At 58.9% G+C, this 57,375-nt stretch carries 56 protein-coding genes and 1 tRNA gene (1 of these 57 only partly in view); 35 read left to right on the top strand and 22 right to left on the bottom strand.

What is annotated here, in order from left to right; all coding sequences use genetic code 11:
- From IIC71_08600 to sucD, 6 genes are all read left to right on the top strand, one after another.
- Positions 1-491, top strand: partial view of a response regulator gene (locus IIC71_08600; protein MCH7669243.1) — the end only. 1,741 nt of this gene lie to the left of the window's left edge; 491 of the gene's 2,232 nt are visible here — the last part of the coding sequence; its start codon lies beyond the left edge, outside the window; it ends in the stop codon at positions 489-491.
- Positions 491-1,483: a response regulator gene (locus IIC71_08595; protein ID MCH7669242.1), complete on the top strand. Its 993-nt coding sequence runs from the start codon at positions 491-493 to the stop codon at positions 1,481-1,483. Before IIC71_08600 ends, IIC71_08595 begins: the two co-directional genes overlap by 1 nt.
- A 154-nt stretch (positions 1,484-1,637) precedes the next feature.
- Positions 1,638-3,842, top strand: coding sequence for a DNA helicase PcrA (pcrA, locus tag IIC71_08590; GenBank protein ID MCH7669241.1), 2,205 nt, complete (start codon positions 1,638-1,640; stop codon positions 3,840-3,842).
- A 56-nt stretch (positions 3,843-3,898) separates the two neighbouring features.
- Positions 3,899-4,294: a cobalamin B12-binding domain-containing protein gene (locus IIC71_08585; protein MCH7669240.1), complete on the top strand. Its 396-nt coding sequence runs from the start codon at positions 3,899-3,901 to the stop codon at positions 4,292-4,294.
- Between the two features lie 42 nt (positions 4,295-4,336).
- A complete protein-coding gene (sucC, locus tag IIC71_08580; protein MCH7669239.1) occupies positions 4,337-5,560 on the top strand; it encodes an ADP-forming succinate--CoA ligase subunit beta in 1,224 nt (407 codons plus the stop codon).
- Positions 5,557-6,483, top strand: a complete 927-nt coding sequence (gene sucD / locus IIC71_08575) for a succinate--CoA ligase subunit alpha (protein ID MCH7669238.1) — start codon at positions 5,557-5,559, stop codon at positions 6,481-6,483. Before sucC ends, sucD begins: the two co-directional genes overlap by 4 nt.
- Before the next feature lie 105 nt (positions 6,484-6,588).
- Here sucD and IIC71_08570 read toward each other — a convergent pair whose 3' ends face one another.
- The 3 genes from IIC71_08570 to IIC71_08560 form a co-directional block, all read right to left on the bottom strand.
- Positions 6,589-6,861, bottom strand: a complete 273-nt coding sequence (locus tag IIC71_08570) for a (4Fe-4S)-binding protein (protein MCH7669237.1) — start codon at positions 6,859-6,861, stop codon at positions 6,589-6,591.
- Between the two features lie 43 nt (positions 6,862-6,904).
- A complete protein-coding gene (locus tag IIC71_08565; protein ID MCH7669236.1) occupies positions 6,905-7,018 on the bottom strand; it encodes a CDGSH iron-sulfur domain-containing protein in 114 nt (37 codons plus the stop codon).
- A gap of 253 nt (positions 7,019-7,271) precedes the next feature.
- A complete protein-coding gene (locus IIC71_08560) occupies positions 7,272-7,844 on the bottom strand; it encodes a disulfide bond formation protein DsbA (protein MCH7669235.1) in 573 nt (190 codons plus the stop codon).
- A 298-nt stretch (positions 7,845-8,142) separates the two neighbouring features.
- On the opposite strand from IIC71_08560, the gene IIC71_08555 reads away from it, so the two are divergent.
- Genes IIC71_08555 through IIC71_08545 form a run of 3 tightly spaced genes read left to right on the top strand, consistent with a single transcriptional unit; the run spans position 8,143 to position 11,220 of the window.
- Positions 8,143-8,745 carry a phosphoribosylglycinamide formyltransferase gene (locus tag IIC71_08555; protein ID MCH7669234.1) on the top strand — a complete coding sequence of 201 codons (603 nt, stop codon included), beginning with the start codon at positions 8,143-8,145 and terminating at the stop codon, positions 8,743-8,745.
- A 10-nt stretch (positions 8,746-8,755) separates the two neighbouring features.
- Complete coding sequence (gene purH / locus IIC71_08550; protein ID MCH7669233.1) at positions 8,756-10,363, top strand: bifunctional phosphoribosylaminoimidazolecarboxamide formyltransferase/IMP cyclohydrolase; 1,608 nt, start codon at positions 8,756-8,758, stop codon at positions 10,361-10,363.
- Positions 10,360-11,220 carry a bifunctional 5,10-methylenetetrahydrofolate dehydrogenase/5,10-methenyltetrahydrofolate cyclohydrolase gene (locus tag IIC71_08545; GenBank protein ID MCH7669232.1) on the top strand — a complete coding sequence of 287 codons (861 nt, stop codon included), beginning with the start codon at positions 10,360-10,362 and terminating at the stop codon, positions 11,218-11,220. The genes purH and IIC71_08545 overlap by 4 nt, the downstream gene beginning before the upstream one ends.
- 10 nt (positions 11,221-11,230) lie before the next feature.
- Here IIC71_08545 and IIC71_08540 read toward each other — a convergent pair whose 3' ends face one another.
- Positions 11,231-12,283: a hypothetical protein gene (locus IIC71_08540; GenBank protein ID MCH7669231.1), complete on the bottom strand. Its 1,053-nt coding sequence runs from the start codon at positions 12,281-12,283 to the stop codon at positions 11,231-11,233.
- A 144-nt stretch (positions 12,284-12,427) separates the two neighbouring features.
- Between IIC71_08540 and icd the strand changes: the two genes are divergently transcribed.
- Both icd and IIC71_08530 read left to right on the top strand, forming a co-directional pair.
- Positions 12,428-13,630, top strand: a complete 1,203-nt coding sequence (gene icd / locus IIC71_08535; protein MCH7669230.1) for an NADP-dependent isocitrate dehydrogenase — start codon at positions 12,428-12,430, stop codon at positions 13,628-13,630.
- Between the two features lie 4 nt (positions 13,631-13,634).
- Positions 13,635-14,210, top strand: a complete 576-nt coding sequence (locus IIC71_08530) for an orotate phosphoribosyltransferase (protein MCH7669229.1) — start codon at positions 13,635-13,637, stop codon at positions 14,208-14,210.
- Here IIC71_08530 and IIC71_08525 read toward each other — a convergent pair whose 3' ends face one another.
- Positions 14,211-15,305 (bottom strand): DUF4157 domain-containing protein, encoded by a 1,095-nt coding sequence (locus IIC71_08525; GenBank protein MCH7669228.1) that lies wholly within the window; start codon positions 15,303-15,305, stop codon positions 14,211-14,213.
- Positions 15,306-15,394: 89 nt separating this feature from the next.
- Here IIC71_08525 and mdh point away from each other — a divergent pair, with 89 nt between their 5' ends.
- Positions 15,395-16,336 (top strand): malate dehydrogenase, encoded by a 942-nt coding sequence (mdh, locus tag IIC71_08520; GenBank protein MCH7669227.1) that lies wholly within the window; start codon positions 15,395-15,397, stop codon positions 16,334-16,336.
- A gap of 43 nt (positions 16,337-16,379) precedes the next feature.
- Here mdh and IIC71_08515 read toward each other — a convergent pair whose 3' ends face one another.
- The 5 genes from IIC71_08515 to IIC71_08495 form a co-directional block, all read right to left on the bottom strand.
- A complete protein-coding gene (locus IIC71_08515) occupies positions 16,380-17,267 on the bottom strand; it encodes a hypothetical protein (GenBank protein MCH7669226.1) in 888 nt (295 codons plus the stop codon).
- A 284-nt stretch (positions 17,268-17,551) separates the two neighbouring features.
- Positions 17,552-17,941: an SCP2 sterol-binding domain-containing protein gene (locus tag IIC71_08510; protein ID MCH7669225.1), complete on the bottom strand. Its 390-nt coding sequence runs from the start codon at positions 17,939-17,941 to the stop codon at positions 17,552-17,554.
- 111 nt (positions 17,942-18,052) lie between these two features.
- The gene (locus IIC71_08505) at positions 18,053-18,814 is read right to left on the bottom strand and encodes a succinate dehydrogenase/fumarate reductase iron-sulfur subunit (GenBank protein ID MCH7669224.1); all 762 of its coding nucleotides are present in this window, start codon (positions 18,812-18,814) and stop codon (positions 18,053-18,055) included.
- Complete coding sequence (locus tag IIC71_08500) at positions 18,814-20,733, bottom strand: fumarate reductase/succinate dehydrogenase flavoprotein subunit (protein MCH7669223.1); 1,920 nt, start codon at positions 20,731-20,733, stop codon at positions 18,814-18,816. The genes IIC71_08505 and IIC71_08500 overlap by 1 nt, the downstream gene beginning before the upstream one ends.
- 9 nt (positions 20,734-20,742) lie before the next feature.
- Complete coding sequence (locus tag IIC71_08495; GenBank protein ID MCH7669222.1) at positions 20,743-21,480, bottom strand: succinate dehydrogenase cytochrome b subunit; 738 nt, start codon at positions 21,478-21,480, stop codon at positions 20,743-20,745.
- Positions 21,481-21,780: 300 nt separating this feature from the next.
- Here IIC71_08495 and IIC71_08490 point away from each other — a divergent pair, with 300 nt between their 5' ends.
- The 6 genes from IIC71_08490 (at position 21,781) to IIC71_08465 (ending at position 25,490) form a co-directional block, all read left to right on the top strand.
- Positions 21,781-22,080: a WhiB family transcriptional regulator gene (locus IIC71_08490; protein MCH7669221.1), complete on the top strand. Its 300-nt coding sequence runs from the start codon at positions 21,781-21,783 to the stop codon at positions 22,078-22,080.
- Positions 22,081-22,203: 123 nt separating this feature from the next.
- Positions 22,204-23,121 (top strand): hypothetical protein, encoded by a 918-nt coding sequence (locus IIC71_08485; protein MCH7669220.1) that lies wholly within the window; start codon positions 22,204-22,206, stop codon positions 23,119-23,121.
- 54 nt (positions 23,122-23,175) lie between these two features.
- Positions 23,176-23,343: a twin-arginine translocase TatA/TatE family subunit gene (locus IIC71_08480; GenBank protein MCH7669219.1), complete on the top strand. Its 168-nt coding sequence runs from the start codon at positions 23,176-23,178 to the stop codon at positions 23,341-23,343.
- A 100-nt stretch (positions 23,344-23,443) separates the two neighbouring features.
- Positions 23,444-23,953 (top strand): sigma-70 family RNA polymerase sigma factor, encoded by a 510-nt coding sequence (locus tag IIC71_08475; protein MCH7669218.1) that lies wholly within the window; start codon positions 23,444-23,446, stop codon positions 23,951-23,953.
- Positions 23,941-24,564, top strand: coding sequence for a zf-HC2 domain-containing protein (locus tag IIC71_08470; GenBank protein ID MCH7669217.1), 624 nt, complete (start codon positions 23,941-23,943; stop codon positions 24,562-24,564). The genes IIC71_08475 and IIC71_08470 overlap by 13 nt, the downstream gene beginning before the upstream one ends.
- Positions 24,561-25,490, top strand: a complete 930-nt coding sequence (locus IIC71_08465; protein ID MCH7669216.1) for a hypothetical protein — start codon at positions 24,561-24,563, stop codon at positions 25,488-25,490. The genes IIC71_08470 and IIC71_08465 overlap by 4 nt, the downstream gene beginning before the upstream one ends.
- A gap of 30 nt (positions 25,491-25,520) precedes the next feature.
- On the opposite strand, the gene IIC71_08460 is transcribed toward IIC71_08465, so the two are convergent.
- The 4 genes from IIC71_08460 to IIC71_08445 all read right to left on the bottom strand — a co-directional run bounded on the left by IIC71_08460 (position 25,521) and on the right by IIC71_08445 (position 30,156).
- Entirely contained in the window at positions 25,521-26,714 is a 1,194-nt protein-coding gene (locus tag IIC71_08460) for an acyl-CoA dehydrogenase family protein (protein MCH7669215.1), read from the bottom strand.
- Between the two features lie 148 nt (positions 26,715-26,862).
- On the bottom strand, positions 26,863-27,321 hold the full coding sequence (locus tag IIC71_08455; GenBank protein MCH7669214.1) for a peroxiredoxin: 459 nt from the start codon (positions 27,319-27,321) through the stop codon (positions 26,863-26,865).
- Positions 27,322-27,466: 145 nt separating this feature from the next.
- Entirely contained in the window at positions 27,467-28,552 is a 1,086-nt protein-coding gene (locus IIC71_08450) for a zinc-dependent metalloprotease (protein ID MCH7669213.1), read from the bottom strand.
- A complete protein-coding gene (locus IIC71_08445; GenBank protein ID MCH7669212.1) occupies positions 28,549-30,156 on the bottom strand; it encodes a trypsin-like peptidase domain-containing protein in 1,608 nt (535 codons plus the stop codon). The genes IIC71_08450 and IIC71_08445 overlap by 4 nt, the downstream gene beginning before the upstream one ends.
- A gap of 32 nt (positions 30,157-30,188) precedes the next feature.
- On the opposite strand from IIC71_08445, the gene IIC71_08440 reads away from it, so the two are divergent.
- Positions 30,189-30,632: a molybdenum cofactor biosynthesis protein MoaE gene (locus IIC71_08440; protein ID MCH7669211.1), complete on the top strand. Its 444-nt coding sequence runs from the start codon at positions 30,189-30,191 to the stop codon at positions 30,630-30,632.
- Positions 30,633-30,638: 6 nt separating this feature from the next.
- On the opposite strand, the gene IIC71_08435 is transcribed toward IIC71_08440, so the two are convergent.
- Positions 30,639-31,268, bottom strand: a complete 630-nt coding sequence (locus tag IIC71_08435; protein ID MCH7669210.1) for a HEAT repeat domain-containing protein — start codon at positions 31,266-31,268, stop codon at positions 30,639-30,641.
- Between the two features lie 159 nt (positions 31,269-31,427).
- On the opposite strand from IIC71_08435, the gene IIC71_08430 reads away from it, so the two are divergent.
- The 10 genes from IIC71_08430 to IIC71_08385 all read left to right on the top strand — a co-directional run bounded on the left by IIC71_08430 (position 31,428) and on the right by IIC71_08385 (position 44,051).
- The gene (locus IIC71_08430; GenBank protein MCH7669209.1) at positions 31,428-32,222 is read left to right on the top strand and encodes a 2-(1,2-epoxy-1,2-dihydrophenyl)acetyl-CoA isomerase; all 795 of its coding nucleotides are present in this window, start codon (positions 31,428-31,430) and stop codon (positions 32,220-32,222) included.
- Complete coding sequence (locus IIC71_08425; protein MCH7669208.1) at positions 32,222-33,748, top strand: 3-hydroxyacyl-CoA dehydrogenase; 1,527 nt, start codon at positions 32,222-32,224, stop codon at positions 33,746-33,748. The genes IIC71_08430 and IIC71_08425 overlap by 1 nt, the downstream gene beginning before the upstream one ends.
- Positions 33,745-34,947 (top strand): 3-oxoadipyl-CoA thiolase, encoded by a 1,203-nt coding sequence (gene pcaF / locus IIC71_08420; GenBank protein MCH7669207.1) that lies wholly within the window; start codon positions 33,745-33,747, stop codon positions 34,945-34,947. The genes IIC71_08425 and pcaF overlap by 4 nt, the downstream gene beginning before the upstream one ends.
- 10 nt (positions 34,948-34,957) lie before the next feature.
- Positions 34,958-36,640 carry a phenylacetic acid degradation protein PaaN gene (gene paaN / locus IIC71_08415; GenBank protein MCH7669206.1) on the top strand — a complete coding sequence of 561 codons (1,683 nt, stop codon included), beginning with the start codon at positions 34,958-34,960 and terminating at the stop codon, positions 36,638-36,640.
- Between the two features lie 165 nt (positions 36,641-36,805).
- The gene (locus IIC71_08410; protein ID MCH7669205.1) at positions 36,806-38,668 is read left to right on the top strand and encodes an AMP-binding protein; all 1,863 of its coding nucleotides are present in this window, start codon (positions 36,806-36,808) and stop codon (positions 38,666-38,668) included.
- On the top strand, positions 38,665-39,642 hold the full coding sequence (locus IIC71_08405; GenBank protein MCH7669204.1) for a branched-chain amino acid ABC transporter permease: 978 nt from the start codon (positions 38,665-38,667) through the stop codon (positions 39,640-39,642). The genes IIC71_08410 and IIC71_08405 overlap by 4 nt, the downstream gene beginning before the upstream one ends.
- Positions 39,639-40,913: a branched-chain amino acid ABC transporter permease gene (locus IIC71_08400; GenBank protein MCH7669203.1), complete on the top strand. Its 1,275-nt coding sequence runs from the start codon at positions 39,639-39,641 to the stop codon at positions 40,911-40,913. The genes IIC71_08405 and IIC71_08400 overlap by 4 nt, the downstream gene beginning before the upstream one ends.
- A gap of 83 nt (positions 40,914-40,996) precedes the next feature.
- A complete protein-coding gene (locus IIC71_08395; GenBank protein ID MCH7669202.1) occupies positions 40,997-42,412 on the top strand; it encodes an ABC transporter substrate-binding protein in 1,416 nt (471 codons plus the stop codon).
- 74 nt (positions 42,413-42,486) lie between these two features.
- Positions 42,487-43,278 (top strand): ABC transporter ATP-binding protein, encoded by a 792-nt coding sequence (locus tag IIC71_08390; protein MCH7669201.1) that lies wholly within the window; start codon positions 42,487-42,489, stop codon positions 43,276-43,278.
- Positions 43,266-44,051: an ABC transporter ATP-binding protein gene (locus IIC71_08385; protein ID MCH7669200.1), complete on the top strand. Its 786-nt coding sequence runs from the start codon at positions 43,266-43,268 to the stop codon at positions 44,049-44,051. Before IIC71_08390 ends, IIC71_08385 begins: the two co-directional genes overlap by 13 nt.
- Before the next feature lie 62 nt (positions 44,052-44,113).
- On the opposite strand, the gene IIC71_08380 is transcribed toward IIC71_08385, so the two are convergent.
- The gene (locus IIC71_08380) at positions 44,114-44,380 is read right to left on the bottom strand and encodes a hypothetical protein (GenBank protein ID MCH7669199.1); all 267 of its coding nucleotides are present in this window, start codon (positions 44,378-44,380) and stop codon (positions 44,114-44,116) included.
- Positions 44,381-44,384: 4 nt separating this feature from the next.
- Between IIC71_08380 and IIC71_08375 the strand changes: the two genes are divergently transcribed.
- The gene (locus IIC71_08375) at positions 44,385-44,942 is read left to right on the top strand and encodes an SH3 domain-containing protein (protein ID MCH7669198.1); all 558 of its coding nucleotides are present in this window, start codon (positions 44,385-44,387) and stop codon (positions 44,940-44,942) included.
- A 5-nt stretch (positions 44,943-44,947) separates the two neighbouring features.
- Here IIC71_08375 and IIC71_08370 read toward each other — a convergent pair whose 3' ends face one another.
- The 5 genes from IIC71_08370 to IIC71_08350 all read right to left on the bottom strand — a co-directional run bounded on the left by IIC71_08370 (position 44,948) and on the right by IIC71_08350 (position 48,298).
- On the bottom strand, positions 44,948-45,367 hold the full coding sequence (locus IIC71_08370; GenBank protein MCH7669197.1) for a hotdog fold thioesterase: 420 nt from the start codon (positions 45,365-45,367) through the stop codon (positions 44,948-44,950).
- Between the two features lie 154 nt (positions 45,368-45,521).
- On the bottom strand, positions 45,522-46,292 hold the full coding sequence (locus IIC71_08365) for a hypothetical protein (GenBank protein ID MCH7669196.1): 771 nt from the start codon (positions 46,290-46,292) through the stop codon (positions 45,522-45,524).
- The gene (locus IIC71_08360; protein MCH7669195.1) at positions 46,289-46,696 is read right to left on the bottom strand and encodes a hypothetical protein; all 408 of its coding nucleotides are present in this window, start codon (positions 46,694-46,696) and stop codon (positions 46,289-46,291) included. The genes IIC71_08365 and IIC71_08360 overlap by 4 nt, the downstream gene beginning before the upstream one ends.
- A gap of 88 nt (positions 46,697-46,784) precedes the next feature.
- Positions 46,785-47,372, bottom strand: coding sequence for a biotin transporter BioY (locus IIC71_08355; GenBank protein MCH7669194.1), 588 nt, complete (start codon positions 47,370-47,372; stop codon positions 46,785-46,787).
- Positions 47,373-47,473: 101 nt separating this feature from the next.
- On the bottom strand, positions 47,474-48,298 hold the full coding sequence (locus tag IIC71_08350) for a hypothetical protein (GenBank protein MCH7669193.1): 825 nt from the start codon (positions 48,296-48,298) through the stop codon (positions 47,474-47,476).
- A gap of 140 nt (positions 48,299-48,438) precedes the next feature.
- Here IIC71_08350 and IIC71_08345 point away from each other — a divergent pair, with 140 nt between their 5' ends.
- Genes IIC71_08345 through IIC71_08335 form a run of 3 tightly spaced genes read left to right on the top strand, consistent with a single transcriptional unit; the run spans position 48,439 to position 54,420 of the window.
- Complete coding sequence (locus tag IIC71_08345) at positions 48,439-49,554, top strand: PDZ domain-containing protein (GenBank protein MCH7669192.1); 1,116 nt, start codon at positions 48,439-48,441, stop codon at positions 49,552-49,554.
- 42 nt (positions 49,555-49,596) lie between these two features.
- The gene (locus IIC71_08340; protein ID MCH7669191.1) at positions 49,597-51,531 is read left to right on the top strand and encodes a hypothetical protein; all 1,935 of its coding nucleotides are present in this window, start codon (positions 49,597-49,599) and stop codon (positions 51,529-51,531) included.
- Between the two features lie 9 nt (positions 51,532-51,540).
- Entirely contained in the window at positions 51,541-54,420 is a 2,880-nt protein-coding gene (locus tag IIC71_08335) for a UPF0182 family protein (protein ID MCH7669190.1), read from the top strand.
- 150 nt (positions 54,421-54,570) lie between these two features.
- Here the strand turns inward: IIC71_08335 and IIC71_08330 are convergent, their stop codons facing one another.
- Complete coding sequence (locus IIC71_08330) at positions 54,571-55,665, bottom strand: anti-sigma factor (GenBank protein MCH7669189.1); 1,095 nt, start codon at positions 55,663-55,665, stop codon at positions 54,571-54,573.
- A 273-nt stretch (positions 55,666-55,938) separates the two neighbouring features.
- Between IIC71_08330 and IIC71_08325 the strand changes: the two genes are divergently transcribed.
- A tRNA-Met gene (locus IIC71_08325) sits at positions 55,939-56,012 on the top strand.
- A 140-nt stretch (positions 56,013-56,152) separates the two neighbouring features.
- Positions 56,153-56,431 carry a hypothetical protein gene (locus tag IIC71_08320; protein ID MCH7669188.1) on the top strand — a complete coding sequence of 93 codons (279 nt, stop codon included), beginning with the start codon at positions 56,153-56,155 and terminating at the stop codon, positions 56,429-56,431.
- Positions 56,432-57,375: the final 944 nt, after the last annotated feature.

The raw sequence follows: 57,375 nt of genomic DNA, 5'->3' as shown, positions 1-57,375 counted from the left end.
TGGCTGGACCATCTCACATCACCGGCGCAGCGTTGCTCGGCGGTGGTGATGTCGTTTTGTTGCTCGACGCCGTGAAGCTCATTGACCGTGCAATCAACGGCCCGGGTGAACCTGCCAGAGGAGGCCGGATTCTCGTTGTTGACGACTCCCAGGGCGCCCGGGCGGTGGTATCGGGGGCGTTGGCGTCGGTCGGGTACACAACCGATGTAGCTTCGAGCGCCGCTGAGGCTATCGAGAAGCTCGACGCGACCGGTGCCGATGCTCTGGTTGTAGATTTCTCTATGCCTGATGCGGACGGTGTTGCCCTCGTCGACGAGGTTCGCGCTCGGTTCGCTGAGCTTCCAATCATCATGCTGTCCGGCGTTGCTACCGACGAAGACCAAGGCAGAGCGCGTGCCGCTGGTGTCGACGTGTTCTTGGACAAGGCTGACTTCCGTGAAGGTGCTCTCGCCGACGCGCTTTCTCGGTTGCTTGCAGGGAGGGACGTGTAATGCGCATCCTCGTGGCCGACGATTCGCCTGTTCTTCGTGCGGCTGTCTCTAAACTTCTGGAGGCAGAAGGTTTCGCGGTGACAACCGCCGCCGACGGCATCGAGGCAATCACCAGCGCGTACGAGGACCCTCCCGACTTGATTCTGCTTGATGTCAAGATGCCTCGACTCACGGGCTATGTCGCCTGCCGCCTGTTGAAGGAGGACCCGTACACCGCACATATTCCGGTCCTCATACTGACGGCGTTGGACTCCGTGGAAGATCGATACTGGGGGCGCAGTTCCGGTGCGGATGGTTTTATCACAAAGGACGCTCTCGGTTCCGGTCTTGTTTCCGCAATAAATTCGGCGCTCGCCACACGCGCACTGAGCGATCTGACAAGCGAGCGGGTCACCCAGAAGTCTCCGTCATTGGGGGCCACTGACGTACTGACCCGAGTATGCGACATGCTCGATCGAAAGCTATTCGAGATGACTGTGGTGACTTCGGTGACTGAGATTGCAATGGAACCGGTGCAATTACAGGTAATGCTCAAACGGATGCTCGAGGCAATTGGGCACGTCGTCGCGTTCGACATGGGTGCTGTTGTGATGGTGCGAGATCGTCGCGCGCACTATCTGGCGAATGACAAGGTTGGCCAAGATGGCCTGTCACGGTTTACGCAGATCGTGACGCAAGAAGTTGCCAGGTTCTCAGGCAACGAACACTCCGAGGGCAGCATTCGGCTCACCGAACTAGGACAGACATCAGAGCGAGGCGCTGAGGGCGAGCAGATCGAGTCGGTGTATGCGGTGCCGTTGCGGGCGCGCGGTACGCTACTCGGTGTTTTGGTATTGGCGTCCATCACGCCACGCGCGTTTTCGGACCACGCTGTCCGTACACTGCGGACTCTCGTCCCTGCTGCCTCGGGGGTTGTCGACGCCGCGCAAACGTTCCAATCGATTGCTTCTCGCGAAGCTCGTTCGAACTTGTCAGCGTTGAGCACGATGTAGCCATCGGGCATTCGGCCCAAATCTTTGCTGTTACGGACGCAAGATGTGGCGGGCATTGCAAATCATCTCCCCTTGATCGCCGCCTAGAGTCGACGTTCCGAAAACGAATGACACGCCTGTAACCGTGGGGTGTCAACGCCGTATACTTGTGTGGATGACCGAGTCACCTCTCCTTCTTGATCTCAACCCGTCGCAACGCGAGGCCGTTGCCGCCACCGAAGGCCCTGTGCTCGTCGTTGCCGGTGCGGGATCGGGCAAGACACGAGTTCTCACGCGCCGCATTGCGTATTTGATTCGCGACCTTGGCGTGTCTCCGTACTCGATCCTCGCTATCACCTTCACCAACAAGGCCGCCTCCGAAATGAAGGGTCGTGTTGGGGAACTCGTCGGTCCCATAGCCAACCGAATGTGGGTGTCGACCTTCCACAGTTCGTGCGCCCGGATTTTGCGAGCCGACGCACACAATCTCGGGTACCGATCGGCGTTCTCGATTTACGACACAGCCGACTCTTTGCGTCTCATCAAGTTCTGCATCAGAGACCTTGACATGGACTCGAAACGGTTCCCACGCCGAAACATTCTGGCGACAATTAGCTCGGCGAAAAACGAGATGATCGACTACGAGACGTTCTCTAACCAGGACAGCGGGTTCTTTCATGAGCAGGTTGCCGACGTGTACCGGCTGTATCAGCAGCGGTTGATCGAGGCTTCTGCAATGGACTTCGACGATCTCTTGATGCTTACCGTCGAACTCTTCACAGCCTTCCCAGAGGTGCTGAAGAAGTATCAAGATCGGTTCCAATACGTCCTCGTCGACGAGTACCAAGACACCAACTATGCGCAGTACATGATGGTGAAGCTACTGACCGAGCAGCACAAAAACATCTGTGTCGTGGGTGACTCTGACCAGTCGATCTACGCGTTTCGCGGTGCAGACATCCGCAATATCAACGAGTTCGAGAAGGACTATCGGGACGCACGCATCATCTTGCTCGAACAGAACTACCGTTCGACACAGACCATTCTCGAGGCAGCCAACGCAGTCATTTCTAACAACGGCGGCCGTAACCCAAAGAGGCTCTGGACCGAGATCGGTTCGGGGAAACGAATCGTCACGTTTGAAGGTGAAGACGAACGCGACGAAGCTGCGTTCATTTCCGAGACCATCGGCGCCCTCCAAGACACGACACCCCTGTCTGAGATCACGGTGTTCTACCGCACCAACGCACAATCTCGAGTCATTGAGGAGACGTTCGCCAGGTATCGAGTGCCATACCAGGTGGTTGGTGGCCTCAAGTATTACGACAGGCGCGAGGTGAAGGACGCCCTTGCCTATGTGCGGGCGATCGTGAACCCTGATGACCAGGTGGCTCTGAAGCGGATCATCAACGTACCGAAACGTGCAATTGGGGACACTTCGATTGCTCATATTGATCGTTTCGCGCAAGAGCGCGGCATAAGCTTTTGGGAGGCGCTTGGCCTTTCGGCCGAGATAGATCGTCTTTCGGCTCGGGCAAAGGGATCCATTGCAGAGTTCGTGACATTGATGGGCCAGCTCTCCGAGATGTCGGCGATGGGGCCCAAAGCGGCGTTCGAGGCTGTTATCAACGACACCGGGTACCTCGACTCGATTCGCGCCGAGCATGGTATTGAGGCGCTGGGACGCGAGGAGAATCTGCGCGAGCTGGTTGCTGCGGCTGCTGAGTTTGAGGAGACCGGACCTGCGTCGCTCGGCGACATTGACTGGAACGAACTCGACGGGCCGCGCAAGCTCGAGATGTTCTTGGAGACAATTGCTCTTGTAACCGACGTCGATTCAATGGACACCTCGGACACCGTGACGTTGATGACTCTGCACAACGCCAAAGGTCTCGAGTTTGACGTTGTCTTCATCAGTGGAATGGAGGACGGTGTGTTCCCCCACATGCGAGCGCTTGGCGACCCGGCAGAGCTCGAGGAGGAGCGCCGGCTGTGTTACGTCGGCATAACCCGTGCGCGCAAGCGGCTTTATCTCACAGGTGCGTCGAGCAGAAACCTGTTCGGTGTCAACAACTACAACTCACGCAGTCGGTTTTTGTCCGAGATCCCATCTCATCTCCTCGAAGAGGCAAGACGAGCTCGTCGTCGATCGACAATCGAGGCTTTACCTAGCGGGGGAAGACGTGCACTTGTGCCGAACGAAGGTGCGCTTTCGTCAGACGAAATAGCGGCGGGGGACCGCGTCCGCCACAAGCAGTGGGGTCCCGGCATCGTCCGCGAAGTGCGCGGCTCCGGGGACTCCGCCGAGGCGTACGTCATATTCGAGACCAACGGCACAAAGCGTCTACTACTCGCCTGGGCGCCGCTCGAAAAGGTTTGACGGCCGCGTCGTACCCGGAACCCTTTGCTTAGTACTCAAGGGGCTAATCTCATGGCATGCCAGCTCGCATCCTCATCGCAAAACCGGGTCTTGACGGCCACGATCGAGGTGCCAAAGTCGTCGCTCGCGCACTTCGAGACGCTGGGTGCGAGGTGATTTACTCGGGGCTCCACCAGACCCCCGAGCAAATCGTCGAAACAGCAATCCAGGAAGACGTCGACGGCATTGGTTTGTCAGCGCTCTCCGGTGCCCACCTCACCCTATTTCCGCGGGTCATTGAAGTCCTGCGTGATCGAGGCATAGACGACATTGTGGTGTTTGGCGGTGGGGTCATACCAAAACCGGACATCGAGATTCTGAAACGTGCCGGGTTGGCGGAGATTTTCACGCAAGGTACATCGCTCAGCGAGATTGCCAACTGGGTGCATGCCAACCTTTCCAGCGACGACTAGACACACTTGCGTTGTGTCGAACCATAAAGCCGAGGAGGCTCTTTGAAGATTCACGAATACCAAGCAAAGGAGCTGATGAAAGCCCGCGGGATCATGGTCCCATCCGGGGTCATGGTGACCAACGTCGAGGACGCTGTGGCGGCCGTGCGGGGACTCGTCGCAGAGTCCGGGAACCCAGTTGTTGTTGTGAAGTCACAGATCCATGCCGGCGGACGCGGCAAGGGCTGTTTCAAGGAGCATGAAGATCTCGGCGGAGTCACCGTGGTGCTCGACGGCATCAAGGGTGGCATCGAGGCGACAGAGGCGAAGGTCGGTGAACTCGCCGAGAAGATGCTGGGATCAACGCTCGTCACCATCCAAACCGGTCCGGGTGGCAAGAAGGTCAACCGACTCTACATTGAACAAGGCATCGACATAGCCACCGAGTTATACGTCTCGGTGGTGCTTGATCGGTCAACGTCGCGCAACATTCTCATGGTATCCACCGAAGGCGGAACTGAGATTGAGGAAGTTGCCGCGAACACGCCGGAGAAGATCCTCAAAGAAGAGATCACCCCTGCAATGGGACTGCTCCCGTTTCAGGCGCGCACCATTGCGTACGGGCTCGGTCTTGAGGGGTCGGCGTTTAAGAACGGCGTGAAGTTTATGCACATGCTGTGCGACGCAGCAATCGAACTCGATACCGACATGATCGAAATCAACCCGCTCGTTGTCACGACCGACGGTCACGTGATGGCACTGGACGGCAAGATGAGTTTCGAATCGAACGCACTGTATCGGCACCCCGACGTGCTGGAGATGCGAGACGTATCTGAGGAAGACCCTGCTGAGATGGAAGCTAGCGAGCACGACCTTTCATTCATAAAACTTGACGGGTCGATCGGCTGTATGGTGAACGGTGCGGGCCTGGCAATGGCGACGATGGACATCATCAAGTCAACCGGCGGTGAACCCGCCAACTTCCTCGATGTGGGCGGCGGCGCAACCGCAGAGCGGGTAACGGCCGCGTTCAAGATCATCACAAGTGACCCGAACGTCAAGGGCATTTTCGTGAACATCTTCGGGGGGATCATGAAGTGCGACACGATCGCAGAAGGGATTGTGGCTGCGGTTAAGGAAATCGGTCTTCAAGTTCCCCTTGTCGTCAGACTTGAAGGGACGAATGTGGAACTTGGCAAGCAGATCATTGACGAGTCCGGGCTCAACGTCGTGAGCGCATCCGACATGAAAGATGGCGCCGAAAAAATTGTGGAGTTGACACGATGAGCATTCTCGTCTCAAAGGACACCAAGGTCCTCGTCCAAGGCATCGGGAAGACTGGTCGATTCCACACGGACAAGGCAATCGCCTACGGCACGCAAATGGTGGGGGCCGTACATCCGTCGCGTGCCGGCCAGGTCGAGAGCTTTGCGGGTGAGACCGACCACTCCGGTGTCCAGGGTCGTCCCGACACCTACGAAGCAGAGCTTCCAATCTTCCGTACCGTTGTCGAGGCCGTCGCGGCGACCGGTGCGACGGTGTCCGTCGTGTACGTGCCGCCGCCGTTTGCGGCCGACGCGATCATGGAAGCCGGTGCTGCCGGAATTGAAGTCGTGATCTGTATCACCGAAGGTATCCCGGTCGCCGACATGGTCAACACAAAGTACTTCCTCGCCGACACGGGTGCACGTCTCGTCGGTCCCAACTGTCCGGGTGTCATCACGCCGCAACAGTGCAAGATTGGCATCATGCCCGGCTACATCCACACGCCGGGCAAGATCGGCGTCGTGTCTCGGTCGGGCACCCTGACGTACGAAGCAGTGTTCCAACTCACTAACAACGGCCTCGGCCAGTCGACAGCTATCGGCATCGGCGGTGACCCCGTCAACGGCACCAACTTTGTCGATTGTCTCGCCCTGTTCAACGACGACCCGCAAACCGAGGGTGTCATCATCATCGGTGAGATAGGCGGCACCGCAGAGGAAGAAGCATGCGACTGGATCACGGCGAACATGACCAAGCCGGTCGCTGGGCTTATCGCAGGCATAACTGCCCCTCCAGGTAAACGCATGGGTCACGCCGGTGCGATCATTTCGGGGGGCAAGGGCACTGCTGCGGACAAGATCTCGGCCATGGAAGCCGCCGGCGTGGTCGTTGCGCCGACGCCGACCGACATGGGCGCCGCAATGCTTGAGGCCATGAACCGGTAACACACGCCACCTGCGGTGGGCTGTGGTGAAGGCCGCGGCTGCAGTCTTCGCACGGCCAACGGGTGTGTGAAACGACCGGTTGATTCCCGGCGCCGAGTCAGTGCATCAAGTCGGCGCGGTGAGCACGTGCGGCGTCATTACTTCCTCGATTGAATCTGATCGGTCGTGTCGGGTGTAGCTCAATGCACCCGAAGGGTAGCGGTCGATTGCTTGTTGAATGACATCGGCTGATGCCCCATCAACGTTCACCCACGGTCGCGCCTGCGGGTCGAAAACGGTGGGTGCGCATGCTATGCATTCGGCGGCATGGGAGCAAAGACTTGTGTCCCAATGAATCGTAATGTCATCATTCTTGTAGTCACGGGTACCGATCGACACGTCTCCCTCTCGTTCGTCTATCGATCCACCTACACCGCCACAGTCAGCTCGTGGGGTGAAGGCCCTCGGACTCGAATCCGACTTTGGAGTGAGTGCCGTCGCAGAACGGCTTATTGCCACTCTGTCCGCAGCGGCAGAGTGTGAGGGTCCCCCTGATGACCGGTCACCTCGATTGAGAGGTAATCATGTCAGTTATGGAACAACGAGAAGAACAACGACGACGGGGCGGGGTTCATAGGTGTCACCGTCACCACTGCTTGATCGTCGGAATCGCTCATGTGTGTTCTGCCTTTCTTGCGCTTGCGTCGGAGTGTAGGCGGTCCCGGGTGCATAGAGGGGCAGCCTTCGCGTGACTCGCTGCGGCAAAAACTTGCGACGAAGCGAAGTGGCGGCCTGGACCGGTGGCCGCCCTATTTCGGTGGGCGGAAGCCGACCTCGGGGCGCTCGGTTCGTGTTCGCTTGAGCTCCCAGAACCCCGGAATTGTTGCAGCGGCGTAGACCCCGTCCCACAGCCTCAACGATACGTCGAGATCGAGGTTGCGCGAAATCACCGGCCCGAAGATGCCAACCGGATTGCCGTCCATGTCGTCAAACCCAATGATTGGCGTGCCGACATCCTCGCCGGTTAGCGAAAGCCCTTCTGCCGTGCTCGTTGATATCGCTTCGTCCCAACTGTCGTCATCTGCCGCTGACGCGAAACTCCGGTTCAGATTGACTGCGTCGAGCGCTTCTGCAGGGTCGAACTCCAAATCCTGACCGACGTGGATGCGCCTCCCGTACTCTGCGTATAGGTCGCCGACCGCCGCGTCACCTTCGGCGTCGCGGACCACCTCCATCACCCTCAGCAAACGATGGCTGCTTTCATACAACCCGGCGAAGGGTTGATCGGGGGTGTCCGCATTCTTTATTTTCAGGCTGATCGACCGCCAGTGGACGTCCAGGTCTCGGTGTGGGGCGACATCGATAATCCAGCGCGACGTCATCCAACACCACGGACACACCGGGTCCAACCAAAAGTCCACTCTCATAAAAGCCTCCAACTTCGCTCTGGGTCATTGTTGCTTCGACCGCATCGCGGCTCAGCGCGTACCGGGATCACCGAGTCGCATGTTATCAATGACTCGGAGGTTCGCTTGCGGGTCGAACTCGGGTATTCAACCCGGGGTAATACGCCTCTTATACGACACAATGGCGCAGGTTTCTCTGTGCCGACGGGGCGTTTCGCACCGGCGACGAGCGGTCTCTAGGGTAATCATCGTGATTTCAGATACCACAGAACGGATGCGTTTGGCTGTTCTGGTTTCTGGGAGCGGGTCGAATCTCCAGGCCCTCATCGATGCTTCCGCCGGAGGCGACTTCGGAGCTGAGATCGCCGTCGTCATCGCCGATCGTCCTGGGGTCCAAGCCCTCGATCGCGCCACCGCCGCAGGTATTGCCAACGTCGTCGTGTCTTGGTCAGACTTCCCCGACCGCTCTGCTTTCACCTCGGTTGTCTGTGACGTGGCGCATGAGCACAGCGTTGCCGGACTCGTCCTCGCAGGGTTCATGCGGATCCTCGCCCCGGTCGCCATGGAGCGGTATCCGCACGCAATCATCAACGTTCATCCGGCGCTGCTGCCCGCGTTCCCGGGGCCCAATGCTGTCGGGCAGGCGATTCAACACGGCGTTCGCGTCACCGGTGTAACGGTGCACTTTGTCGACGAGGAGGTAGACCACGGTCCCATCATCCTGCAGGAGTCTGTCGCGGTCCGGCCCGGAGATACCGTTGCGACGCTTCACAAGCGGATTCAGGCGGTCGAACATCAGGTGCTGCCACTTGTGGTCGACGCCTTTGGAAAGGGCCAGTTGCGTGTTGATGGCAGAAACGTAATCTGGGACACATAGTGATTTTGGAATGAAGATGACAAGAAAACCCATTCGCCAGGCCCTCATCTCTGTCTATGACAAGGACGGACTCGTCGAGTTCGCACGCCGGCTCGCTGCATCAGGTGTTGAGATCGTATCGTCGGGCGGGACGGCAAGACACCTCCGAGACGCTGGTCTGGTGGTAGTCGACGTTGCTGATGTCACCGGTGCCGCCGAGATGCTCGGCGGCCGGGTGAAGACGCTCCATCCAACAATCCATGGTGCGATATTGGCGAACCGTTCGGTGCAGGCGCACGTTGACGATTTGGCGGAGCGTGGGATAACGCCGATTGATCTTGTTGTGTGCAATCTTTACCCGTTCGAGGCGACCGTTGCTGATCCTGACGCCACTCCGGATGACATCATCGAGAAGATCGACGTTGGCGGGCCGACGATGGTTCGAGCCGCCGCAAAAAACCACGCTGATGTCGTGGTGGTTACCGACCCGCAAGATTACGACGGCATTGCGGCGGCCATCGAGGCTGGCGGGACGACACTTGAGGAACGCCAGGATCTCGCCCGTAAGGCGTTCGCCCACACGGCCGCATATGACGCCGCAATTGCGCATTGGTTCAACTCTGGCGCCCCCAACTCCCGTTCTGGCGTCCAATCGTGCGGGATACCGCACGATTGGACGCCAGAACGGGGAATGCCGGCGGAGATATCGCTGGTTTTGGACCGGGTCGACGTTCTGCGTTACGGCGAAAACCCGCATCAGTCGGCCGCGATCTACTCAGAACGCGGCACTTCCGGCTGGTGGAAGGACGCGGTCATTCACCAAGGCAAGGCAATGTCCTTCAATAACTACGCCGACACTGACGCTGCCTGGCGACTCGTTGCCGACCTGTCCGCGCCCGGCGTCGTGGTGATGAAACACATGAACGCATGCGGAGCGGCCGAGGGCGCGACTCTGACCGCCGCCCTGGATGCCGCGTGGGCATGCGACCCGGTGTCAGCTTTTGGGAGCATCGTTGCATGCAACGTGGAACTCGACGAGGCCACAGCAAACAAGCTGGTATCGAAATTTGTTGAAGTTGTCATCGCGCCAGCCATGAGCGAAGCTGCCGCGTCGGTACTTTCGGCCAAGAAGAACCTGCGAGTGGTGACGGCGCCTTTACCCGCTTCGAACGACTTCGACCTGCGCCGCATCGAGGGTGGCGTGCTGGTACAGGTTCGCGACAAGGTCGCCACCGCCGGCGGTGTGCTGCCGGAGCACTGGCAAGTCGTTTCCGAGCGCAAGCCAACCCCCACCGAGATGGAAGCGCTGCGTTTTGCCTGGACCGTCTCGGCACACACCAAATCGAACGCCATCGTGATTGTCAGCGACATGGCTGCGGTCGGTGTCGGGGCGGGCGACCAAAGTCGTGTCGGCGCTGCCGAGCGGGCGATCGTCAAAGCCGGCGACCGAGCCATCGGGACTGTGGCCGCAAGCGACGCGTTTTTCCCGTTCCGAGACGGTCTCGATGTTCTAGCCGACGCCGGCATTATCGCGGTGGTTGAACCCGGCGGCTCAAAACGCGACCATGAGGTTATTGCCGCGGCAAACGAGCGCGGCGTTTCTCTCGTTTTCACAAACCAAAGGCACTTTCGACATTGAGCGCACAGATACTCTCGGGGCGTGACGTTGCGGTCGTGGTGCGGGCCGAGGTGGCCGAACGCGTCGCAGCCCTCAAGGCGCGAGGCAAGAACGTCGGTTTGGCGACCGTGCTTGTGGGTGACGACCCGGCGTCACACATTTACGTGCGAAACAAACATCGTGCCGCCGACAAAGCCGGGATGATTTCGGTGGACGTGAACCTCCCGTCTGACGTCTCACAAGCTGACGTGATCGCGGCGGTCCACGCCCTCAATGCCGATGATCGGGTCGACGGGATGATCGTGCAGTTACCATTGCCCAGTGGTCTCGATGGAAACGCCGCCGTTGCGGCCGTGGATCCTACAAAGGATGCTGACGGCCTACATCCCTACAACCTCGGACTTCTTGTTCTCGATCGCCCGGGACCCAGGCCTGCAACACCGGTTGGCATCCTACGAATCCTCAAGCACTACAAAATTCAAACGACAGGGCAACGAGCTGTTGTCATCGGACGATCGTTCCTGGTGGGGCGCTCGATGGCGATCATGCTCGGCACAAAAGGGGTGGACTGCACTGTCGTTCAGGCGCACTCGCGAACCCCCGACCTGGCAGCGGTCACGCTGGAGGCCGACATCATTGTGGTAGCAGCCGGTGTCCCGAACCTTCTGAGACGTGAGCACGTCAAGCCGGGTGCGGTCGTGATCGACGTGGGCACCAACAGGGTCAACGACAAGCTTGTCGGCGATATCGACTTTGAGGGTGTGTCGCAGGTGGCCGGTGGTGTTACTCCCGTGCCCGGCGGTGTCGGCCCGATGACAATCGCCTCGCTGTTGGCAAACACCGTTGAGGCCGCCGAAAAGGCTTTCGGAGACGCGTAGCCGGGTACGGCTACAACTTCGTAAACCTACCCCACGCCACTGCAACGTCCTCTAGCTCCGCGATGTCTACGACGACACCGATGCCCGGATCCGGTCTGGGGTCGATGGAGCCGTTCTCAGAGTCCCACGGCGGTGCGCAGCTGTCACCCCTTAAATAGAAAGATGTTGGCGCCAGATCGGAGGGTCCCATGCCATCCAATGTGGCAAGTGCGATGGTCGAAGCGCGTCCAACACTCGACTCGACGAGCCCGGAGAGGCGAATCTTCATGTGGGTGTTGTCCACAAGTCGTTTGGCTTCGAGCACTCCCGATATGCCGATTATCCCCGGTTTGACAGTGAGGAGATCAGCAGCCGCCATGTCGATTGCCTTCCTCAGCATCCCGTCCGAATGCAACGACTCGTCGAGGGCGATCGGCGTGTCAATCCTTGCTGCCAGCCGCGCATGGCCGCGCAGGTCATCGCGGTGAAGCGGCTGCTCGATGAAATCGAGGTTCAACGCCTCGAATCCGTTGAAGACATCTTGTGCGGTATGGTCGAACGACTCGTTTGCATCGACCGCGACGCTGAGTTCTGGGAACTTGGCGACAACCGCCTCGACGAACGCGACGTCTCGTCCTGGCATGACCTTTACCTTCACCGCCGGGATGTCGTTGTCGACGGCATGTTGCACTTGTGCAAGTAGATCGGGAATTGTCTTACCGGAAACTGCTACGCGACACGCGATCGGTTTGGCGAGCCCTCCTATCGCGCTCCACAGCGGCTCGTTTGCGAGACGAGCGGCCAGATCCCAGCGGGCCTGGTCGAGCGCTGCCTTCGCCGTTGCCGGCATTTCTGGGAGGGATCCCTTAAGGATCAGATCCGCGTTCTTTCCTAGAGCAAGCCACACGTCGTCGACGGTCTCTTGCGAATAGCCGGGGAAGGGGGCTGCCTCACCCCAACCGATGGTGTTGTCTCGTTCAACTCCAACAAGCACGATGTCGCGTCCCTTGACAACGCCGTTGCCGGTGACCATCGGCGCCACAAGTTGGAATTTCAGTCTGGCCAACACGAGGGATTCGTACATGTCCCAAAGGGTAGACCGCGAGCTTCCTGGTTCTGTGACCTGTGTGGGACCGCAGCCAGTCATCTGTGAGGCGAGACTGGGTGCGTACGGCGTCGTACTACTCTTTTTATAATCCCACTTCACAGATCATCCAGGAGAATGCATATGGCCGAGACAATCGTCATGGGGTCTGACGGCCTCGAGGTTCCTCATAACCCAATCATCCCCTTCATAGAGGGAGATGGTATCGGTCCCGACATTTGGGCCGCCGCCAAGAACGTGTTCGACAATGCCGTCGCCACTGCCTACAACGGTGAGCGCAAAGTCGAATGGACCGAGGTCCTCGCCGGCCAGAAAGCCTTTGACCAGACTGGCCAATGGCTGCCAGACGAAACGATTGAAATGTTTCGCACCCACCTTGTCGGTATCAAGGGTCCGTTGACGACCCCGATCGGGGGCGGTATCCGTAGCCTCAACGTTGCCCTCCGTCAGATTTTGGACCTGTACGTATGTCTTCGGCCGGTGCGCTGGTATACCGGCGTCCCGAGCCCGGTAAAACACCCCGAGCTTGTCGACATGGTGATTTTCCGCGAGAACACCGAAGACGTGTATGCCGGCAAGGAGCTCGAAGCGGGCAGCGACGGTGCCAAGGCGCTCCTGAAATTCCTTGACGAGGAGTTCGGGTGGGACATTCGTGAAGATTCGGGCCTCGGCCTCAAGCCGATCTCTGAGACCGGTAGCAAGCGTCTCGTCCGTGCCGCGGTGGAGTACGCGCTTGAGAACAACCGTAAGTCGGTCACGCTTGTCCACAAGGGCAACATCATGAAGTACACCGAGGGTGCGTTTCGCAACTGGGGCTACGAGGTGGTCCGCGACGAGTTCTCTGACGTGGCGGTGGGCTGGGACGACTGCAACGGCGACCCCGGCGACAAGCTTCTCGTGAAGGATGTCATCGCGGACGCGTTCTTACAGCAGATTCTCACGAGGCCTGCCGAGTACGACGTCGTTGCGACGATGAACCTCAACGGCGACTACATGTCAGATGCTCTTGCCGCTCAGGTGGGCGGAATCGGCATCGCACCGGGGGGGAACATCAACTATGTGAACGGTACGGCGATCTTTGAAGCAACCCACGGGACCGCCCCCAAATACACCGGTATGGACAAGGTGAATCCTGGCTCGGTGATCCTGTCTGGGACCATGATGTTCCGTTACATGGGTTGGGAAGAAGCCGCAGACGTGATCGTGAAGGCTCTTGAAGCAACAATTGCTGACAAGATCGTCACGTACGACTTCGCTCGCCTCATGGACGACGCCACCGAGGTGAAATGCTCTGAGTTCGCGCAGGCCATCGTCGACCGAATGTAACAAGATGGCGGCTGACACTCCCGGACCGTGGCAGCGCCAAGCTGCCGCGATGCTCGCTGATAAAGCAGTGGAGCATTTCGACGAGCCGATTGAACTCGCGTCCGGGAAAATGTCCACGCTGTTCATCGATGGCAAATACGGACTCTCCGACCCCGTTGATCTCGATATTGCATGCCGAGCGATCATCGAGATGGCCGAATCGGCGGGATGCCACTTTGACCACGTTGGCGGACCAACACTAGGAGCCGACCATCTTGCAGTCGGTGTGGCTCTCATCGGATCGAAACGCTGGTTCATAGTGCGCAAGGAACGCAAGGGTCGCGGTTCGGCTCGGCTGATAGAAGGCGCCCGCATCGGTACGGGTGACTCGGTGTTGCTAGTCGAGGACATTTGCTCGACCGGAGGATCGCTGCTCAAGGCGCTCGGGCACGTCCGCAAGACAGGCGCGACCGTGACGCATGCGGCCACACTCGTGGATCGGGGCACCGCTGCACATCCGGCTTTCGCCGAAGCCGGAGTCGAGCTGCTAGCAATCACCACTTGGCGCGAGCTCGGTATCGAGCCGATCACCGCTCAGTGACTACCGGCTGACGACGTATGCGACAAGCGGGCCATCGGGTCCACCGGTGACGTGCTGACCATGCGGGAAGTCCCACACCTCGACCCACATCGTCCTCGCGCCGATGGAAAATACACCACCGACCCGCGGCACTGACGGGTCTTCGATCGGAGTAAGTGTGCCCGCCCAACCGTACGTCCCGAGACGCTGCCGGACAAGATTGGTCAAACGCTCGATCGGCGATCCGTCGTTGTCCCACGCGTAGTACGTGGGGACCGGGTCAACAATGCCGTTTGTTTGAACAAGATTTGCATTGAATAGATCGACCTCGGATGTGACGCGTTCGCCCGTCTCGGGGACCCAGAGACCGCCGCGATCAAGTGTGGCAAGGTTCGTGTCGAGCCAATTGGTGATCCAGGCGACCCGCGACGCCGAAATCGTGTCCTCGGCGCCGGTGACGATCATGGCTAGCGAGTCGGCCATGTCTTCAACGGGGCTGCTGCGGCCGTACTCGGTAGTCCCTCGCGTAGTGCTGAGCGTCCAGACAACTGTGTCGCCACTGTCATCCGCATGCCAACCGACAGTCTCTGCGAAATCTCGCACCAAGGCTGATCCTTCCATCGCATCATCGGTCGCGATTTCTCCCGAGGCCTCCAGTTCAAGTACCAGCGCCTGGAATTGGGCGACGTGGACCAGCTCGTGCGCAAGAATCGATTTCATGATCAGCGGCGTCTGGGCGACCTCAAACGTATGGTCGGTGATGTAGATATCGCTTCCCTTGGTGAATGCCGACGCCAGCGAGGACACCTGTTCGCCGCGCGGGATGCGGAACAGCGCGTCGGGTTGCGCCAGTTCGAGCACCGGCGCCGGCATGAGTTCGAACGCTTCTTGCAACAGGGAGAGTTCGCCAAGGTCGATTTGTCGACCCGAACCGGAGATTTCGTAACCAGCAACGGTTCGCACCCAGTCGATCTGCAGTGGCCGTTCAGGGGTGAAGCGGACGTCGTTTGCGTCGCTCGGTACCCCTACGGCGCACGATGCAAGCAGCAGAGCGGGCGCGACAATGATGAGACCGAGACGACGCATGACACCATTGAACCATGTCTTCGAACTCATCGGTTGCCCGGCAGTAGGCAGTGGTGGTCGAAGCACTACGCTGGTCCCGACGTGAAGGGGGCTTCCCAACCTGTTGCAAGGAGGAATCGATGAGCAAGGTCACGGTCGTAGGTGCCGGCAAGTACGGTTCGACAACAGTCCAACGGATCGCCCAGGCTGACATCGTCGACGAAGTTGTGATGATCGACATCGTTGATGGATTGCCGCAAGGTCTGGCGCTTGACATGAACCAGAGCCGCTCGGTTGAGCGGTATCGCACCATGGTTACAGGCACGAACGAATATGTCGACACCGCAGGTTCGGACGTTGTGGTCATCACGGCTGGTCTCCCTCGCAAGCCGGGCATGTCTCGCATGGACCTGCTCGAGGTCAACGCTGGGATCGTCACCCAAGTGACCGAGCAGATAGCAGAGCATTCTCCGGATGCGGTCATCGTGGTTGTGACCAACCCTCTCGACCAAATGACCACACTGTGTGCTGACGTCGCTGGTTTCCCAAAGAATCGTGTGCTGGGTCAGGCAGGGATGCTCGATAGCGCCCGGTTCGCTCATTTCCTCGCCGAGGCGAGCGACACCGACATCCTCGCGATAGAAGCTGTGACTCTCGGCTCGCATGGTGCGACGATGGTGCCCGTGCCGTCCCTCTGCCGGATCGCCGGCAAACCGATCACCGAGGTTCTCGATGCGGACACGATCGATCAGATCGTTGATCGGACCCGCAACGGAGGCGCTGAAATCGTGGGCCTCCTCAAAACCGGCTCTGCGTACTACGCACCTTCGGCGGCGGCTGCCGCAATGGTTCGAGCAATCGTGACAGATGCGGGCACCGAGATGCCAGTGTGTGCCTGGATGGCGGGTGAGTACGGCATCTCAGATGTCTATCTCGGTGTGATTGCAAAGCTCGGTGCCGACGGCGTGTCGCAGGTAGTAGAGAGCCCGTTGACATCGGTTGAGCTTGAGGGACTCCGTGAGGCGGCCGTTGCGGTGAGCGAGAAGATGAACGATCTCGATCAGATACGGTCCGAGGAGTAGTCGAACTCTTGATGCCCGGTTGACGTAGGGTTGGTCGACGGTCTCAGCGCGCGAGCGCGGCCTCAAGTTCTCGTTTCGATTTTTCGGCGGCTTCGCGTTGTTTCTTGATCCTACGGTTGTTCACTATCAGGTCTCTGCGTTGCGCCCACATCGATATGGAGCCCATCAGGACCAGCGCCGCGCCCCCGACCGCAAACAGGTAACCGCCGGTCGCCTGGGCGTCTTTGTACTTGGCGGCAATACCACCGGCAAGAACCTGCTCGGAGATGAGATTTGAGCGGATACCCCCAGCCGACGCAGCAAGCACAGCAAGAGCCATAAGAGACGCGAGGATGAGCGTTCGGTTCGAAGCTAGTTCGACTGGGTCTTTGATAACCGAAATGGCGACGATGATAGTCGCGACGACGGCAACGAACCTTACCGGCGAGAGTTGAAGGTTTGCTGCCCTAAATGCGAGAAAGACGACGAGGAAGCCCACGGTGACGATCGCACGCTGGATCCACACCTGTGCGCCGGTGGGTCTCTCTGTACTGTCGCCGAGCAACGTTGTGTAGCGCGCAACGAGACGGACGATGGCCCGCGCGAGGACCATCGAGACGATGATCGCACCAAGTCCGCTGATGCCGATCGTCTTGCTGCTGTCTGCAAAGGCGGCGGTGATCACCACGGCTGTTATCCCGATACCGGCCGAGATTGCGGGACTCACGGTCGAGCGTTCGGACACTTTGGACCGCACCACAACTGACGCGACCAGCAAAGCCACCCCGATCGACGCAAAGACCGCCGCGTAGTTTGTCGCGGTCCCTTTGAGCGACCATGGCTCTACGAAGAATCCATAGTCGGGCTTCATCCGTGCGTACTCCCAGAACACGGATTGGATGACCAGGATCGATCCGATGATGGGCAAGGCTTTGAAGATTTTCTTGTTCAACGTTGCTACCTCCAGCAGGACCATTGTAGAGACTTGCCCTCAGCCGCGCCGATCCGCGTCTACGAAGGCATCACTGTGTCAAGCGCCCCGCCGAACAAATCGTATCTGTCGTTCTTGTCAGGCATGAGCTTTGTTTGAAATTGTTCCGACTGCGAAACATCGGTGTCAGGACTGTTCTTGGCGCTGAGCAGGGTCGATCAGACAGAGTCGCGCTTGCCCCTTCCAGCGTTTCACGGAAGCTGTGGACCTGTTCTGCAGACCGTGCGTTTACCCTGCTGATCAGCTCAGTAGCTGATCTCCATCGACTTCAGAGCGTTACCGAACTCTCTGAAGACGTTCTGGTGCATGATGAGCTTTGCAGGGTTGCCGCCGATCTTGATCTTGCCGGTCATGAAGGCCATTTGCGTGTCCAACTTGCCACGCGAAATCTCCGATGCGGTCTCGTAAGAGCTTGTGATGGATGCATCGAAGTCTTCCGTGTTACCGCGGCTCAGTGAGGCCTTCGCGTCTGCAATGGCGAGGATGTAGTTGATGGTTGCATCCTCGGGGGCGTCGGTGACGACGAACTGCACATCGAGCGAGATTCCGCCGATCGACTCCAAGAAGTCGGAGCTGGCGTTGAGGCGCTCGCTTGCTTGGGTCATGAACTCTTCACTAAGGAACTGAACGGCCACACCGTCTCCTTCGTTGTTGGCTGTCTCCGTCAAGTCTAGGCGGTCGTCCGACGCAGCATCCGAGTTGTCGGCGTGGCTGGTACCCGAGCGAGGCTCGCGTACCTACGGTGGTCAGCGTTGGCCGGCGAGGCGCGCCTGCTTGAACTTTGCCTTGATGTAGTCCTTGTTCATCAGCGCAATAAAGTCGATGCTGATGCTTTTCGGGCACGCTGCCTCGCATTCTCCATGGTTTGAGCACCCCCCAAACCAAAGCTCCATCTCATCGACCATGTTCGCGACCCGGCTGAACCGTTCGGCCTGACCCTGGGGGAGGAGGTTGAGGTGGGCGATCTTTGCAGACGTGAATAGTTGGGCGGCAGAGTTCGGGCATGCTGCCACACATGCACCGCATCCGATGCACGCGGCTGCGTCCATTGATGCGTCGGACGCTGCTTTTGGCACAGGTATCAGGTTGGCGTCGGGGGCTGACCCCGTCGCCACGCTGATGTATCCACCCGCCTCGATGATCCGGTCGAACGCTGATCGGTCTACCACGAGGTCTCGGACGACAGGGAACCCTTTTGCCCGCCACGGCTCGATCACTATGGTGTCGCCACTTTTGAACTTACGCATGTGGAGTTGGCAGGTAGCTGTGCCGGTTTGCGGTCCGTGTGCGAGTCCGTTGATCATGACGCCGCATATCCCGCAGATGCCCTCACGGCAGTCGTGGTCGAACGCAATCGGCTCCTCGTCGCGGGCGTTGAGACCTTCGTTGACAATGTCGAGCATTTCAAGGAACGACGCTTCTTCGGGGATGTCCTTGGCTTCGTAGGTCACGAAGCCTCCCTTGGCGTTGGGTCCACTCTGGCGCCACACGCTGAGAGTGAGATCCATTACTTGTAGCTCCTTGTCGCCAACTTCACGTTTTCGAACGTGAGTTCTTCTTTGTGTTTTGTGTGGGTGTTTCCGCGACCATTCCATGCCCATGCTGACACATGGGAGAACGCTTCGTCGTCGCGCAGTGCCTCGCCGTCTGTAGTCTTGTGCTCGACCCGAAAGTGGCCACCGCACGACTCTTCCCGATCGAGGGCATCGCGACACATCAGCTCAGCAAGGTCGAAGAAGTCAGCGACTCGACCAGCCCGCTCCAATGATTGGTTGAACGATTCGTTCGTCCCGAGGACCTTCACATCCCTTTCGAACTCTTCTCGCAGGTGTGGAATCTCCCGAATGGCGGTCTCTAGCCCCTGCCGCGAGCGGGCCATTCCGCAATGTTCGAGCATGATCTTGCCGAGTTCACGGTGGAACCAATCAACCGAACGGCTGCCCGTTGTGGCGAGAAACTTTTTTGTCCGATCGGTCACGTCCGCAATGGCAGTCTTGAATGCTGAGTGGTCGGTGGGCAGCGGGTCGACGCCGAGGAAGTCCGCGAGGTAGTCGCCGATCGTGTACGGAAGGACAAAGTACCCGTCCGCAAGACCCTGCATTAGAGCTGACGCCCCGAGCCGGTTTGCGCCGTGGTCGGAGAAGTTCGCTTCCCCGATCGCATAGAGACCGGGGACTGTCGTCATCAGGTTGTAGTCGACCCATATGCCACCCATGGTGTAGTGCGGTGCCGGGTAAATCCTCATGGGTGTCTTGTACGGGTCGTCGTCGGTGATCCGCTCGTACATCTCAAACAGGTTGCCGTAGCGTTCTCTGATGGTGTCTTCTCCGAGACGTTCGATGGCGTGCTTGAAGTCGAGGTAGACACCGTTGTTCAGCGGACCGATTCCGTGGCCCGTGTCGACTTGGGTCTTAGCGTTGCGCGACGCAACGTCGCGCGGCACCAGGTTGCCAAACGCCGGGTAGATGCGTTCGAGGTAGTAATCCCGCTCGTCTTCCGCAATGTCGGCGGCGGCCCTGTTGTCGCCGGCTTTCTTGGGGACCCAAATGCGGCCGTCGTTGCGCAACGACTCTGACATCAATGTCAGCTTGGACTGGTGGTCGGCTGCCTGAGGGATACAGGTCGGGTGGATCTGCGTGTAGCAGGGGTTTGCGAAGAACGCTCCCTTGCGATGCGCTCGCCAGATCGCCGTGGTGTTGCATGCCATTGCGTTGGTCGATAGAAAATACACATTTGAATACCCGCCGGTCGCAAGCACGACGGCGTGAGCGGTATGAGCTGCAATTTCACCGGTCACCAGATCGCGAACTACTACTCCTGCGGCCCTACCGTCGTGGACGACAACTTCGAGCAACTCCGTTCGGCTGAGAAGCTCTACCGAACCTTTGGCGATTTCCTTAGACAGCGCCTGATAGGCGCCAAGGAGGAGCTGCTGTCCCGTTTGCCCGCGGGCATAGAACGTGCGGGATACCTGGGCGCCACCAAACGACCGGTTGTCGAGGAGGCCACCGTATTCGCGAGCGAACGGGACTCCCTGCGCAGTCGCCTGGTCGATGATGTTGTTCGACACCTCTGCAAGTCGGTACACGTTCGCTTCTCTGGATCTGAAGTCGCCACCTTTGACGGTGTCGTAGAACAGCCGGTACACACTGTCACCGTCGCTGTGATAGTTCTTTGCGGCGTTAATCCCGCCCTGCGCCGCGATCGAGTGAGCACGGCGCGGAGAGTCGTGATAGGTGATGACCTTCACGCTGTAACCAAGTTCCGCCAGTGTCGCGGCAGCAGATGCGCCTGCGAGGCCAGACCCTATGACAATGATGGAGTACTTGCGTTTGTTAGACGGGTTTACCAATCGAATCGAGAACTTGTGGTCGTTCCATTTGTCCTGGATCGGCCCGTCAGGAACCTTTGAGTCGAGAATTGTCATATGCGGTCCCTAAATCTTGATGATGCCAAATTGGACGGCCAGGGGCATGCTGATGTTTCCGATCACGATGAAACCGGTGAGGCCGTAAGCGAGCAATCTGCGCCAGCGGTTGAATCTCGGGCTGTTCACGCCGATGCTCTGGAAGAGACTCCATGTGCCGTGCCATATGTGTACTCCGAGAGCCAGGATCGCAACGATGTAGATAATGACGACCGGAACCCGCTCGAAGGTTGCAATCATGTTCGAGTAGATGTCGCCGTAGCGGAAATCAGGGTTGACGCCTCCGAACGTGAAGTCGGCGAGATGGAAGAGCACGAATAGGAAAACCGTGCTGCCGGTGTATGCCATAAATCGGCTTGCATACGTAGCGGCGAGGTAGTCGCTTCTAGATTCGTAGTCGACCTCACCCCGGGCCTTCCTGTTTCTGCGCCAGAGTGACAATGCTGCGTGGACATGGACGCCGTAGGCGAGGAGCAAACCGCCTCGCATGGCCCACAAGACCGACTGACCCGGGACGAGGTCGCCACCGAGATCGCGCAGTGCCTCCCCATACAGGTTGATGTCAGCAGACCCCAGAAAGACTTTGAGGTTCCCGAGAAGGTGGGCGACGAGGAATCCGAGCAGCATCACGCCGCTGAGCGCCATTGCCCACTTCTTCCCAACATCGGATCCATAAAACTCGACAACAAACGGTCGTTTGCGTCGTGACTTCACGGATTTTGATCCGCGAAGCTGTGAGTCCTGCACGTAATGCTCCTTCGGTGTAGCGATCACAGTATGGCCGTCTTGCAGTCGCGCTGCGAGCAATCGACTCAGGCAATGGTAGAGGACATGCAACGGTCTCGGTACTGCCATACCCACGACCGATGCCGCCAGTACGGTGCCGGTCGATTCGCGCGGAGCGTGGCCGATCGCTCTCGCACTCAGAGCGCAAAGCCCCAATTTACTCACCTACCACCGAATTTCACGGTTGACATTCGCGCGGAGAGTTGCCAGAATAACACCATAATAATTACTCATACGTAATTATCATGGTGTTATTCATGTGTGTGTAGGGGAGTGAGTGTGTTCACCGAGTTGATTGAAGCCATAAAGGGGTCCGACTACGGATGGCAAGACCTTGCGAATTGCCGCGGTGCCGATCCGGATCTCTTCTTCCCCGAACGTGGTGCATCCACGAGGAAAGCCAAGACCATCTGCCGGGAGTGCTCGGTACGTGTCGATTGCCTTGAGTTTGCAATCACCAGTTCTGAGAAGTTCGGGATTTGGGGAGCTCTCTCTGAGCGTGAACGGCGCAAGATTCGTAGACAGCGAGCGGTGGCAGCAGAAGCCCGCAAGGCGGGGTAGCAGCAGAGCCGAAGCCAGCGCACCTGGGCGTTGCCGTGTACAACGTAGTGAATTGCGTCACCGAGCAACGGACGCTTCTCCATTGCGCGCTACCGTTGTTGTCATACGGAGCGAGGTGTGGACATGGCTGGGTGGATAGTTGCGGGCATCAGGGCCTTAGTCGTAGCGATTGCATGGACAAGGCCTGCAAAGCCGGGTTCGTCGTCGGAGCGCGCCGATAGAACTCTCGGCGGGGCCCGAGGGCGTCTTGCGCTCGATGTCATCGAGTTCACGTCTTCCGTCCGTGAGGCGATTGTCGTTTTCGATGCCCCAGTGCCCGATGGGCCGGTTGCCAACGTGCTCAGAGACCTCATGTTTGAGGAGGCATTGCGAGTCCTGCATGAGAAACGTCGTAACGGTCTTCCGCTCGGCGGAGTGGAGACGGTGCGCGTTTTTGGTATATGCAACGGGGCGCGTGTCGACGTCGGTGCCGTGGACGTCACGGACCCCGAAGAGATTCCCGACCTGCGCGACGTTGCGTTGGCGCACACGACAGCGAAGGGCGACCCGTTCCGCGGCCTAACGCAATCCGAAATGGACCTTGCCCCCAGATTGAAGGACCGTTCGGGCGAGGACGGCATCACTCCGCTCGGCGAGATGCTTAGGTTCTCGGAACGCGTCGACGCAGGTCTTCGGCTTCAAAGTATCGATCCGGCGACTGTGTCGATCGGTGCCCTAGCCCAAGGACTCTTCCAGATTGGCGGGTACCACATTCGCGCTTCGGGAGATTCTTCTTTTGTTGCCTTCAAGGACGGTGTTTCGACATATGTAGCGGTTGTTCGCCATATCGAGGGTGGCCATCCTGAACTGCAATCGTCAGAGATGATGACGTTTACAATAGATTTTCAGCGGTCCGGGTCAGATCGAGGCTTGCTCATCACCGACAAATACGGACCGTTCGATATTTATGCGAGGGAAAAACGTGCCTACACGGTTCGCTATATTCCGCGCGAACGCTTACAAGCGTTCGTTGATTCGTTTGCTTTTGCTGCCGATGGTTGAACAAACCCCACGTGGGGGTAGAATCGTCCATGACTGCCAAGGAGAAAATCGATAATGAGTAACCTCGCCGGTAGCGACTTCATCTGGATCCTTCTGATCGTCGTGGTTCTGTTCGGTGCAACCAAGCTGCCAAAGCTCGCACGGTCACTCGGCGCTTCCGCCTCTGAGTTCAAAAAGGGACTTGAGGAAGGCGCTGAAGAGGAGCCTGCTGAGAAGGAGTAGACCGCCGAAGGGCGCTATTCCTTGACCAGCGACCGAACAGTCCCGCCCGGGAACCGAACCGAACCCATCAGCGTTAGCTAGGTGGAGAATCGGGGAAGACATGGCTGAAGAACTCGTACCCAACTGGGAAGACGTAGCGCGTCGCTATGGGCGGAAGATCTACAACTATGCGTACCGGCTCACCGGCAACCCCGATGACTCGGCGGACCTCGTCCAAGAGGTCCTTCTCCGCGTCCGCACAGGCCTCGAGCGATACACCCCTGGATCGTTTGAGGGTTGGCTCTGGCGTATCACCCGTAACGTCTTTCTCGACAATATCCGCAAACAGAAACGCCGGCCTACAATCCCCTTGCGAGATGACGACCGGGGTATCGGTGTTTCCAGCCCATCACCCGACGAAGTTCTTTCGTCGGTCCGCCTGTCAGAGGACGTGCAATCAGCACTCCTCAAACTCCCCATGGACTTCAGGGAGTGTGTCGTTCTGTGCGACGTTGTCGGTCTGTCTTATGACGAGATTTCTGACGCGGTTGACATCCCCGTCGGTACCGTCCGCAGCCGCATCCACCGCGGCCGCAAGATGTTGCGAGGGCTGCTGACATGGCCGATGTAGTGCACGCTTGCACCGTGGGCGAGTTGCTCTCGGCGTACCTCGATGCCGAACTTTCCAACAACGAGCTTGAGGCAGTGGTGTCACACCTCGATACCTGCCTTGACTGCATTGCTGAATTCCATGAGCTTCGTGAGGCTCGGACGATGTTGCGTACCATGCCGCGACTCGAAGTCCCTGACCGTGCCCTCCCCGACATTCACTACAAGGCGGAATTGTCCGCGTATCTCGATGGCGAACTTCCGACTGCTGAGCAGCCGGTTGTGTTCGCCCACATGGTGCTTTGTGCTGAATGTCGCAACGAGCTGTACGAGATGGACGGCGCCCGCATCGCGATCAGGGCTCTCCCTCGCCTTGATCCCGTGTTGCATCAGGCGACGGACGGCGATGTCGGTGTTGTAGTTCCGATCTCGCGGCGTCGAATGTCATGGCTGGCGGCAGGCGCTGCTGCGGCGGCGTTCGTAGCTTTCGTATCATTCTCAACGTCTTCTCCGCAGGGACCTACGGTAAATCTCGATTCATTCCTTGTGCAGCACGGCGCCCGAGACTCCGTACAGTCGCCGCTTTCGCTGCTCCCATCAGGAGCAACATTCGTTTCGGTGAGCAGTCCGTGATGTTTCGTCAGGTTGGTCTGGCTCTTGCTGTTGGTCTCCTCTCGATCTCGATCGTTTCGCCCTCGGTTGCCGACGATCAGGAGTACGGCGATCGGGCCGATGCGGCGGTTTACAGCGGTGTTCGAATTGTTGTTAGCACTTGGGATGGCGTGGCGTCTGCCGGTATTTACGAGATCGAGCACATTGGCACCATGGAGTTCGTGTCGGCTGGCGGATCCTGGCTTGTAGTCGGCGAAGGGTCGGTGACACGCGCTGACGGTGGTGGTGTGGCTCTTGCCGGATGGTCGACGGTGGCGCTGTCGGATCGCTACCAGATCCGGTCGTTGGCAGGAGATTCAATGTTGGGCCGCGCTACTCAGGTCATTGAGGTGCGCGAAGGCGACTTGCTGCGTTGCACCATCCAGTACGACAAGGCAACCGGGGCCCCGCTTTCCACAAGGATTTTCGATGGTGATGGGAACTTATTCCGGTCTTCGACGATGGTGTCGTTTGGCCGTTCGAACATGCGTCTCTACGAGGAACTCGTAGGTGCCGGCGCATACGATGTTGTGATGGCCGCAACGCTTGACTCGAACGCGCTGCCCGAAACCGCTGCCGGTTATGCGATTGCCGATGTCTACGAGGCTGTCGGCGGTGCCCAGCAGGTGTTTTACACCGATGGATTATTTTCGTTTTCCGTGTTCGAACTCGACGGAGACGTTGCCCTGAGCGAGTTTCAGGGTGCTAGCGAGGTTGAGATCGGATTGGCGAGATACAGTCGCTCTGCAACACCGACCGCGGTTTCAGTTTCGTGGGTGTCAGGCGGATCAACCTATGTTCTGGTGGGCGACTTGCCGCCGGACCACTTAGAGGCTGTGCTTGCGGAGCTGCCCCGGCCAACATATCGCAACATGCTTTCGCGCTGGTGGCGCAGAATCTTCGGTTGACCCTACCCGGCTGCGGCCAAAAGCCAATCGCTATCGAAGTTCGCTGCGTGCGACAACCATTCGGTGTACTTCGTCGGGGCCGTCGGCGATACGCAGCGCGCGAGCAAACGCGTACATACGCGACAGTCCGAAGTCGTCGCCGATGCCGGCACCCCCGTGTGCCTGAATTGCCTTGTCGATGACCCAAAGCGCCGCGTTCGGGGCCACGACTTTGATAGCGGACACGTCGACCCGTGCCGACCGGTTGCCCATCGTGTCGATTCTCCACGCCGCGCGCATGACAAGGAGACGAGCCTGGTCGATCCGCATCCGCGACTCTGCAATCCATTCTTGGATGACCGCGTTTTCGGACAGCGGCCCGCCGAACGCGGTCCGTGATTTCACACGCTCCTTCATCATGTCTAACGCCCGCTCCGCAACCCCGATAACGCGCATGCAGTGGTGGATTCTCCCGGGGCCGAGTCGGGCCTGGGCGATCTGATAGCCCGTCCCGGGCTCGCCGATGATGTTCGTCTTGGAGACCCGGACGTTGTTGTAGGAAATCTCGCAGTGGCCGCCTCGTTCTGCGAAACCGAACACCGGCATGGTGCGCTCGATCTTCATGCCATCTGCGTCCATCGGGACGAGGATCATTGAGTAACGCTGTTTTGGTGGTGCGTCTACGTTCGTGACTCCCATCACGATCGAGATTTTGCAATCCGTTGCCGCGGCGCCGGTGATCCACCACTTGAGCCCGTTGACGACGAAGTCGTCGCCGTCGGCAACGATCGTGGTTTCAAGGTTGCGCGGATCGCTGCTCGCGACCCTTGGCTCGGTCATTGAAAAGGCTGACCGAATCTCACCAGCGAGCAGGGGCATCAGCCATTCCTGCTGCTGTGCCTCGGTGCCAAAATGGGTCAAGACCTCCATATTGCCGGTGTCGGGCGCAGCGCAGTTTGTCGCTTCAGGTGCGATCTCGATTGATCGCCCCATGATCTCGGCAAGTGGTGCGTAGTCGACGTTCGAGAGGCCTGGACCCCACTTGTCGTCGGGGAGGAAGAGGTTCCATAGTCCTTGCGTTTTAGCCTTCTCTTTGATGGCCGAAACGACAGAAGTCCCCGAGTACGGATCTTCCGCCGCCATCTCGGCGAAGTTCGCCTTCTCAGCCCCATACACGTGGTCGTCCATGAACGCAAGCAACTCCTCGCGGAATCCCTCGCAGCGTTCGCTAAATCCGAAATCCATTCAGGGTCCTTTCCGTGGTCAAGGCTAGCTTTGTCGGCCCGGCGTGCCCAGGAAAGCGCAGGATGGACCACCCCGTCGCGAACTTGGCGTCCAATCCCGCGCTTGCCGAGTTGGACGCCAATCGTGCGGAAGGCGCGTGTTGACGTGCTTAGAGCTTGGCGAGGGCCTCAGTGTAGAGAGCGAACTCGCGTCGTTCGCCGAGCGAGTCAGTGTTTACGATCTCGCGGACGATCCCGTCAGCATCAAGAATGAATGTGTACCGGTTTGCAACGCCGGCGTCTTCGTTGAACACCCCGTACTCTTTGCTGACCACTCCGTGTGGCCAGTAGTCAGAAAGGACAGGGAACGTGAACTCGTTCTTCTCGCTCCAGGCGCCGTTGGTGAAAAACGAGTCGCACGTAATCACGACGACTTGTGTGTCGAGATCGTTGAGGGCCGCGAGGCTGTCACGAATGGTGCAGAGCTCGCCGGTACAGATACCCGAGAACGCAAACGGAATGAAGACGACAAGTGTGTTCTTGCCTCTGAAGTCGCTGAGCCTTACCTCAGACTTGTCTGGAGCGGTGAGGGTGAAGGAGGGTGCGGCTGCACCAACTGTTGTCGCCATGGATCGCGCCTCTCTCGGTTAGGGGAATGTCCCACGAATGGTACTCCGGAGTCCTGAAGCTGAAAACCGGAGTGTCTGTGCACCTGTCTGCCCCACACTCGTTTCGTTCGGCGAACCCGCAGGGAGTCGATCTTCTGACGGTTCCCTAGTCGAGGTCGGGAAGGTAGTTGCGCGCCACCCACCCCACAGGGTCGGTGAGTTCATCGGCGGTTGGAACCGTCTCAGCCGAAGACCAAAGCTGGTTGAGTGACTCTACGCCCCACTTGTCAACAAGCTCGCGGACTAGATGGCTCGCGTCACTAGCGAGATTGCGGTCGAAGCGGAGACCGATGATCGCACCGACGCCGTCGTCGGCCTGTCCCGGCTCGGCGCGTCTCGCGGTGTGGGCGGCGACGATGTCATCAAGTGATCTGAGCATGTCGGATGCCGCCGCCTCGACAACCACGTCAACGAAACCTTCGAGAGTTGCGAGTAGTCCTTGGACTTTCTTCAGCTTCTGCGCGTCATGGGAGGCGTTGAGGAGTTGACCGATCCCCCCGTCGCCCGAGAGGAGGCTTTCGAGATCCATGGAGCCGGCGTCCGAGGTTCCGCCAGTGAGTCGCGACATGTCGAACTCAACGGTTTCCAAGAACGCAACCACTATTTCTGCAATGAGATCTTCAATACCCGGGCGGTTGAGCAGCGATCGGTAGGCAACGGCGCGAAGCGCCGCCCAAAAACGGACATCGTGGGCGTCCAGCCCGTTGTCGGTTGCGAAGCTTTCGATTGCTGGGATCACGAGGATCGCGTTCTGTTGCCCGAGTGCCGGGAGCCCGGTGTCGAATTGTCCGAGAACTCGATGCGACATGAATCCAACCATGGTGCCCGATTGCATGCCCGCCAGGGCAGGTGCAAGCGAACCCATGAGGCCGCTCATCGGCCCATCCCCCATGGCCGTCATTTGGTTCGCAAGGGGGAGGATGAACCATTCAAACGAGCGCTCGTTGAGCTCGGCCCAGGTCTTGCGGTCTACGGGCTGGATGCGATCGGACGAGACAGAAGAAAGCAGCCCGGTACCTTGAATCTTGAGTTCGGCCGCACCGGCGAGGTCGAGGTACTCCTCGGTGACGCGCGGCTCGATCGGGTCAGGGTCACCGACAATACTTCGCATTACCTCGCCGCCGAGCTTCCAGTTCACCGGACCCGATGACTGGAAAAGTTCGAATAGCTTGTCGAATATGCTGTCGCTCACGAGTCGTCCGGTCGCTCTCCCAATGTCACTGAGATGCTCAGCTCTTCGCCGTCTCTGAGGACCACGAGATTGATTTCGTCACCAACCACATACAAGCGTAGCCCGCTGATGAGGGCGTCCATGGTCGAGCGAGGCGTGCCGTCAACCGAGATGATGATGTCGCTGACTTCGACGCCGGCAAGCTCGGCCGCACCACCGGCGACCAACTCGGCTACGCGTGCCCCGATGGGGAGCACCGAACCGTCGGCCTGTTCGCTGAGTTCGCTGATCCCGCTGATGCCGAGAAACGCATGGCGGACATCTCCGGTTTGGCGGATTTCGTTCGTTATACGAACGACGACTTCAACCGGTGTGGCAAATCCGATGCCTTCTGGTCCCGCATTACTGACAGCAATTGCCGTCACGATCCCGATCAGTTGGCCGTCGCCATTGACAAGCGCTCCACCTGACGACCCCGGGTTGATCGCCGCATCAGTCTGCAGCATGCCAAAGAGTGTGCTCGATTCGGTATTGACCTGGCGATCAAAAGCCGAGATCACACCGACCGTCAGCGACGGCCCACCCGACAACCGCAGCGGACTGCCGATAACAATCGCTTCAGAGCCGATGGAAAGCTCGCTTGTCAGGCCGATCTGGATGGGTGTCAATCCAGTTGCGTCGATTCGCAACACCGCAAGGTCCGTGATCGGGTCCGTTCCGATGATCGTTGCATTGAAGGTCCGTCCATCGTCGAAGATGACCTGGACGTCTTGAGCATTTCTCACGACGTGGTTGTTAGTCACGATGAATCCATCGCTTGAAATGACGACACCCGACCCGGATGCAAAGGGGTCAAGGAACCCGTCAACGATCGTTCCTACTTCTATCCGGACGATTGACGGCACAACCCTGTTGCCGACTCGTACAGGGTCTGATTCTACTGCTGGGCCGGAGGATGGTGTCGCGATGAGCAGTGGAGACGCTGACGCCGTTGGCGTCTGAGATGTAGTCGTTACGACCGCTGGTGTGGGATCGTCAAAGCCGCCGAAAGCCCAAATACCGCCAAGCATGAGAGTGGCGCCCAAGATCGACGCCACCAGCGTAAGGCCGAGCAGCGCTATGCGCGACGGAGGGTCGCGTCTTGTCGACCGAGCATCGTGCGCAGAGGTGGTTCGAGGATCGCTTCCCGGAACTGGCTCGCGAGGAGCAAAAACCGGATCGGTGGAAGTCGCCGGTGAGTCATCCGATGGTAGGCTGAGCGAAATCGCTCCAAAGACACCCGGGAGCAGAGAGTGCGAGCCGATGTCGTCGTCGCGGTCCGATTCGATGCTGCGTTGCGCGATTCCCTCCTCGAACAGCACGCTACCGAGCGGCGATGTGGGATCGAGGTTTGCCGGCAGGGGCGTCTGAGACCGCGGAAGCGGTGGGTCTGAATCCGCTGGCTCCGCAAAGCGGCGATCTTGTGGGAGTGAGGCCTCCGAGGTTTTCGGGTCCGGGTCAAGCGGCCCTGCAGCCTGACCACCGAGTTCATCGGGGAGAAGACGGGAGACATCTTGATCCCCAGTGTGCGCTTCGGCTGCGTGGGTATCGTCTGTCGTGTCGTCGGGATCAGAAGTATTGTTCATAACCCACCTGATTGTATCCGAGGATTAGAGCTATGGACCCCATTTCAGCGCAAAACGTTGCGGTGAGCAACGATGTGATCGATCTCCAGGCGATGCTTGAGGAGGTCCAAGACGACCGGGCAGGAGCGTCGGTTCTTTTCTCTGGCACCGTGAGGAACCATGCTCCCGGAAAAGCCGATGTCAGCCATCTCGAGTACGAGGCGTACACCGGTGTGGTCGAAGACAAGATCGCTGAGATTCTCGTTGAAGCCACCAAGCGGTGGGACATTCTGCGCATTTGTGCTGCACATCGGCTCGGTGAATTGCGCGTGCGAGAGGTGTCGGTCGCTGTTGCTGTCTCGTCAGCGCACCGTGCCGAATCTTTCGAAGCCGCACGCTACGTCATCGACGAGCTGAAACGTCGCGCCCCGATTTGGAAGAAGGAACATTGGCCAGGTGGAGCGGAATGGGTACGCGAAGACCACGCCGATCACTGATGACCTCTAGGAGTTCTCACTGCTGGGTGAGATGTCGATTGGTTCCCATTGCGGTGCGGGCCTTCCGACCACCATTTCGGCAGCTTCGCGGACCATTGGATTGTTGTCCTTAGCCGCGGCGCGCAATGCGGCTTCGACCTCGTCGCCGTCGAACACGGTGAGCGCAACAACGCACCTGCGCCGTACCTGCGGCGGACCCGAGACGACAAGATCCATGAGCACAGGCAACGCATCGGCGTGTCCGACGGCGCCCAGCGCAGCGACCGCTGCCTCCCTGATCATCTTGGTTGATCCAGTGTATGCGAGGTCGATAAGCGAAGGTACAGAACGCTCGTCTTCCAATTCGCCGAGGCCCGTCACGACCGCCTCGACGACGGTCTCGTCGGTATCGTCCAAAGCTGCCAGCAGACTTTCGGTGCGGTCCAGCCCGGAGAGGCCAATGCTCTCAGCAGCTTCGCTTCGTACCCGCGCGTCGGGGTCATTGACCAACATTTCGCAGAAGGTGTCGACGTCGTCGATTGACGTCGTTCCGGCTAGGTGTGAGACGGCGAGTCTTCTCAGCTCTGGGCTGTCATGGTTGAGGAACGCCTGTGGGTTGTCTATCAGCGCAACGAGCTGTTTACGGAGGTTCGCCATGGCACAAGGCTACCTGTCGCCAACATCGGGTGGCCTATGACGGAGTGTGGTTGGTGATGGTTCCGTCTCAAGGTCGGCCGATAGACATTTCTGGCGCGGTGGGTCACAATCCGGCGTGCGGCGGCGTAAAATCGTGTCGACCGAGTCGGAGTTGATCGAATGACCGAAAACCACATTCTCAGTGAACGTAACAGCGGCGTTCTCACAATCACCCTCAACCGCCCCGATCGGTTGAACACGTTCACCGCTGCAATGACGGTTGACCTGCACGATGCGCTTCGCCAAGCCGGCTCTGACGGCAGCGTCCGGTGTGTGGTGATCACCGGTGCCGGCAGGGCATTCTGTGCAGGTCAGGATCTTGCAGACCGCACCGTCACCGGTGAAGAAGACGAACCACCCAACCTGTTTGAGTCGCTCGACGAACGATACAACCCGATCGTTCGCCTCATCACCACAATGCCAAAGCCTGTGATCGCGGCCGTGAACGGAGTAGCCGCGGGCGCTGGAGCGAACCTGGCGTTGGCATGCGATCTCGTGTTCGCGGCACGCTCGGCGAAGTTCATCCAAGCCTTTGCGAAGATTGGCCTTGTCCCCGACAGCGGCGGCACGTGGACGTTGCCGCGTCTGGTAGGTTCCGCCCGCGCCATGGGTCTCGCAATGCTTGCAGAGCCGCTTTCGGCCGAGAAGGCCGTCGAATGGGGGCTGATCTGGTCGGTTGTCGATGACGCTGATCTCGCCAAAACCGTTACCACCACCGCACAACAGCTCGCTTCGGGTCCCACACTTGGGTTCTCCAAGCTCAAGGAGCTGCTCGCTCACTCGTTCGACCACACTCTCGACCAGCAGCTTGACGCAGAACGCGACACGCAAGATGCGCTAGGCCGGTCGAACGACTACCGCGAGGGTGTTGCAGCCTTCTTCGACAAGCGGCCGCCGAACTTCACGGGATCCTGATGAGCGTGCTGCCGCCAGATACTGTTGTCGGTGTGATCGGTGCAGGAACGATGGGCGCAGGTATTGCGCACGTGGCCGCGGCTGGCGGGCATCGCGTCATTCTGTTCGATGAGAGCGATGGGGTTGCCGCCGACGCAATCGAGGCGATTGTGCAGCGGCTGGTACGTAGCGTGGAGCGCGGTCGCATTGACAGCGAGGTTGCAGACGCCACCGAGCAAAATCTACGTACCGCAAGTTCGGTCGATGATCTTGCCGGATGCGGGCTGGTGATCGAGGCGATCGTTGAAGACCTCGAGACAAAGCAGCAGGTTTTGGCCCGTGTCGAAAAGTTGGTCACCGATGATGCGATCATTGCAACGAACACGTCATCGCTGTCAGTTACCGCAATCGCTGCAGGACTCGAGCGGCCCGAACGATGTGTCGGCATGCATTTCTTCAACCCCGCCCCCGTTATGCGCTTGGTTGAAATTGTTCACGGCGCAGAGACCGACCCTGGTGTGGCCTCGACGGTCTTTGAAACAGTTGAGGCGTGGGGTAAGACCGCGGTGCACGCTAAGTCGACCCCTGGCTTCATAGTGAATCGGGTGGCCAGACCGTATTACGGCGAGGCGCTTCGCCTCCTCACCGAGGGCGTCGCAGATGTTGCGACACTCGACGCAATCTATACCGACTGTGGCGCCTGGCGCATGGGACCGTTCACCCTGCTGGATCTCATCGGCCTCGATGTCAGTCTTGCGGTGTCGAAATCGGTGTTTGTAGGCACGTTCGGCGACCCGCGATTTGCGCCGTCTAACTTGCAGCAATCGCTCGTCGACGCCGGTCATCTCGGTCGTAAGACGGGCCGTGGGTTTTACGAGTACGGCCCGGATGTCACCGAGCCGCTGCCGGTAACTGCACCGGACCACGGTCTTGATCGCGAAGTCGTTATCCACGGCGACCCTGGTGCGCTGGGAGCGCTTGTCGACCGTTGGACGATGCGGGGTATCTCCGTCACCCACGTTGCTGGTGACGGTGTGATCTCGGTTGGCGACATCCAGCTTCGACTCACCGACGGCAGGACCGCAACGTCACTCGTTGACGCGGGGATCGCACCCGTGAACACAGTCGTCATGGATTGGGTCCACGATTGGAACACCACCTCGAGAGCGTGCATTGCGGCGTCGTCTACATGTTCTGCCGAGTCGCTGGGAGCCCTGGTCGGTGCGCTCCAGGCTGCAGGGTTTCGGGTGTCAGTAGTGGCGGATACACCAGGTCTTGTCGTCGCACGGACTCTCGCCACCCTTGCGTCGGTGGCCGGTGACACGGTGCTCCAAGGCATCGCAACAGTCGAAGCGATCGATACCGCGATGCGCCTAGGAACCAACTATCCGTCGGGTCCGTTGCAGTGGACGATGCGAGTCGGGGCTGCAAGGGTCATTGCAGTGCTCGACAACCTCGTCGCGGCGTATGGTGAGGAGCGGTATCGCGCCTCGCTGTGGTTAAGACGAGTCGCGCAAGACGATCGCCTCGCGGGAGCACGACCGTGACTGAAGCGTATATTTGTGGGGCAGTTCGGACACCCATCGGAAGGTTCGGTGGATCCCTATCGAGTGTTAGACCAGACGACCTGTTGGCTCATGTCATGAAGACCATGATGGATCGCCACGGTTCGGTCGACTGGGACGCAACCGATGATGTGTTCATCGGCGCCGCCAACCAGGCTGGTGAGGACAACCGCAACGTTGCTCGTATGGCGGTGCTCCTGTCCGGCATGTCGACTGACGTCCCCGGTTCGACCATCAACCGGTTGTGTGGTTCCGGGATGGAGGCAATCGGATTGGCGGCGCGCACCGCAAAGGCTGGTGAGGGTCACTTGTTTCTCGCTGGTGGCGTCGAGTCCATGAGTCGGGCGCCAAAGGTGCTTGCAAAGGCCGATGCGGCGTTTACACGGTCGGTGGAGATGTACGACACCACAATCGGGTGGCGGTTTGTAAACCAGAAGCTGGCTGAACACTTTGGTCGCGATGAGATGCCGGCGACCGCCGAAAACGTTGCTGTGGACTATGCGATCAGTCGTGAAGACCAGGACACTTTTAGCCTCCGTTCCCAGGAACGTGCCGCTAAGGCGACGGCCTCGGGGCGGTTGGCGCGCGAAATCGTTGCGGTCGAAGTCGCCGGCAAGAAGGGCGCCCCGACGCTTGTCAGCGAGGATGAACACCCCAGGCCCGGCATCACCGCGGAGAGGCTTGCTGGGTTGCGGCCTCTGTTCGAGGGCGGGACCATCACCGCAGGCAACGCTTCTGGAATTAACGACGGGGCCGCCGCGACGATCGTCGCCTCGGACGTTGGGATACAACGGCACGGATTGGTACCGAGGGCACGCATTCTGGGGATGGCTACAGCCGGGGTGCCTCCCCGAATCATGGGCATAGGACCCGTGCCTGCGACTAGGAAAGTTCTTGATCTCGTAGGGTTGGAACTTTCGGACATGGCCGTCATAGAACTCAACGAGGCGTTCGCGGCCCAGGCGTTGGCGGTGTTGCGCGAGCTTGGCATTCCCGACGACGCCGAATTTGTAAATCCGAATGGGGGCGCGATAGCCCTAGGACATCCGCTGGGGATGACAGGCACCCGGCTTGTAAACACCGTGGTCGAAGAGCTACACCTAAGGGATGAAAGATACGGTCTTGCGACCATGTGCATCGGTGTTGGCCAGGGGATAGCAATGGTTTTGGAGAAGGTATGAGGAGACAAAGATGACGACGACTTCAACCGAACAGCACGAGCTTGTTGAAAAGCACAAGGGGACCCTTGCAAAAGCACTCGAGATGATCGACAGCCGCGAGTACTGGAGTCCCTACCCCGAGTCGCCACGCGCCTACGGCGAGGATGCTGCCGCACTTGGCGAGACTGCCTTTAAGGCGCGTCTCGGCAAGCCTTTTGAACTAGACCAGCCGTCCACCGGGATGATGGACGTTGCTGAGTACTCACCCTATGGCATGGAGCTTGGGGTGAGCTATCCGGCGCCCGATCCTGACGTCCTGATCACCGTTGCTCAAGAGGCAATGAAAACGTGGGCACGGGCAAGCGCTGACACTAGGGCGGCTGTATGTCTGGAGATTCTCGACACGCTTTCACAACAGAGTTTCGAGATGGCGCATGCGGTGATGCACACCACCGGGCAGGCGTTCATGATGGCGTTCCAAGCCGGGTCACCACATGCCCTGGACCGTGCGCTCGAGGCGGTCGCCTACGGCTATCGCGAGATCACTCGGGTTCCGACATCGATGCGATGGGAGAAGCCGCAGGGAAAACGTGATCCGCTCGTAGTCGACAAGGAGTGGCATCTGCGTCCACAGGGAGTCGAGGTCACGATTGGGGTGTCAACGTTTCCGACATGGAACGGGTATCCGGGGATCTTTGCGAGCCTTGTCACCGGCAATGCGTCGATCGTGAAGCCTCACCCCGGCACAATTCTGCCGCTCGCGATATTCGTTGAGACAGCTCGCGCTGTGTTCGAAGAGGCTGGTTTCGATCCGAACCTCGTGACCCTCGCAGTCGACACCCCCGAAGCGCCGATTGCCAAGGACCTCGTTCTTGACCCTCGAGTCAAGCTGGTGGATTTCACCGGCGGCTCAGCGTTCGGCACCTGGTTGGAGACCAACGTCCCCAACACCCACGTGTTCACGGAAAAGTCCGGGGTGAACTCGGTCGTGATTGACTCAGTGCTCGATCTCAAAGGGATCATGCGCAACCTCACGGTTTCGACGGCACTTTTCTCCGGGCAGATGTGTACGTCCCCGCAAAACCTGTACATCCCACGCGACGGGATCGATGTCGGTGGCGAACATGTCAGTTTCGACGACGTCGTTTCGGCCTACACCGATGCTCTCGCGGGTCTGCTGAGCGACGACGAAAGGGCGTCGGACATTCTTGGGGCGATCAAGGGCAGCGCTACCGAGGCGCGTATTGGCGAAGCCGCCGGTAGCGGAGACGTGTTGCTCGAATCGAGAACTGTTATCAATCCAACGTTTGGGGGAGCTACGGTTCGTACGCCCGTCGTAGTCGGAGTCGACGCTGCCGACGAAGATGCGTTCATGCGTGAGATGTTCGGACCCGTTGTGTACATCATCTCGACCGACTCGACCGAGCAGTCGCTCGAACTTGCTCGTCGTTCCGCGATCGAGCATGGTGCACTTACCTGGCTGGTGTACGCCACCGACGACTCCGTTGTCGACGCGGCGGTGGATGCCGCGGTGGAAGCCGGGGTATCGGTCGCGTTCAACCTCACGGGTGGTCTGTACGTAAATCAGTCCGCCGCGTTCAGCGACTTTCACGTCACCGGCGCCAACCCGGCCGGCAACGCATCGCTGACAGATCCGGCATTTGTGGCCAATCGCTTTCGTCTTGTCGGGGTAAGAAAGCCCGTTCTTTCGTAGCCTGCCGAAGTCGGTATGACAACGGGTACCGCAACTCTCTAGGGTTCATGCGATCCCAGGGATAGAGGCATCCCAAACAGACGGGGTTGAGACGGAGTCGACCGGCGGACACCACGCCTATCGGTTCACTAGACGACGAGATGGAGAGGTCCAATGACTGCGACGATGGACCGGCCGCTGACCCCGGAGGCGAGTTCGGGCATCGACACGGTCGCGACACGAGCGCGAGCCTGGGCGGCGAGTTCGCCGGACCAGGTCGCGATGCGCGACAAGGATTTCGGGATCTGGCAGGAGCGCACGTGGAATCAGTTGTGGGACGAAGTGCTGACCGCTGCACACGGCTTGCTTGATTTGGGCGTTGCGGTGGGCGATGTGGTCTCGATCCACTCGGAGGACCGCCCAGAGTGGATCATCCTCGACCTCGCCACTGTTGCGATCCGTGCCATTACGACCGGTATGTATCCGACAAACCCGATGGCCGAAGTGATTTACCTCGTGAACGACTCGGGTGCCGCGATTCACTTTGCTGAGGATCAGGAGCAGGTCGACAAGGTTCTCGACGCTGAGCCTGGGTCGTTTCCGAACCTCACGAACATCTTGTACGTCGAGCCTCGCGGGGTCCGCTCGTACGACGACGATCGTCTTGAGTTTTGGGACGATTTCATGGACCGGGGCCGTGCTCACCGGGCTGCTAACGAGGGCGCAGTCGAGGCGATCATGGCTCAGGCTGAGTCGGAAGACATCATGACTCTCGTGTACACCTCAGGCACGACCGGCCCACCGAAGGGGGCCATGCTGACAAACGCAAACGCTGAGTTTGCGATCTCAACAATCGTCGGGGCACCAAACCGGTTGGCCGACGGCATCGACCCAGGTCCCCACGATCAGATTCTCACCTACCTTCCGCTGTGCCACGTAGCAGAACGAATCTTCTCGACGTGGTCGATGGTCGGCGCGGGGTGTGTGCTGAACTTCGCCGAGTCTATTGAGACCGTGCAACTCAATCTGCGCGAGGTACAACCGACACTCTTCTTTGCAGTCCCACGGATTTGGGAGAAGATCCACGCAACCGTGCTGATCAACATGTCACATGCGACCTTGTTCAAGCGCATGATCGGTGTCGGGTCGATGAAGCTCGCACGGTTTATTGGCAAGGAGCGCGTTAATAACGGTGGCCTCCACACGTTCAAAAGCCGGATCGCCTACGCCATCGGCGACCCACTGGTGTTCAGGGCATTGAAGGAGCGCATCGGTCTTCGGCGAGTACGTTGGTCGGGGTCCGGCGCCGCTGCAATTGCTCCTGAGGTCTTGGAGTTCTTCATGGGCTTCGGGGTGCCCGTGTACGAGCTCTACGGCATGACCGAGAACGCCGCGGTTGCGACGTTGAACTTCCACGGACGTGTGAATCTCGGGACCGTCGGTGAGCCGTACCCTGACATTGGTCTGCGGCTTGATGAAGAGACCGGCGAGATCCAGACAAAACACGATGGTGTCTTCAAGGGGTACTGGAACAGGCCCGAAGCAACTGCAGACGCTTTCACCGATGACGGATGGCTCAAGACGGGCGATGTCGGCGAGTGGGTCGATGGCACCCACCTCAAGATCATCGACCGTATCAAGTACATCATCATCACGTCGGGTGGTATGAACATTTCCCCATCTGAAATCGAAAACTCCCTGAAGGCGTCGCCGTACATCAAGGAGGCCATGGTGATCGGTGACGGACGCAACTACATCACCGCTCTCATCGGAATTGAGTATGACGTCGTAGGCAACTGGGCGCTGCGGCGTGAGATCCCCTATACAACGTACCGTGACCTGTCAGAGAAACCAGAGGTTATCGCGTTGGTCCAGCACGTTATTGACGAATCCAATGAAAAGTTCTCCCGGCCTGAACAGGTGAAGCAGTTTCGCATGATCCCGAAGGAACTCGATCATGAGGATGGCGAGTTGACCGCCACCCAGAAACTCAAGCGTGGTGCAATGACAGAGATGTTTTCGGATCTCGTGGAGTCGATGTACTCGTGATCGACATCGTCGTAGTTGCCCAAGCGGTGACGCAATCGTCTGTCGGAAAATTCGTCAACGCATTGGGGTCCGGTGTTGCGCTTGGTGCGATCTATGCGTTGCTGGCGCTCGGATTTGTGATTATTTTCAAGGCCACGCAGGTCGTCAACTTTGCGCATGGCGCCATCGCGGCCCTCGGCGCCTACTTCGTGTACTACTTCGCTACCGTGGTCCGGATCCCAGGGCGGTGGATGGGTGATGCCCCGCAGACCTTGCAGTGGACGCTCGCTGCGTTCCTCGCGATCGTGGTCACCGCCCTCGTCGGAATCGTTATCGAGCGGGTTGCGATACGCCCCATGATCGGCAAACCGCTATTCGCGGTCGCGATGATCACTCTCGGCCTCGATCTCATCATTCGGACGGTCACCAACGACTTCATCGACAACACAAACCAGGGCCTTGGAGACCCATGGGGTGTCAACGTTATCGAGGTCGGCGTGTTTCGTATCGCACAGACCCAAGTTGTGACCATTGTGGTGCTCATCGCCGTCAGCCTCGCCCTTGCGTGGTTCTTCAGCACCCGAACGGGAGTCGCCGTTCGCGCTACCGCGTTCGACCAGGAAGCCGCGATGGCTCAAGGGATTTCGGTCGGCAGGGTGTTCGCAATTGCTTGGGCGATCGGCGCCGCATTGGCCGCTTTCGGTGGAATTTTCGCATCGCTGGCACCTCGCGGCGCGGGTGTGAGTCCGTTTACGGCTCTCATCGCTTTCCGGGCGTTTCCCGTCGTGATCATCGGAGGCCTTGACTCGGTGAAGGGCGCCGTTATCGGCGGCCTTCTCGTGGGAGTGGCAGAGGTTATTGCGGGATCCTATCTAGGAAGTGTTGCATGGCTCGGCATCGGGTTCGGAGGAATCGTCCCGTGGCTTCTCATGATGCTGGTACTTCTCTTTAGACCGCACGGCCTTTTTGGTACTAAGGAGATTCGACGCGTATGAGAGGCAGACCGAATCTCTACACGGAGTATCAGGCTGAGGTCGGTCTGTTCCCAACGACAACGAAACGGGTGTCGATAGCGCTCCTCGGAGTCGTAGCGATACTGATTCCGTTCAATGCTTTGCCGTTCTTCGGGTTCCTCGGCGACGCCGGTTGGATGATTCTCCTCAACAAGGCATTGATTTATGCAATAGCGGCGCTCGGATTGAACCTGCTGATCGGTGTGGCGGGTCAGGTATCGCTTGGTCACTCATTCTTCATGGCGGTCGGTGCGTACACCGCAGTGGTTCTGGGTGGAGAAGCGGGACGTACGGTATGGGGCCTCGGGCTTCCCATCTGGGTGTGGCTCCCCGCGGCTGGCGTTGGTGCCGCCTTCGTAGGGATTCTCATTGCGCCTACTGCGGTGCGGGTGCGCGGTCTATACCTCGCATTCGTGACGCTTGGCCTTGTATTCATCGGGCTGTTTTTGTGGCGAAATCTTGGCAAGGTCGCTGGCGGACCGACGACAGGTCGTCCGTGGCCCAAGCTCGAATTCGCTCTCTGGCGGGAAATGGATCCGGTAGTTTCGTTCACAAGCGATGGCCCGCTGTGGTGGTGGCTCACGCCGATCAACTGGCTGCCGTGGGTGCACATCGAAGAAATGAGCGGCCTGTCCAAGACGTACTTCTTCGTATTGGTCTTTGTCGTTGGATTTGCCTTGATGGCGAAGAATCTCATGAGGACGAGGGTTGGTAGATCGTGGGCGGCGATCCGGGACCGCGACATTGCGGCCGAAGTGATGGGTGTCGCCGAAGCTAAAGGCAAGACGCAGGCCTTTGCGATCTCTTCGTTTTATGCGGGTGTCGCCGGAGCCATTCTCTCGTCGGTCATCGGTCGGAGCATCCCCGAGTCTTGGGATCTGTTCCTATCCATAGAATTTGTTGCAATCGTTCTTATCGGTGGCGCCGGCACGATAGTCGGCGTGTTCCTGGGGACGTTCTTCGTCGTCCTTTCGCCGCGGATCGTTGAAGAGACTACGAATTGGTTGGCGACGCAAGCCACCGACGAGGGCGGCTTTGCGTGGCTTGGAGACTTGTTTATCCGTACCGGTCCCAACGACTACATCGGGATCGTTTCGCTCGACGCGTACGGGCCGGGCCTCAGTATTTTTCAGCTCAACGTCGTACTGTTCGGCGTGCTTATCGTGGTGTTCCTCGTCGTCGAGCCACTGGGGCTTTACGGCATCTGGATTAAAGTGAGGAACTATTGGAAGGGCTGGCCCTTTACATACTGACTAGAACATGCTGATTAGGTCATGAGCAATCGGTCACGGTTGCTCACGAATATACGGAAATCAAATCGAAGAGGAGAAAACTTATGAGAAAGCGATATACATGGGTTCTGGTGGTAGTCGCCATGGCGTTGGTCGCGGCTGCTTGCGGAAGCACGGCAACCACGACGACGACAACGGCAGGACCCTCCAGTGTCCAAACGACAACTACTGCCGGCGAAGCACCCGTCGTGACAACAACGACGACGGCTCCCACCACTGCCGCCCCCGCAGCCACCATGGCCACGGCGCGAGGCGTGGACGCTGATGCGAAAGTCATCACGCTCGGCCTGCTTGCCGACCTGACTGGCCTGTTCGCCCCGCTAGTCATTGACATTACCGACGCACAAAAAGTGTATTGGGACAACGTCAATGCCGCTGGCGGAATTGACGGGTGGACGGTGGAACTCGTAATTGAGGACACTAACTACGACGTCGAGCAGCACCTCGAGAAGTACGAGAAGATTCGTGGCGATGTCGTCGCGATCAGTCAGTCGACCGGGTCGCCGACAAACGTTGCAACACTCGACTTGTACAAGGAAGACTCGATGCTTGTCATCCCGCTGAGCTGGTACTCCGGCTGGGCGATCCCCGAGTTCGACGGCGGTGTGATGCTTGAGCAGAACACCAACTACTGCGTTGAGGCGATGAACCTCCTTGATTTCATCAACGAGATGGGTGGCACGACGATTGCTCTTGCCACGTTCCCTGGTGACTACGGGCAGGACGCCGCGGCAGGTGTGAAGATCGCCGCCGAGTTCTATGGTATGGAAATCGTCTACGACGGCGAAGCTGCGGTCATCCCCGGCCAGGATCAGACGTCCGTCATTCAGGGCATTGTCGACTCGGGTGCGGACTGGACGTTCCTAACGACCAACCCATCGATTGGTGCAGAGATCCTCGCCGGCGCTGTTCAGGCTGGATACACCGGCTTCTTCACGGCCCCGGGTCCGTCGTACAACGCTGCGCTGCTTGACTCGCCTGTGGGTCCTCTGTACGACGCGGTGTACTATCAGTCGGCGTACAACGTTGCGTGGGGTGTTGATACCCCAGGAAACAACGAGATGATGGAAGCAATGTCGGCGGAGTTCCCAGATCGTCGTCCTTCTGACTCGTTCATCTCGGGTTGGAACGAAGCCATTACGATGCACAAGGTGCTTGCTGCGGCGATTGCTAACTACGACCTCACTCCCGAGGGAGTTGTTGCGGCGGCCAACGGACTGACTTCAGTCGCCTTCGGCGGCTCTGCTCCAGACCAGAGTTACGCCGGTACGCCGAACGACTACGTTCAGCGTTCGCTTGCGATCTTCAAGCCTGACTTGGCGCTGTACACCGCTGCCGGTGGTGCAGACCAGACGCTGTCGCAGGCCGATGGCACGACCGGGTCTCGTCTTGAGAAGGACTTCTTCGTTGGAGATGCTGCCGCGCAGTACGACTTCAACCAGGCTTGTTACGAGCTTTAGTCCAAGACATTCGATGGGGGTGCGGCCTCGCCGCACCCCCATCCCGATAGAGGTGTGAGGAACCCACCCGCAATATGCTTACAGTTGCAAACCTTGAAGTCGTTTACAACGATGTAGTTCTCGTGCTCCGCGGACTCAGTCTTGAGGTTCGCGAAGGGCAAATCGTCGCGTTGCTGGGCGCCAACGGTGCGGGGAAAACGACAACTCTGCGTGCGATTACCGGCCTACTCGACCTTCACGAGGGTGAGGTCACCAAAGGCTCGGTTACGTACAACGGCAGAGACATTCATCGCATTGATGCGTCTCGTGTCGTCAAGGGTGGTATAGCGCAGGTGATGGAGGGACGGAGGGTTTTCGCCGAGATGTCCGTCGATGACAATCTTCGCACCGGGGCAACGACCAACCGCGACCAAAAAAACGTCAAGGAATCGTACGATCGCGTGATGGATATGTTTCCCGTTCTGCAAGAACGGCGGAAAGACACCGCCGGCTACCTTTCTGGTGGCGAACAGCAGATGCTCGCCATTGGTAGGGCATTGATGGCGAACCCTTCGCTGCTCATTCTTGACGAACCATCCCTCGGGCTCGCCCCGATGCTCGTCGCCCAGATACGAGACATCATCGTCGACATCAACAAGGACGGCACCAGCGTTCTGCTCATCGAACAGAACGCCAACATGGCGCTATCGATTGCGAACTACGGGTACATCATGGAGACAGGCAAGGTCGTTATGGATGGCCCCGCTGCGCGACTCCTCAAGGACGAAGACGTGAAGGAGTTTTACCTTGGGCTTCATGGTTCCGGAGAACGAAAGTCGTTCCGAGACGTCAAGCACTACAAACGCCGAAAGAGATGGTTGTCGTGAGTGTTCCGTTGCTCGAATTCGAGAGCGTGAGCCTGGCCTTCAAGGGCGTGAAAGCTCTTTCGGATGTCAGCTTCGCTGTTAACCACGGCGAACTGTTTGCCATTATCGGTCCGAACGGCGCCGGCAAGACGTCAGCGTTCAACTGCGTGAACGGTGTTTACAAACCTCAAGAGGGCGACATCCGCTGGAAGGGAGAGTCGATTCTCGGGCAACGTCCCGACCGTATTGCGAAGCTTGGCATTGCGCGGACGTTTCAAAACATTGAATTGTTCGCCCACATGACCGTGCTCGACAACCTGCTGCTTGGCCGCCATGTTCGGAGTAGCGTCGGCTGGCTGGCGGGAGCGCTGTGGACCAAGAAGGCCCGCACTGAGGAGTTTGCCAACCGGGCGGTGGTCGAAGAGATCATCGACCTTCTAGAGATTGAGTCGTGGCGTGCGTACCCTGTCGCGTTACTGCCGTATGGCATCCAGAAGCGTGTCGAAATGGGTCGTGCCCTCGCAATGGAACCAGAGCTTTTACTTCTCGACGAGCCCGTGGCCGGCATGAACCTTGAGGAGACAGAAGACATGGCGAGATTCATTCTCGATATCCGCCAAGAGCTTGGTACGGCCATCATCCTTGTCGAACACGACATGGGCCTCGTCATGGACATAGCCGACCGAATCCTCGTGCTCGACTTCGGCACTCCGATCGCAACGGGGGTTCCCGCCGACGTGCAGAAGGACCCTGCGGTCATCAAGGCGTATCTCGGCGAAGAGACATCCGTCTAGCGGCGATCGAGCGGGAGTCACTTTATCGGACGGCCGGGAACTCTACCGACGTCATTTGACGTCTACATGAGGGAGACGACAAGGGAGAGGACACCCGCCATGAACAGACTCCGTTTGACCGCAACGCTTGTTGCTGTTGCGCTGATTGCCGCAGCATGCTCGGGCTCGGACACTGATTTTTCTACAACGTCGTTTCCGCCGACGTCGACGACCGGCACTGTGACATCTACCACAACTGCTAGCCCGAGTCCGACGACCACCCTGCCGACGACAACCGCGACACCGTCGACCACGACCGCTCCACCCACCACAACTACGTTGGCAGGCACACCCGTGGACTTTGGGCCGACGGCCGGCAAGGTGCTCGCCGTGGTTGGTGTGGAGTTTGATGACGTTCTCAACGTGCGCCGCGGCCCCGGCGTTGGCGAGGAGATTGTTGCTACCGCAGCTCCTACGTATGCCGCTTTCGTGGCGGCTGGGAACACCCGCCAGTTACCCAGGTCTTTCTGGTATGAAATGAACAAGGATGGCACCACCGGGTGGGTGTCTGCGGCCTTCATCGGGTACCTTGGCGAGGTTGACGACGCAACGGCGGATGTCATTGCGTTCCACGGTGAAACGCCGAGTGGCGACTCCGATCAGACCGTCATCGACGCGGTTGTTGCAGCGTTTGCGTCGGCAGAACCAGCTTCAAGGGTGACCACGACTGTTGCGCTGACCGATGGAGACCTTCACGAGGTTACCGTTGACGTGATCGATCTGGGAGACGACGCGGTGCTTGGTTTCAGGCTCCACATCTTCATACAGGTGGAGGACGGCATCCATGGACTCAAGAGCGTTGAACGGACGCTGCTCTGCACGCGTGGCGTTCTCGGTGGATTCTGCGTCTAGACGGACTATCTGGACATGTCGGTCGTATCGGTAGCCCCGGTGATCAACACGGTCCCGGTGAATGAACCGAGCAGTTTGTCACCGAGCATGATGTCGGACCGGTAGGTAGCCAGCGTTCGTCCTCTGCGCAGCTCCGTACAAGTCGCGACGATCTTGTCCCCTTTGCATGCCGCACCCGAGTAGACCATGTGGACATCTACCGCCACTGCGGCCGGGCCGGCGAGGTTGCTGGCAATCGCAAAGCTGATATCGGCAAGGGCGTAGCTGACTGCGCCGTGGAGCGTGCCGTGGACGTTGCAGTGTTCGGCGGTCACCGTCAGGCCAAGCACCACGGCATCGTTGTCAGCGCGGATGAACTCGACCCCGAGTGTCTTGGCGAACAGATCACCGTCAAAGAGAGTTCTTGCGCGATCCTGTAGGGACATTGTCGAACTGTAGCTGACGGTTTGGACCCTGTTGGGCTAACGGGCGACCGGCCTCGGTTTGGAACGCGAGGAGGGCGACCCTGTGGTGGGTCGCCCTCCTCGTTTGAGGCAGTTCGGTGGCTTTACCTCATCCGTGGCAGCGCCGTCGGGTTTGCTATCCGTCGATAGTGTCGTTCGGTGCTGCGGCACGCAGTGCTTCGACCGCAGCCTTGGCGGCTTCCTTTGCCGCCTTGAGTTCGCTGTGCGAATTGCGCACGGCTTCGCGGTTCGACTTGAGTGTTGCTTCTGCCGGGTTCGGCCAGTCGGATGCGTCGAGGTTGATCACATTGCCTGCAACAGGCGCCACAAGCCTGGCCGCGTTGGCGAGATTCGCCTCGGCCTCGTCGAGGTAGCGAACTGCCTCAGCTACGTCCCACCCGGCTTCTTCAGCGCGAGCGATATGGGCCGCGATCTTTCCGAGTGCTTCTTCGAAACGGGGCACCGCGGCATTGATGCGATCGGCCGCGACGACGAGATACGACTTCGGGGCAATCACCAGGTACACCCGGTAGTCAGTGGCGATCAACGGCACCAGCGAGCGAAGCTCTTCGTAGGTTGTTGCGCCCTCGATACGATCGCCGAGATCGGCGAGACCGCTGGAAGCCGCCGCGTAGTCCGCCAGTAACGACGCCTCATGCTCGTCGGTGAGATGTGGGGCCGCGATGGCTTTCTCTGTCAGACGGTTGAGTGTGACCTGTCGCTTGGCGATTGCTTCAGCGGCCCGTTCCTTGATCTCTTCGATCGGTCGGTCGGTGTCCCGAGCTCGTTCCTGCTCGCGAACAACATCGGTAGGCGCCGTGTCACGCTCTTGGGCAAGAGCTGCGCCTGGGAGGGCAAGGACGACGGCAAACGCCGCTATCACTGCAATGGTTCGATTCTTGTTCATGGGATTATTACTCCTTCGTTTTGCTGTAGTGCGTTGTCAAGATCGTTCAAGATGTCGTCGAGGCCGCTGAACAGGTCGTCGAGGCCGTCGAGGACGTCGTCCAGTTCATCGAGGTCGACGGTGGCGGGGGCCATCGCTGTTGTCGTTGTTGTCGAGGCAGCTGTCGTTGTGGCAACGGTGGTCGTGTCGGCTGCTACCGGCTCGCTTGTGGAGGTCGTCGTTGCAGATGATGAAGTGTCAGACGCGGCACCCTGTGTCTGGGTGTCTGTCCCGGCTGCGCTTTGCGTTGTGTCGGCGGCCGACTCCGCGGTGGTAGTGGTGTTCGTGAGTTCGGTGTTAGCAGGCGTGCAGGCCGCTAGTCCGATGATGAGTGCCGCAGTGGCGATGGTTCCTCTTCGATGCATCGTGGTGATCCCTTGTGTCGATACATCAATAGCTTCGGGCCTACTTGTTAGGTAGGCCCGAAGCTAAGTGTGAGAATTGTGTGAAGTTCTACTCTCGTGTGCGATCTACCAGGCGCCAGGCAGCCGGGAGCAGCCCGCCGGCAATGGTGACCTTGAAGAGGTCGCCTGCAATGAACGGGTATGCGCCGAGTTCTGCGGCGCGGTTCCAATCAACTCCAATGGAGTGCGCAAGCCAGGGGACACCAACCAGGTAGATCACAACTGTGCCGAGCAGGAACGCACCGAGTGCGGTGCTCACTGAACGATCCTGGTTACGTTCGGATAGCCGTCCAACAATCCACGCCGCAATGACGAAACCTACGAGGTACCCGCCTGTTGCACCTGTCGCTGCGGTCCATCCGCCAGCTTGGCCGGCGTAGAACGGCAGCCCGATTGCACCCATGCCCACGTAGAGAAGCTGGCTTGCGGCACCGGCCTTTGCGCCGAGGACACCGCCGGCGAGGAGCACCGCGAGTGTCTGCCCGGTGATTGGTACTGGAGTGAAACCGAGGGGGATCACCAACTGCGCCATTGCAGCAGTGAACAGGGCGAAACCGAACACCAAAGCTGCGGTGATTACTTTCGAGCGAGGAAGGACCGCGCCGAGAAGCACGTTTGATGGGAGAACGGTTTGCACTGGGGACACTCCTTGGTTTCTTGCTGCCGAAGATTACCGGAGTGGAGAGGTGCCCGTGCGGTATCGTCGGAATCTCGCGACCTACCGGATGAGATACTTACCTATCGGATAAAGAAGGCACCGTTCATGCTGTTCGCATCGAACGCACCCGGCGCCGATCCGTCGCGAGCGAACCGGTAGAGCGCCGTCTGGAAAACCACCGCCAGGGCGCTCAACACGACGGCGACAAGCACCAGCCAAGCGACGCCAAGAGCGATCAGAACAACTAGCAAGACTCCGCTGCCCGTGAGAGCGCCCAGCACGATGAGCGCAATGCCAGGAATGGCAACCACAAATCCCAGGAGGCTGAAACCGACTTGTGCTGATAGGTTCTCTCCCCAGGTGCGCTTGAATAGCGTCGCCGACTCGGAGATGGCGTCTTTGACGCTGTATCCCTCAAGGACAAGTAATGGCAGGACTAGGTAGGTGACGACTGCCCATGCCATGCCTACCAGAGAGATGACAATCCGGCCGAGCATCCCGGCACGTTCTTCGAGTGTTCGGAGAATGATCGATATCGTGGCCGAGACCAGCGCCCATTGGAAAATCAACCCGATGGATCCTCGGGCGCCAGCTATTGCTGAGCGGATTGTCGGGTCGCCTCCTGCAAGGCGTTCGTTGGCTGCGTGGATCAACGCGGCGTTGAAGAATACGGTGATGAAGGCGAGAAGCACGTACAGCACAAACAAAAGCACGTACACCAGCGCGCTCACATCTGAGGACTCGTCCGAGATGGTGCCCGATGCAAGGAGAGGCAGGATGAAGGTTGCCATCGTGATCAGGGACGCGACAGCCGACATGACAGGGAGAAGGAGAAGCTCCTTGTCTGCCTTGAGCACCGACCACGATGTCTTGGCCAGCTCGATGGAGTTAGATATGCGTGACATCTCGTAAGTGTACTGGACCGATACCTTGAGTCTCGTGACCTAGGCCAGCCATTGATGTCAGCGGGATGTCACCGCGGGCGGCTGTAATGTTGGTCAGGGTCTCACAATTACCAAAAAACTCCCGGTAGCATGGTTTGCTCATGACAACACCCACCGATACCGACGATCCCCGCTGGCAAGACGTTCCCGAATCGCTGCGACCGAAGAAGAAACTACGAAAGTGGCCCTTCGTTCTCGCTGCGTTCTTCTTGCTCGTTGGCGGTGTGCTGTTCGTCGCCGCGAACACGTCTGTCGAGTATTACGCCCTGTCCCCCGGACCTGTCAATGACGTTGGCGACTACATCGTGGTCGCCGACGACGCTGGCCCATCGAAGGGTCAGCTCTACTTCCTCACCGTATCGCTCAGGGAAATCAGCCTGCTTGAGTACTGGGGCGCTCAGATCGATCCCAAGGTCGATCTCAGCCCGAGGGAGAACATCAGACCGAGGGGTGTGAGCCCCGAGGAACTGCGTCAACAGAACATTGACCTCATGGACCAATCGAAGCAAGCCGCGATCTTTGTGGCGCTCACTCGGCTTGGTTATGAGGTCACGTTCGAGGGCGACGGTGCGATCATCAACAGCGTCATCGATGGTTCAGCTGCGGAAGGAGTGATTGAGGAGGGCGATGTGATTGTCGGTGTGAACGGCGAGACCATCCAGTTCTCGACCGACGCTATCGAGTTCATTGGTGGCCACGCTCCTGGAGACACGATCGAGGTCGAACTTGTCCGGGGTGCAGATAGCGCCAGTCCGCAGACCTTGATGTTCAACATAACGCTAGGACCGTTTCGTGCGGAGGACGCCAATGGCGACCTTGTCGAAGATCTCGATCGCGGGATGGTGGGTGTACTGCTCTCGAACTACAACGCTCGAATCGCTTTCCCGGTCGAGATTGACATCGACACACACAACATTGGCGGACCGTCGGCGGGCTTGATGTTTGCGCTTGAGATCATGGATCGCCTTCTCGACGAGGACCTGACAGCGGGCCTCGCAATAGCTGGTACCGGGATGATTGATCAGGACGGCAATGTCGGCGCCATTGGCGGTATAAAGCAGAAGGTGTACGGCGCAATCACTGCTGGAGCGTCGTACGTTCTGGTGCCGGCGAATAACTTCGACGACGCCGTGGACGCGGCCGGTGACGACATCGGTGTTGTTCGGATCGAAACCATCGACGACGCCCTCACGTTCTTGCGCGGGCTTCAGGGTTGAGTGATACGCGATCGGCTTGCGCGACGGTAATGTTGGCGATCGATGGCTACCACTTCCAGTGCTGATGATCTCAATGGTCGATCCTTCTCGGTTGCTCGCAAGGGGTACAACCGCGACGAGGTCGACAGTTTCCGCCGCGACGCGATAGCGACCATCCGCGACATTGAAGATGATGCGGAGAGGCTTCGACAATCCCTTCAGCAACTCGGCATTGAGGAGGGAGAGTTGCTCCGTGTCGAACTCGACAAGATCGGTCAAGATGTAACGAAGATCCTCCAGGATGCCCGTGCGGCGGCTGAAAACATGCGTACACGGGCGGTTGAAGACTCGGCTCGTTGGCGAAACGAGGCAGATGACGAAGCCCGGATTCGACGAGCAGACGCTACGAAGGCGTCAGAGGCCCTACGAGCAGCTGCGTGGGAGTCCTCTCATGAAATGATCGCGACTGCCAAGGAACAAGCCGAGTCCTTGCTGGCAACAGCCCAGGAGGATGCATTCTTCATGCGTGCGGAGGCTGAGCGTGAGTCGGTGCGTCTTACCGGTAACGCACGCCAGGACGCCGATGCTGTGGTGCGGGAGTCGCAACGCGACGCTGACGAGCTGCTCACCTCCGCCCGCAAGGAAAGCGAGGGGCTGCTCTTTGAGGCGCAGCGGGCTGCTGACTCTGCCCAGCAGCGGGCGAGGGCGCTCGAAGAGCGACGTGCCGAACTCATGGCTGAACTAGAAACTGCCCGCCAGTCGATCAGTGAAATTTCTGCGGCGGCGCATTTGGCGGACTCCGAACCCGAATCCCATCAGAAGTTCATCCCGAGTCCGGAGTCTCAGGGGTGGACGGATGCCGAGGGCACGGTTCGGGTAGTTCTCCCGCTGAAGGCCTCTGAGATCCCCGACGCGGCGGTCGATGCGTTGGCAATGGCCGATGAGGTCGCGGAGCTGCACAAAACGCACCAGTCAGGCGAAGTATTCGATGGCGGCGAGTCCGTTGTAGAGATCGACGAACCAATTCGGGACGCAGATTCAGAGCCGGCCGCGCCCCCCGACACGGATCCCGACTCCGCGCCTGGCGGCCAACACGACGAGTTGGATGAGGTGGTCACACTTTCGGAGTCAGCCGGCTCAGACAGCGAGCCAGCTTCGGCCGAGAGCGAAGCCCCGGTCGACGCACCGGTGGCTGATCCGCCTGTCACCCCATCCGCGGTGCCCGTTCCTAGCGATGTGCCCCAGTCGTCGTCAGATTCGCAAACCGACCTTTCTCACGCCGACGACCAGAAGACGGACACAGGAGAAATCGACGCCCTGTTTGCTGCCCTACGAGATTCCGCGGAAACGACGGTATCCGCCTCGGTTGCTACGGGCGAAGACTTCGAAGGGGCCCCGGTCGAAACTGCGCCGGGGACGAAGCGAAAGCCCGCCGCAAAGCCGGTTCAGCGGCGGAAGACTGCGGTCGTGAGAGAAGCCGCGATTAGCGAGGTGATCGATCAGTCTCGCGACGATCAGCGTGTCAAACTGACGCTTCCGCTTGAGAACCGCACGTTACGTCTCGTTAAAAAACACATCGTTGCTATCCAGAACCACGCGCTAGAGGAACTGCGGACAAGTGATCAACAATGGCGCCCATCAGTCACAGAAGTCGACGGTTCGCTGGTCAGCGACATTGACCAGCTTGTCAGGGAGGCGCACATCGCCGGGTATTCGGCAGAGGCTGAACGGCAGGGCGTGGCCGCATCGCAGCCCGGCGACCCTGCACACGGCACCGGCGGAAAAGAATTTCTTGATGACCTTCTTGATGCTGTCAATGCGGCTATCGAGCGTGCGGTCAGTTCTGGTGCAGGGGGGCGCCAGGTTGCAAGCGCCGCCAGCAAAGTGTTCCGTGCGTGGCGTTCCGACGAGGCTGAACGCCGGCTGCGGTCCGCTGCTCGAGCTGCGTATGACGCTGGTTCGGACGAACTCGGCCCCGATGGTCTTGTAATCGAATAGAATGACCCCGTGATTGAGTTTCCGCGCAACGTGCGCCGCCCCAGTGTAAAACAGTCGAGAATCGGTCTCTACGCGGCGATCGCGTTCGGCGCGATCATCCTTCTACGTGCCGTTACAGTTCTTTGGACAGACTATCTCTGGTATGACTCTGTCAATCAGACGTCGGTTTGGTCGACGTTGGTGTTCACAAAGTTCTGGTTGATGTTGGTCGCGTTTGTTGTCGCTTTTGCGGTGATATGGGGAAACATGCGGCTTGTCAACCGCATCTCGCCGCCGATTCCCCCACACCCGGACGACGTTGACGCCGAGCTGCTCGAACGTTTCCAAGAGTGGGTCGGACCCCGGATTGCGAAGGTCAGGCTTGCGGTTGCCGCGTTCCTTGCCGGCATGGTCGCCCTCGGCGCAGGAGCGTTCTGGCGTGAGTGGCTGTTCTTCCGTTCCTCAGAATCCTTTGGGATCAACGACCCGGTGTTTGGCAACGACTTGTCGCGCTACGTGTTTGAGCTGCCATTCTATCGGGCGTCATTCGGTTGGATTTTCCAACTTCTGATCGTCACTGCGATCGTCGTTGCGGCATTGCACTATTTCAACGGTGCTATCCAGGTGGCGTCCGGTCGCCCCGTTGGATCGGGTGTCAAAATGCACATGTCACTTTTGTTTGCTGGCATTGCGTTGCTCAAGGCGTTTGGGTACCTCCTCGACAAATGGAGTCTCGTTTACTCTGAGCGAGGCGAAGTGTTTGGTGTCTCGTACACCGATTTCCACGCAAAACGTCCCGCCTTGAATTTGTTGATCTTTATCTCGATCATTGCCGCCCTCATCCTTGTAGTGAACGTTTTTTTGCGGGGATGGGTGTTACCGGTTGTTGCGCTGGCATTGTGGCTGTTCACGTCGATCGTCATCGGCGGGATCTACCCGGCATTCATTCAACGTTTTCGAGTCGATCCCGAGGCGGTGAGTCGTGAAGAGCCGTTCGTGGAGTACAACATCGAGTTCACAAGACGGGCGTACGACATTGAGGACATCGAAGTAATCCCGTTCGCCGCGTCCGCTGCACTCACGGGCGAGGGTATTGCCAATAACTCGCAGACGATCGACAATATCCGGCTGTGGGACCCCTCGGTGTTGGAGCCCACATACAAGAAACTCCAAGAGATCCGCACGTTTTACTCGCTTCCCGATGTTGACGTCGACCGCTACGTAATCGATGGTGAACTGACGCAGGTGATGATCTCGGGACGGGAGCTTGATGAGGCAAACCTTCCGTCGAGCGGGTGGGTCACCGAAACGTTTGTGTACACGCACGGTTTTGGCGCGGTTCTGTCACCCGCAAACGCGGTCACCATAAACGGTCAACCCGACTTCTTTGTCCAGGACATCCCGCCGACCACCACCAATGATGTGTTCCTCATTGATGAGCCGCGCATTTACTTTGGTGACGAGTCAGGTACGTCGTACAAGATTGTCAACACCGATGAGCCTGAGGCTGACTTCCCCGACGACATTGGCGGCGAGCGAATTGTCTATGGTTCCTACTCGGGTACGGGCGGGGTTCAGTTGTCGAGCGTCTTCCGCCGTGCCGCGTTTGCGACTCGGTTCCTCAACCTCGATACACTCATCTCTGGACAAATCCGTACTGACTCTCGCCTGCTGCTCATCCGCAACGTACGCGAGCGCGTCGAGCGCATTGCGCCGTTCCTGTCGAGCGATGACGACCCCTATCTTGTTGTGCTTGATGGCCGGCTGGTGTGGGTTGTTGACCTCTACACAACGACCAATCAATACCCGTTCGCTGAACGGGCCGAGACCGGGCGCCTGTCGGCCATCGGCCGGTCCTCAAGCCTGTCCAACAACTTCAACTACATCCGGAACTCGGTGAAGGCGCTGGTCGACGCCGAGAGCGGAGAGATAAACCTCTACGTGATCGACCCGAGCGACCCGCTGATACGTTCCCAGCAGCGCATCTTTCCCGGCCTGTTCAAAGATGCATCAGAGTTGCCCGAAGGAATAGCTGAGCACTTCCGCTACCCCGAGGCGATGTTCCGAGTGCAGTCAGATATGTACCTCAACTACCACATCACCGACGCAAGGGAGTTCTTCTCGTTGGTTGATCCGTGGCAGATAGCCCGTGACCCGTCGACCTCTTCCACAGAAGTGTTCCGCGAGCCCTCGTTCAACTTAACTACGAGTGACCGGCCCATGTCGCCGTACTACCTGCTGATGGAGCTACCCGGCGAAGAAGATTTGTCGTTCATATTGATGCAGCCATTTACGCCGGCCGAGCGTCCAAACATGGTTGCGTTCCTGGTCGCAAAGTCGGATCCCGGTTCGTATGGCGATCTGATCGTGTACACGCTGCCGGCGGATGCCTCGCAAGCCGGCCCGGGCCAGGTTGGCGACTTCATTAACCAGAACACCGAGATTTCAGCGCAGTTCACCCTGTGGGGCCAGACAGGTTCGACCGTGGTGAAGGGCAACATGCAGGTCATACCAATTGACGAGTCGCTGCTGTATGTGCAGCCGATCTATCTGCGCGCCGATTCTGCGTCGGGAGGGACCGACGGTGGTATCCCCGAGCTCAAGCAGGTTGTTGTGTCGTTCGATGGGCAGATTGTCATGCGTAAGACTCTCGATGAGGCAATCTCGGTGATCTTCGACGACACCGGTGTGCCTGTTGAGCCGGTGGATCCGTCCGAGACGCCCACGACAACACCTCCGCCAACGCCGATCGGGGACGGCAGCGTTGCAGACCTCATTGTGCAAGCGCAAGTGGCGTTCGACGATGCCAACGCCGCGCTGAAATCCGGTGACCTCGCCAAGTACGCAGAGTTTGTGCAACTTGCTGAGGATCTGGTGACAAGGGCCGCCAATCTTGCCGCAAGCAACTAGGCGGTTTGCGCTTCGGTGATAGCGCAGAGTATCTCAGGGCAGACGTTGTGATTCGATGACAGCAGTGGCCCCTCTCCCGTGTATTGGGAGAGGGGCCACTGGATTGTTGCGGTCCCACGGTGTGGGGCCGACTGGGATCAGATGAGGACGTTATCCGATCCAGATTTCTGCTTTGGGTAGGTCGTCGGAGTTGTTGCCGAGCTCGTAGAGAACGTGATCGGCCGCGTTTCCCGGCGCTTTGCCGACCAGGGGTTTCAACACGAACGGTGTTGGTGCATCGTCTGGTGAGGGCTCGACCGAGATGACGATTGGCAGCTCACGTAGGTCTGTGGGGAAGGTCAATCCGTCTGGTGCGTTGCGGAGGAAATCCTCGCCAGGGAACGGCGGTGTGTCGCCTTCACCCTTGAACGGTTCGCCGCTATCGGCACCCTCAGCGCTGAGGAACGTGCCGGTGCTGACCGGTGTCCCATCGATGACAGCCCATCCCTCGTAGGTCCAACCCGCGGGGAGCGTGGGCAGTGTCAAAGAGGCCGAAGGTCCCGATGGGTCGAGGAACCAAACCCCAGACAACTCGTCCGTGTCGTTTCCGTTCGATGGGGTTGCAAGAATGAACTGTCCGGTGGCATCGGAGAAGTCAGTGCCGAGGGCGGCAGGGTGGTCGATGGTGAGTTCTGACTTTCCATCTGAGTCGACGTCACCCGCAACGAAGTGAGTGTCAGATGGAATGGCATCTGTGTCACCCTCTGGTTCGATCGTCACGATGATCGTGGTGGCCGCGGCGAGATCTTCCTCGATGTGGAAGCCCTTGATCTCGTCACCATCGAGGCTGACGGTCTTGCCGTCGACAACGTTGAACTTGCCGGTAGAGACTGGAGCACCGTCGATGACGGCCCAGCCCTCATAGTGGACACCGTTTGCAAGGGTTGGAAAGTTTGAGACGTCAAAGTGCAGACCTGGTCCGCCCGCCATCATGGCGTCGACGTCCTCGGAATCTTCTTCCATGGCGTCGTCGGAATCTTCTTCCATGGCCTCTTCTTCCATGGCTTCTTCCGAGTCTTCCCCCATGGCTTCGTCGCTGTCTTCCATGGCCTCGTCGGTGGAGTCTTCCTGCTCGGCGAGTGCCTCAGCAGCGACGTCAGCCGACTCGTCAGCGGCATCGCTGGACCCGCCGCTACATGCGGCGAACACCATCAGGCTGGCGAGCACGAGGGCGAGAAGCCGACGTTTCGATAGGAACTGATTCATGTGTGATCTTCCTTGCTTGAGCTGGCCAATGCGTGACCGTTCTTGCCCAAACAACCACAAGCGCAACGCCATGTGTTGCGAATAGAGAAGTGTTCACAAACCGTTCCGTACGCGTTCACAAACCTGCAAGAACCGCCCCGTGACGGTGCACGAACTGGGGTTTCCACGTCCCACGTGCGGGTTGTCCAGTCTGAGTATCCAAGGTGTCGCGCTGGCGAGGCACCGTGTTTTGGGATTGTCCTGCGGTTCCGTTACCATCTCGCCTTCACACGACGCGGGGTGGAGCAGTCTGGTAGCTCGTCGGGCTCATAACCCGAAGGTCGCGGGTTCAAATCCCGCCCCCGCTACAACTAGAAACCCTTGAGACATTGACGTTCTCAAGGGTTTCGTCGTTTCCGGAATCAGTGCCAAACACCCCATGTCAAACCTGTGTCAAACGTTTGGATGGTTCGCCCTGGGATTCTTGGAGGCTTTTGAGTGTGGAAAGATGAGGGTTATGACAAAGGAAATCACACCGGGAAGGCCGACGACTCGTCGGTATACAAGCGATGAGAAGGATCAGGCTGTTCGGCTGGTTTTTGAGCTGCGGAGGGAGCTGGGGACGTCTCAGGGAACAGTGGTTCGGGTCGCGGACCAGTTGGGGTACGGCACCGAGTCGGTTCGGCGGTGGGTAGTTGGCGCGGAGATCGACGCTGGGGACGCACCTGGTATGTCGGGGGTTGAGCGCGCAAAGATGAAGAAGTTGGAGCAGGACAAGACATCATGATTCCTGTTCCAGCATGGTCCTATCTATACACGAGGCGGCAATTTCCAGCTCGCGGTATCATGGCTTGGGCTGTGCTAGCTGGAAATGGGTCGTCGTCGGACAACCGACGGGTTTTTGCGGGGCAACTAGCACGGCTCTTTTCTATCTCTCTCACAAATGCGCGGGTTTTGTTACGTCGTGGTAATGGCGTGTTTTGGCGTCTGACACGCAGACGTGTTCTACTCTACAGTAGACGTCGCCTTTGGAATGCTGTCCGGCAAGAAAGCTGTGTGGACGAAACAGCTCTTGTCGGCGTGGACCCAGACGCACTCCATAGCGTCAAGCAGATGCGTGCATTCTTGGCGCAACCTGCGCTTAGTCGTGGCCCAACCAAGCCGGTCAGCGTGGCGACCAGCGCGGCTCTCCTTTGTCGTAGCCATCGGGCTGTGACCGACTATAGAACGTGTCTAGCTGCTACAGGCCGGTTGCTCGTTGTTCCTCAGTACGAGCGTTTACGAGAGCATCAGCTTAACCTACGAGCAAAGGCGCTAGGTCCAGGAGAATTCATCAACAAGGGATGGGTCTACCGGCGATGTTCTGACATCGTTGTTCTACGAAACAGTATGGGCGATGTTATTTCATGGCCTGTCCGCATCCAAGGAAAGCTCCAGCCACGTCGATACTTTTCCAATGCTAAACAGCTAGAACGTTGGGTCGCTAAAGGTAGAAAAGTAGCAAGGGACGCTGTTGTCAAAGTCTTTGACGACTGGGTATCTGTGGCGAACGTTTTGCGCGTGGTAAGAGGAACGTATATATACGAATATGGTGACCTATACCCAGCGCAAAACGTTCGTGTGGAAGCTGCTGCATGATTGGCTTTACAGCGGGTTGCCGCTTGAGGTAAGGTGACGGCTGTCAAGGTCAAAGTCGCAGGGTTGATTGAGTTTGGTGAGGGTATGCTGGTA

Source organism: Acidobacteriota bacterium (assembly GCA_022562055.1).
Lineage (GTDB): Bacteria > Actinomycetota > Acidimicrobiia > Spongiisociales > UBA5794 > BMS3BBIN02.
The sequence above is the reverse complement of the archived record's forward strand: the minus strand, read 5'-3'. Positions and strand labels throughout refer to the sequence as shown.

Coding starts and splice junctions, on each gene's coding strand:
- IIC71_08595 (MCH7669242.1), top strand. CDS start 491: ATGCGCATCCTCGTGGCCGACGATTCGCCTGTTCTTCGTGCGGCTGTC.
- pcrA (MCH7669241.1), top strand. CDS start 1,638: ATGACCGAGTCACCTCTCCTTCTTGATCTCAACCCGTCGCAACGCGAG.
- IIC71_08585 (MCH7669240.1), top strand. CDS start 3,899: ATGCCAGCTCGCATCCTCATCGCAAAACCGGGTCTTGACGGCCACGAT.
- sucD (MCH7669238.1), top strand. CDS start 5,557: ATGAGCATTCTCGTCTCAAAGGACACCAAGGTCCTCGTCCAAGGCATC.
- IIC71_08560 (MCH7669235.1), bottom strand. CDS start 7,844: ATGACGTCGCGCTGGATTATCGATGTCGCCCCACACCGAGACCTGGAC.
- IIC71_08555 (MCH7669234.1), top strand. CDS start 8,143: ATGCGTTTGGCTGTTCTGGTTTCTGGGAGCGGGTCGAATCTCCAGGCC.
- purH (MCH7669233.1), top strand. CDS start 8,756: ATGAAGATGACAAGAAAACCCATTCGCCAGGCCCTCATCTCTGTCTAT.
- IIC71_08540 (MCH7669231.1), bottom strand. CDS start 12,283: ATGTACGAATCCCTCGTGTTGGCCAGACTGAAATTCCAACTTGTGGCG.
- icd (MCH7669230.1), top strand. CDS start 12,428: ATGGCCGAGACAATCGTCATGGGGTCTGACGGCCTCGAGGTTCCTCAT.
- IIC71_08530 (MCH7669229.1), top strand. CDS start 13,635: ATGGCGGCTGACACTCCCGGACCGTGGCAGCGCCAAGCTGCCGCGATG.
- IIC71_08525 (MCH7669228.1), bottom strand. CDS start 15,305: ATGAGTTCGAAGACATGGTTCAATGGTGTCATGCGTCGTCTCGGTCTC.
- mdh (MCH7669227.1), top strand. CDS start 15,395: ATGAGCAAGGTCACGGTCGTAGGTGCCGGCAAGTACGGTTCGACAACA.
- IIC71_08505 (MCH7669224.1), bottom strand. CDS start 18,814: ATGGATCTCACTCTCAGCGTGTGGCGCCAGAGTGGACCCAACGCCAAG.
- IIC71_08500 (MCH7669223.1), bottom strand. CDS start 20,733: ATGACAATTCTCGACTCAAAGGTTCCTGACGGGCCGATCCAGGACAAA.
- IIC71_08485 (MCH7669220.1), top strand. CDS start 22,204: ATGGCTGGGTGGATAGTTGCGGGCATCAGGGCCTTAGTCGTAGCGATT.
- IIC71_08480 (MCH7669219.1), top strand. CDS start 23,176: ATGAGTAACCTCGCCGGTAGCGACTTCATCTGGATCCTTCTGATCGTC.
- IIC71_08475 (MCH7669218.1), top strand. CDS start 23,444: ATGGCTGAAGAACTCGTACCCAACTGGGAAGACGTAGCGCGTCGCTAT.
- IIC71_08470 (MCH7669217.1), top strand. CDS start 23,941: ATGGCCGATGTAGTGCACGCTTGCACCGTGGGCGAGTTGCTCTCGGCG.
- IIC71_08460 (MCH7669215.1), bottom strand. CDS start 26,714: ATGGATTTCGGATTTAGCGAACGCTGCGAGGGATTCCGCGAGGAGTTG.
- IIC71_08455 (MCH7669214.1), bottom strand. CDS start 27,321: ATGGCGACAACAGTTGGTGCAGCCGCACCCTCCTTCACCCTCACCGCT.
- IIC71_08445 (MCH7669212.1), bottom strand. CDS start 30,156: ATGAACAATACTTCTGATCCCGACGACACGACAGACGATACCCACGCA.
- IIC71_08440 (MCH7669211.1), top strand. CDS start 30,189: ATGGACCCCATTTCAGCGCAAAACGTTGCGGTGAGCAACGATGTGATC.
- IIC71_08435 (MCH7669210.1), bottom strand. CDS start 31,268: ATGGCGAACCTCCGTAAACAGCTCGTTGCGCTGATAGACAACCCACAG.
- IIC71_08430 (MCH7669209.1), top strand. CDS start 31,428: ATGACCGAAAACCACATTCTCAGTGAACGTAACAGCGGCGTTCTCACA.
- IIC71_08425 (MCH7669208.1), top strand. CDS start 32,222: ATGAGCGTGCTGCCGCCAGATACTGTTGTCGGTGTGATCGGTGCAGGA.
- paaN (MCH7669206.1), top strand. CDS start 34,958: ATGACGACGACTTCAACCGAACAGCACGAGCTTGTTGAAAAGCACAAG.
- IIC71_08410 (MCH7669205.1), top strand. CDS start 36,806: ATGGACCGGCCGCTGACCCCGGAGGCGAGTTCGGGCATCGACACGGTC.
- IIC71_08400 (MCH7669203.1), top strand. CDS start 39,639: ATGAGAGGCAGACCGAATCTCTACACGGAGTATCAGGCTGAGGTCGGT.
- IIC71_08395 (MCH7669202.1), top strand. CDS start 40,997: ATGAGAAAGCGATATACATGGGTTCTGGTGGTAGTCGCCATGGCGTTG.
- IIC71_08390 (MCH7669201.1), top strand. CDS start 42,487: ATGCTTACAGTTGCAAACCTTGAAGTCGTTTACAACGATGTAGTTCTC.
- IIC71_08385 (MCH7669200.1), top strand. CDS start 43,266: ATGGTTGTCGTGAGTGTTCCGTTGCTCGAATTCGAGAGCGTGAGCCTG.
- IIC71_08370 (MCH7669197.1), bottom strand. CDS start 45,367: ATGTCCCTACAGGATCGCGCAAGAACTCTCTTTGACGGTGATCTGTTC.
- IIC71_08365 (MCH7669196.1), bottom strand. CDS start 46,292: ATGAACAAGAATCGAACCATTGCAGTGATAGCGGCGTTTGCCGTCGTC.
- IIC71_08360 (MCH7669195.1), bottom strand. CDS start 46,696: ATGCATCGAAGAGGAACCATCGCCACTGCGGCACTCATCATCGGACTA.
- IIC71_08350 (MCH7669193.1), bottom strand. CDS start 48,298: ATGTCACGCATATCTAACTCCATCGAGCTGGCCAAGACATCGTGGTCG.
- IIC71_08345 (MCH7669192.1), top strand. CDS start 48,439: ATGACAACACCCACCGATACCGACGATCCCCGCTGGCAAGACGTTCCC.
- IIC71_08340 (MCH7669191.1), top strand. CDS start 49,597: ATGGCTACCACTTCCAGTGCTGATGATCTCAATGGTCGATCCTTCTCG.
- IIC71_08330 (MCH7669189.1), bottom strand. CDS start 55,665: ATGAATCAGTTCCTATCGAAACGTCGGCTTCTCGCCCTCGTGCTCGCC.
- IIC71_08320 (MCH7669188.1), top strand. CDS start 56,153: ATGAGGGTTATGACAAAGGAAATCACACCGGGAAGGCCGACGACTCGT.